Source organism: Rhizobium sp. BK008, assembly GCF_014197345.1.
Classification (GTDB): domain Bacteria; phylum Pseudomonadota; class Alphaproteobacteria; order Rhizobiales; family Rhizobiaceae; genus Rhizobium; species Rhizobium anhuiense.
In genome coordinates this window covers 1-57,671 of record NZ_JACIFK010000008.1, presented here as the reverse complement: position 1 = coordinate 57,671, position 57,671 = coordinate 1, and the positions used below count along the sequence as shown (strand labels likewise).

Annotated in this window: 45 protein-coding genes, 1 tRNA gene, 3 pseudogenes and 1 riboswitch (1 of these 50 running past the window's edge); of the genes and pseudogenes, 23 read left to right on the top strand and 26 right to left on the bottom strand. The window is 61.8% G+C overall.

Annotated elements, in window-relative coordinates; translation table 11 throughout:
- The 9 genes from tolB to serA form a co-directional block, all read left to right on the top strand.
- Positions 1-1,226 carry the 3' portion of a Tol-Pal system beta propeller repeat protein TolB gene (gene tolB / locus FHT69_RS26305; protein WP_063475381.1) on the top strand. It extends 85 nt beyond the left edge of the window, so 1,226 of the gene's 1,311 nt are visible here — the last part of the coding sequence; its start codon lies beyond the left edge, outside the window; its stop codon occupies positions 1,224-1,226.
- Positions 1,227-1,379: 153 nt separating this feature from the next.
- Positions 1,380-1,913: a peptidoglycan-associated lipoprotein Pal gene (gene pal / locus FHT69_RS26300; protein WP_018243435.1), complete on the top strand. Its 534-nt coding sequence runs from the start codon at positions 1,380-1,382 to the stop codon at positions 1,911-1,913.
- 161 nt (positions 1,914-2,074) lie between these two features.
- Complete coding sequence (gene ybgF / locus FHT69_RS26295; protein ID WP_183906180.1) at positions 2,075-3,061, top strand: tol-pal system protein YbgF; 987 nt, start codon at positions 2,075-2,077, stop codon at positions 3,059-3,061.
- 11 nt (positions 3,062-3,072) lie between these two features.
- A complete protein-coding gene (gene tilS / locus FHT69_RS26290) occupies positions 3,073-4,494 on the top strand; it encodes a tRNA lysidine(34) synthetase TilS (RefSeq protein WP_183906179.1) in 1,422 nt (473 codons plus the stop codon).
- A 97-nt stretch (positions 4,495-4,591) separates the two neighbouring features.
- Positions 4,592-6,523, top strand: a complete 1,932-nt coding sequence (gene ftsH / locus FHT69_RS26285) for an ATP-dependent zinc metalloprotease FtsH (protein ID WP_047616537.1) — start codon at positions 4,592-4,594, stop codon at positions 6,521-6,523.
- A 241-nt stretch (positions 6,524-6,764) separates the two neighbouring features.
- Positions 6,765-8,117 carry a phosphoglucosamine mutase gene (gene glmM / locus FHT69_RS26280; RefSeq protein ID WP_047616623.1) on the top strand — a complete coding sequence of 451 codons (1,353 nt, stop codon included), beginning with the start codon at positions 6,765-6,767 and terminating at the stop codon, positions 8,115-8,117.
- A gap of 263 nt (positions 8,118-8,380) precedes the next feature.
- Entirely contained in the window at positions 8,381-9,217 is an 837-nt protein-coding gene (locus FHT69_RS26275) for an outer membrane protein (protein ID WP_047616539.1), read from the top strand.
- 190 nt (positions 9,218-9,407) lie between these two features.
- The gene (locus FHT69_RS26270) at positions 9,408-10,586 is read left to right on the top strand and encodes a phosphoserine transaminase (RefSeq protein WP_047616763.1); all 1,179 of its coding nucleotides are present in this window, start codon (positions 9,408-9,410) and stop codon (positions 10,584-10,586) included.
- A gap of 87 nt (positions 10,587-10,673) precedes the next feature.
- Complete coding sequence (gene serA / locus FHT69_RS26265; protein WP_047616543.1) at positions 10,674-12,269, top strand: phosphoglycerate dehydrogenase; 1,596 nt, start codon at positions 10,674-10,676, stop codon at positions 12,267-12,269.
- A 96-nt stretch (positions 12,270-12,365) separates the two neighbouring features.
- Here serA and FHT69_RS26260 read toward each other — a convergent pair whose 3' ends face one another.
- Positions 12,366-12,632, bottom strand: coding sequence for a hypothetical protein (locus FHT69_RS26260; RefSeq protein WP_132575576.1), 267 nt, complete (start codon positions 12,630-12,632; stop codon positions 12,366-12,368).
- A 213-nt stretch (positions 12,633-12,845) separates the two neighbouring features.
- Here FHT69_RS26260 and FHT69_RS26255 point away from each other — a divergent pair, with 213 nt between their 5' ends.
- The 3 genes from FHT69_RS26255 (at position 12,846) to FHT69_RS26245 (ending at position 16,803) form a co-directional block, all read left to right on the top strand.
- Positions 12,846-14,930: a bifunctional diguanylate cyclase/phosphodiesterase gene (locus FHT69_RS26255; protein WP_183906178.1), complete on the top strand. Its 2,085-nt coding sequence runs from the start codon at positions 12,846-12,848 to the stop codon at positions 14,928-14,930.
- A 461-nt stretch (positions 14,931-15,391) separates the two neighbouring features.
- Entirely contained in the window at positions 15,392-16,591 is a 1,200-nt protein-coding gene (gene mnmA / locus FHT69_RS26250; protein WP_183906177.1) for a tRNA 2-thiouridine(34) synthase MnmA, read from the top strand.
- 135 nt (positions 16,592-16,726) lie between these two features.
- Positions 16,727-16,803 (top strand) — tRNA-Met (locus tag FHT69_RS26245).
- Between the two features lie 441 nt (positions 16,804-17,244).
- Here the strand turns inward: FHT69_RS26245 and FHT69_RS26240 are convergent.
- From FHT69_RS26240 to pobA, 7 genes are all read right to left on the bottom strand, one after another.
- Positions 17,245-18,078 carry a VCBS domain-containing protein gene (locus FHT69_RS26240; protein WP_047616551.1) on the bottom strand — a complete coding sequence of 278 codons (834 nt, stop codon included), beginning with the start codon at positions 18,076-18,078 and terminating at the stop codon, positions 17,245-17,247.
- 374 nt (positions 18,079-18,452) lie between these two features.
- Positions 18,453-19,169, bottom strand: coding sequence for an ABC transporter ATP-binding protein (locus FHT69_RS26235; RefSeq protein ID WP_097595158.1), 717 nt, complete (start codon positions 19,167-19,169; stop codon positions 18,453-18,455).
- Positions 19,150-19,914 (bottom strand): ABC transporter ATP-binding protein, encoded by a 765-nt coding sequence (locus FHT69_RS26230; protein ID WP_047616555.1) that lies wholly within the window; start codon positions 19,912-19,914, stop codon positions 19,150-19,152. Before FHT69_RS26230 ends, FHT69_RS26235 begins: the two co-directional genes overlap by 20 nt.
- Positions 19,911-20,915: a branched-chain amino acid ABC transporter permease gene (locus tag FHT69_RS26225; protein WP_127430763.1), complete on the bottom strand. Its 1,005-nt coding sequence runs from the start codon at positions 20,913-20,915 to the stop codon at positions 19,911-19,913. Before FHT69_RS26225 ends, FHT69_RS26230 begins: the two co-directional genes overlap by 4 nt.
- 1 nt (position 20,916) lies before the next feature.
- Positions 20,917-21,780: a branched-chain amino acid ABC transporter permease gene (locus tag FHT69_RS26220; RefSeq protein WP_063475368.1), complete on the bottom strand. Its 864-nt coding sequence runs from the start codon at positions 21,778-21,780 to the stop codon at positions 20,917-20,919.
- 107 nt (positions 21,781-21,887) lie between these two features.
- Complete coding sequence (locus tag FHT69_RS26215) at positions 21,888-23,060, bottom strand: ABC transporter substrate-binding protein (RefSeq protein ID WP_063475369.1); 1,173 nt, start codon at positions 23,058-23,060, stop codon at positions 21,888-21,890.
- 199 nt (positions 23,061-23,259) lie between these two features.
- Positions 23,260-24,432, bottom strand: coding sequence for a 4-hydroxybenzoate 3-monooxygenase (gene pobA / locus FHT69_RS26210; protein WP_183906176.1), 1,173 nt, complete (start codon positions 24,430-24,432; stop codon positions 23,260-23,262).
- A gap of 117 nt (positions 24,433-24,549) precedes the next feature.
- On the opposite strand from pobA, the gene FHT69_RS26205 reads away from it, so the two are divergent.
- Positions 24,550-25,440, top strand: coding sequence for a helix-turn-helix domain-containing protein (locus FHT69_RS26205; RefSeq protein ID WP_183906175.1), 891 nt, complete (start codon positions 24,550-24,552; stop codon positions 25,438-25,440).
- A gap of 63 nt (positions 25,441-25,503) precedes the next feature.
- Here the strand turns inward: FHT69_RS26205 and FHT69_RS26200 are convergent.
- Both FHT69_RS26200 and FHT69_RS26195 read right to left on the bottom strand, forming a co-directional pair.
- A pseudogene (locus FHT69_RS26200) lies at positions 25,504-27,884 on the bottom strand (phosphoketolase).
- A gap of 71 nt (positions 27,885-27,955) precedes the next feature.
- Entirely contained in the window at positions 27,956-29,134 is a 1,179-nt protein-coding gene (locus FHT69_RS26195; RefSeq protein ID WP_183906174.1) for an acetate/propionate family kinase, read from the bottom strand.
- Positions 29,135-29,251: 117 nt separating this feature from the next.
- On the opposite strand from FHT69_RS26195, the pseudogene FHT69_RS26190 reads away from it, so the two are divergent.
- Positions 29,252-29,473 (top strand): annotated as a pseudogene (locus FHT69_RS26190) (inorganic phosphate transporter); the annotation flags it as partial.
- 9 nt (positions 29,474-29,482) lie between these two features.
- On the opposite strand, the gene FHT69_RS26185 reads toward FHT69_RS26190, so the two are convergent.
- Both FHT69_RS26185 and FHT69_RS26180 read right to left on the bottom strand, forming a co-directional pair.
- A complete protein-coding gene (locus FHT69_RS26185) occupies positions 29,483-31,054 on the bottom strand; it encodes a putative bifunctional diguanylate cyclase/phosphodiesterase (RefSeq protein ID WP_183906173.1) in 1,572 nt (523 codons plus the stop codon).
- Positions 31,055-31,598: 544 nt separating this feature from the next.
- Positions 31,599-32,153 carry a histidine phosphatase family protein gene (locus FHT69_RS26180; RefSeq protein ID WP_047616570.1) on the bottom strand — a complete coding sequence of 185 codons (555 nt, stop codon included), beginning with the start codon at positions 32,151-32,153 and terminating at the stop codon, positions 31,599-31,601.
- Positions 32,154-32,241: 88 nt separating this feature from the next.
- A riboswitch (adenosylcobalamin (AdoCbl) riboswitch) is annotated at positions 32,242-32,384 on the top strand.
- A 13-nt stretch (positions 32,385-32,397) separates the two neighbouring features.
- Between FHT69_RS26180 and FHT69_RS26175 the strand changes: the two genes are divergently transcribed.
- The 3 genes from FHT69_RS26175 (at position 32,398) to FHT69_RS26165 (ending at position 34,149) form a co-directional block, all read left to right on the top strand.
- Positions 32,398-32,607, top strand: coding sequence for a CbtB domain-containing protein (locus FHT69_RS26175; RefSeq protein WP_047616573.1), 210 nt, complete (start codon positions 32,398-32,400; stop codon positions 32,605-32,607).
- Positions 32,608-32,720: 113 nt separating this feature from the next.
- Positions 32,721-33,467 carry a CbtA family protein gene (locus FHT69_RS26170; protein WP_047616574.1) on the top strand — a complete coding sequence of 249 codons (747 nt, stop codon included), beginning with the start codon at positions 32,721-32,723 and terminating at the stop codon, positions 33,465-33,467.
- Between the two features lie 49 nt (positions 33,468-33,516).
- Entirely contained in the window at positions 33,517-34,149 is a 633-nt protein-coding gene (locus tag FHT69_RS26165) for a hypothetical protein (RefSeq protein ID WP_183906172.1), read from the top strand.
- On the opposite strand, the gene FHT69_RS26160 is transcribed toward FHT69_RS26165, so the two are convergent.
- Complete coding sequence (locus FHT69_RS26160; RefSeq protein WP_183906171.1) at positions 34,134-34,796, bottom strand: sulfite oxidase-like oxidoreductase; 663 nt, start codon at positions 34,794-34,796, stop codon at positions 34,134-34,136. The genes FHT69_RS26165 and FHT69_RS26160 overlap by 16 nt on opposite strands.
- Positions 34,797-35,092: 296 nt before the next feature.
- Here FHT69_RS26160 and FHT69_RS26155 point away from each other — a divergent pair, with 296 nt between their 5' ends.
- From FHT69_RS26155 to FHT69_RS26130, 6 genes are all read left to right on the top strand, one after another.
- Positions 35,093-36,889, top strand: coding sequence for a sensor histidine kinase (locus FHT69_RS26155; RefSeq protein WP_348649678.1), 1,797 nt, complete (start codon positions 35,093-35,095; stop codon positions 36,887-36,889).
- Positions 36,886-38,220, top strand: a complete 1,335-nt coding sequence (locus tag FHT69_RS26150; protein ID WP_029868281.1) for a sigma-54-dependent transcriptional regulator — start codon at positions 36,886-36,888, stop codon at positions 38,218-38,220. The genes FHT69_RS26155 and FHT69_RS26150 overlap by 4 nt, the downstream gene beginning before the upstream one ends.
- Positions 38,221-38,499: 279 nt before the next feature.
- Positions 38,500-39,483 carry a tripartite tricarboxylate transporter substrate-binding protein gene (locus tag FHT69_RS26145; RefSeq protein ID WP_029868282.1) on the top strand — a complete coding sequence of 328 codons (984 nt, stop codon included), beginning with the start codon at positions 38,500-38,502 and terminating at the stop codon, positions 39,481-39,483.
- A gap of 180 nt (positions 39,484-39,663) precedes the next feature.
- Positions 39,664-40,125 (top strand): tripartite tricarboxylate transporter TctB family protein, encoded by a 462-nt coding sequence (locus FHT69_RS26140; RefSeq protein ID WP_029868283.1) that lies wholly within the window; start codon positions 39,664-39,666, stop codon positions 40,123-40,125.
- A 9-nt stretch (positions 40,126-40,134) separates the two neighbouring features.
- On the top strand, positions 40,135-41,640 hold the full coding sequence (locus tag FHT69_RS26135; protein WP_183906170.1) for a tripartite tricarboxylate transporter permease: 1,506 nt from the start codon (positions 40,135-40,137) through the stop codon (positions 41,638-41,640).
- Between the two features lie 107 nt (positions 41,641-41,747).
- Positions 41,748-42,956, top strand: a complete 1,209-nt coding sequence (locus tag FHT69_RS26130) for a M20 aminoacylase family protein (protein WP_183906169.1) — start codon at positions 41,748-41,750, stop codon at positions 42,954-42,956.
- 15 nt (positions 42,957-42,971) lie between these two features.
- Here the strand turns inward: FHT69_RS26130 and FHT69_RS26125 are convergent, their stop codons facing one another.
- From FHT69_RS26125 to FHT69_RS26065, 13 genes and pseudogenes are all read right to left on the bottom strand, one after another.
- The gene (locus FHT69_RS26125) at positions 42,972-44,759 is read right to left on the bottom strand and encodes an adenine deaminase (RefSeq protein ID WP_183906168.1); all 1,788 of its coding nucleotides are present in this window, start codon (positions 44,757-44,759) and stop codon (positions 42,972-42,974) included.
- Positions 44,756-45,676 (bottom strand): nucleoside hydrolase, encoded by a 921-nt coding sequence (locus tag FHT69_RS26120; RefSeq protein WP_025570667.1) that lies wholly within the window; start codon positions 45,674-45,676, stop codon positions 44,756-44,758. The genes FHT69_RS26125 and FHT69_RS26120 overlap by 4 nt, the downstream gene beginning before the upstream one ends.
- Positions 45,677-45,680: 4 nt before the next feature.
- Positions 45,681-45,833 (bottom strand): hypothetical protein, encoded by a 153-nt coding sequence (locus FHT69_RS26115; RefSeq protein WP_165932280.1) that lies wholly within the window; start codon positions 45,831-45,833, stop codon positions 45,681-45,683.
- A gap of 19 nt (positions 45,834-45,852) precedes the next feature.
- Positions 45,853-46,880, bottom strand: a pseudogene (locus FHT69_RS26110) (LacI family DNA-binding transcriptional regulator).
- Between the two features lie 171 nt (positions 46,881-47,051).
- Positions 47,052-48,491 (bottom strand): efflux transporter outer membrane subunit, encoded by a 1,440-nt coding sequence (locus tag FHT69_RS26105; protein ID WP_029733030.1) that lies wholly within the window; start codon positions 48,489-48,491, stop codon positions 47,052-47,054.
- Between the two features lie 147 nt (positions 48,492-48,638).
- Positions 48,639-51,749 carry an efflux RND transporter permease subunit gene (locus FHT69_RS26100; RefSeq protein ID WP_183906167.1) on the bottom strand — a complete coding sequence of 1,037 codons (3,111 nt, stop codon included), beginning with the start codon at positions 51,747-51,749 and terminating at the stop codon, positions 48,639-48,641.
- Positions 51,750-51,797: 48 nt separating this feature from the next.
- A complete protein-coding gene (locus FHT69_RS26095; RefSeq protein WP_025570605.1) occupies positions 51,798-53,009 on the bottom strand; it encodes an efflux RND transporter periplasmic adaptor subunit in 1,212 nt (403 codons plus the stop codon).
- Positions 53,010-53,165: 156 nt separating this feature from the next.
- Positions 53,166-53,768 (bottom strand): TetR family transcriptional regulator, encoded by a 603-nt coding sequence (locus tag FHT69_RS26090; protein WP_183906166.1) that lies wholly within the window; start codon positions 53,766-53,768, stop codon positions 53,166-53,168.
- A gap of 108 nt (positions 53,769-53,876) precedes the next feature.
- Positions 53,877-54,821 carry a phosphoribosylaminoimidazolesuccinocarboxamide synthase gene (locus FHT69_RS26085; protein WP_028756369.1) on the bottom strand — a complete coding sequence of 315 codons (945 nt, stop codon included), beginning with the start codon at positions 54,819-54,821 and terminating at the stop codon, positions 53,877-53,879.
- A gap of 111 nt (positions 54,822-54,932) precedes the next feature.
- Entirely contained in the window at positions 54,933-55,640 is a 708-nt protein-coding gene (locus FHT69_RS26080) for a phosphoribosyltransferase (RefSeq protein WP_281414283.1), read from the bottom strand.
- Positions 55,641-55,645: 5 nt separating this feature from the next.
- On the bottom strand, positions 55,646-56,452 hold the full coding sequence (locus FHT69_RS26075) for a pseudouridine synthase (RefSeq protein WP_029733032.1): 807 nt from the start codon (positions 56,450-56,452) through the stop codon (positions 55,646-55,648).
- 159 nt (positions 56,453-56,611) lie between these two features.
- On the bottom strand, positions 56,612-56,818 hold the full coding sequence (locus FHT69_RS26070) for a hypothetical protein (protein ID WP_025570485.1): 207 nt from the start codon (positions 56,816-56,818) through the stop codon (positions 56,612-56,614).
- 139 nt (positions 56,819-56,957) lie between these two features.
- The gene (locus FHT69_RS26065) at positions 56,958-57,296 is read right to left on the bottom strand and encodes a hypothetical protein (RefSeq protein WP_025570484.1); all 339 of its coding nucleotides are present in this window, start codon (positions 57,294-57,296) and stop codon (positions 56,958-56,960) included.
- Between the last annotated feature and the right edge of the window lie 375 nt (positions 57,297-57,671).

Sequence of the window (57,671 nt, the reverse complement as noted above, 5' to 3'; positions counted from 1 at the left end):
TCGTCGAAATCAACATCAACAAGGGCAATGTGCAGCCGCTGCCGATTGCGGTGACTGACTTCCTTCAGGGCGACATGGGTGCGCAGGTCTCGCAGGTCATCGCCGCAGATCTTCAGCGTTCCGGGTTGTTTGCACCGATCAGCAAGACGGCCTTTATCGAGAAGATCTCCAATCCGGATGCGTCGCCGCGCTTCGAAGACTGGAAGGTCATCAATGCCCAGGCGCTGGTGACTGGCCGCGTTACCCAGGAAGCCGATGGTCGCCTTCGTGCCGAATTCCGTCTCTGGGACACGTTTGCCGGGCAGCAGATGACCGGGCAGCAGTTTTACACCCAGCCGGAGAACTGGCGCCGCGTGGCCCATATCATTGCCGATGCGATCTACAAGCAGATCACCGGCGAGGAAGGTTATTTCGACACCCGCGTCGTCTTCGTTTCCGAATCCGGCACCAAGCAGCAGCGCAAGCGCCAGCTGGCGATCATGGATCAGGACGGGTTCAACGTGCGCATGTTGACCGATGGCAGTGATCTCGTGCTGACGCCGCGCTTCTCGCCGAACCGGCAGGAAGTCACCTACATGTCCTTTGCCAACCAGCAGCCGCGGGTCTATCTGCTGCAGCTCGAGACCGGGCAGCGCGAGGTCGTCGGCAATTTCCCCGGCATGACCTTCTCGCCGCGTTTTTCGCCGGATGGCCAGAAGGTGATCATGAGCCTGCAGCAGGAAGGCAATTCCAACATCTACACGATGGACCTGCGCTCGCGCACGACGACGCGGTTGACCTCGACGGCTGCGATCGACACCTCGCCCTCCTATTCGCCCGACGGTGCCCGTGTCAGCTTCGAAAGCGACCGCGGCGGGAAGCCGCAGATCTACGTGATGAATGCCGACGGCTCCGGCCAGACGCGCATTTCCTTCGGCGATGGTTCCTATTCGACGCCGGTCTGGTCGCCGCGCGGCGATCTGATCGCCTTCACCAAGCAGGCCGGCGGCAAGTTCTCGATCGGCGTGATGAAGCCGGACGGCTCGGGCGAGCGCATCCTGACGACGGGCTTCCACAATGAGGGCCCGACCTGGGCGCCAAACGGCCGCGTTTTGATGTTCTTCCGCCAGGCGGCGGGGTCCGGCGGCCCGCAGCTCTATTCGATCGATCTGACCGGTTACAACGAGCAGTTGGTCAAGACGCCGACTTACGGTTCAGACCCGGCCTGGTCGCCGCTTCTGGAGTAGGCGATGTGGTGCTGCCTTCATGTCGCCTCAAAGTCGTGGAAACCGGGCGACTACGGGACAAATCAGTAAATCGTTAACCATAATCTTTGAGGGGCGGTTAACCGAGTGCGGTTACTGTCCGGAAACCCTGATGAAATCGCAAGGAGACCGGCCATGAGCCGAATTCATACCCCGGCAATGAGCCGCATGCAGAATTTCGCCCGCAACCCCGTCATGATCGCGCTTATCGCCGGCCTCGCGCTCGCAAGCTGCGCCAAGAAGCCGCCGAACAGCGCCGGCGACCTCGGCCTCGGCACCGGTGCTGGTGGGGCTGCAACGCCGGGCTCTGCCCAGGACTTCACGGTCAATGTCGGCGACCGCATCTTCTTCGACACCGACTCCTCGTCGATCCGCGCCGATGCTTCGCAGACGCTCGACCGTCAGGCCCAGTGGCTTGCCCGCTACCCGAACTACCAGATCACCGTTGAAGGCCATGCTGACGAACGCGGCACGCGCGAATACAACCTCGCGCTCGGCGCCCGCCGTGCGGCTGCCGCCAAGGATTACCTCGCTTCGCGCGGCGTCCCGGCGCAGCGCCTGAAGACGATCTCTTACGGCAAGGAACGTCCGGTCGCCGTCTGCGACGACATTTCCTGCTGGTCGCAGAACCGCCGCGCGGTTACCGTGCTTGGCGGCGCCGGTATGTAACTTCCGGCAACATTCGCTTTTTCGACAGGCGGTCCCATCAGGGGCCGCCTTTTCTTTTTGACCACACTTTGGCCAGACTCCGTTGCTTTTTGAAAGCAATTGGAAAAATCTCCTGTTCGTGCCATCGAGGTGCGAAGAATCACTGGGACAGGACGATACATATGAAGAAACTTGTCGTGGCAGGCATGCTGTGCCTGGCGGCTGTGACCGGGAGCGAACGAGCGGCCTATTCCGCTTCGTTTTTCGGGCTGCATCTTGGCGGCCGATCCGCGGAAAACCAGGCGGCGCCACCTGTTGTCAAGGTGCAGAGCGGCGACGCGGAGGTCCGTGTGCAGCAGCTCGAAGAGCAACTGCGGCAGCTGAACGGCCGGATCGAAGAGATGAGCTTTCAGCTTCTGCAGATGCAGGAGACGATCCGCAAGCAGCAGGAAGACAATGAATTCCGCTTCCAGCAGCTGGAAAAGACGGGCGGCGGCGGTGCCGCCAAGGCTCCGGTCAAGAAGAGTGAGACCGATGTCGCGCCGGCTGCTTCCGGCGGCGACGACATCGCCAGGGTGATTCAAGCACCGCAGGGAGCCGAAACGGCTCCCTCCACCAACGTACCCGCCAATACCGGCCTCGGCCAGCCACCGAAGGAGCTCGGCTCGATCGAGTTCGATCAGAACGGCAATCCGATCGGCGGAAGCGTGGATGAAAATGCCACCATCGGCTCCAGCCCGATTCCCGATGCCAATCCCGGGACGCCGCAGCAGACCGCCTCGCTCGGCAGCGAGGCCGATCAGTACAAGGCGGCCTATGGCCACGTGTTATCGGGCGATTACAGCACGGCCGAGCAGGAATTCACGCAGTACATCACCCGCTACCCAAGCAGCGCGCGGGCGGCGGACGCCAATTTCTGGCTCGGCGAAGCGCTCTATTCGCAGGGCAAGTACAATGAGGCGGCCAAGACTTTCCTCAATGCGCACCAGAAATACGGCACATCCGAAAAGGCGCCGGAAATGCTGTTGAAGCTCGGCATGTCGCTCGCCGCCCTCGACAATACCGAGACGGCATGCGCCACACTGCGCGAAGTCTCGAAGCGTTATCCCAAGGCCTCGCGTGCGGTCATAAGCAAGGTTGCGAGCGAACAGAAGCGCCTCGCCTGCTAAGGTCTTCCGGCATGTCTCCGGAAGCCTCATCGCCGCAACAGGCGATACTCCAGTTTCTCACCTCGCTTCAAAGCCCCGCGCGCATCCTTGTCGCGATCTCGGGCGGCAGCGATTCCACCGGCCTGCTTTTTCTTCTCGATGAAGCCGTAAAGGCCGCGCCCGATCTCAAGATTTCCCTTTGCGCCGCGACCGTCGATCATGCGTTGCGCGCCGGCTCCGCAGACGAGGCGCGCGAGGTCGCTGACCTCTGCGCATCGCTCGGCATTCCTCACACCATCCTGATCTGGCAGGGCGACAAGCCCAAAACCGGCATCATGGCTGCGGCCCGCGAGGCTCGTTATGACCTGCTGGCAGCCGCCGCCCAAAATTTCAAAGCCGATCTCATCGTCACCGGCCATACCTTCGACGACCAGCGCGAAACGTTTGCCATGCGGGGTCTGCGCTCCGAACAAGTTTCAACCGGCATCGCGGATGCGGTGCTGTTCGACCGTCATATCTGGATCATGCGGCCGCTGCTCGGCAGTCGGCGGGCAGATATCCGCGCTTATCTGAAGACACGTGGCATTTCCTGGCTCGACGATCCGAGCAACGAGGATGTGACCTATGAGCGGGTGCGCATGCGCCAGTGGCTCGCGGAGGAGGTGGCTTCCAAGGCAGGGGCGGAGACCGAAGGGCAACGTCTTTTGCTCGCGGCAGATGCAGCCGCTTGGCTCGATCTGCATTTCCGGCTGCATGGCGGTATGCTTGGTCATATCTCTCCCGACGGCCTGAGGGCCGAAGCAGCTGTATTGAATTACGCGCTTGGCCGTCTTGCCGCCGTTTTCGGCGGCCGGGATTTTCCACCGGGCGGCAAGCAGATGGACGGCATTCTCGCCTTTATCGCAGCGGCCAAGGCAGGGCGGATGACGGCGGGCAGGGTGGTGTTCGATCTCAGACGTAGCGGGCTCTATCTCGCCCGCGAAAGCCGCGGCATCCTCCCGCTGTCATTGCAGCCGGGTGAGCGCAGCGTCTGGGATGGACGTTTCGAGGTTGTGAACAATTCCCCGTTCGGCGTCAGGATCGAGGCGGCAGGGATGAATGCAGGACCGGGTGCGGCTGGGTCACCAAAGCGTGAAGAAGAGTGTTCCGCGTCCATAGAGTCCCGCCGATCGGGTTCCTACGACGAGCACAGCATTGCGGTGAGATGGGATGATACCCTGCCTAAAGCGGCATTGAAGCGCGCAACTGCTGCGTTGCCGGTCGTTTTGCCAATGGCTGACATTATTTTTTCCGACGATTTGGCCGGCCGGGTGCGCCTCACGCCTTATTCCGCGCCGTTCGACCGCTTTTTGACACGATTTGATTTCATCTTTGCCAACAGGCTTTCGGCGGTTTTCGCGACGGCGCCCTATGCGAGGCTGCCTTTAAGAAGTATTGACGGAAAAACCATCTGACATGGGGCGTCGCCTTGGCAACGGCACGGCGCAACCCTATGTTAGAAACGAATAAGACGGTCGCCATGAGGCGGCTGTTCCAGTGCTGGGGAGTTCAATGAACCCTAACTTACGTAATTTCGCCTTGTGGGCGATCATCGCGCTTCTGCTGATCGCCCTTTTCAGTATGTTTCAGACGGCGCCGGCGCAGACGGGCTCCCGCGAAATCCCTTATTCGCAGTTTCTGCGTGAGGTCGATGCGGGCCGCGTGAAGGAAGTCGTGGTCACGGGCAACCGTGTCTCCGGAAGCTATGTTGAAAATGGCACCACCTTCCAGACCTATTCGCCTGTGATCGACGACAGTCTGCTCGATCGCCTGCAGTCGAAGAATGTCCTGGTTTCCGCCCGTCCTGAAACGGACGGCTCTTCGGGTTTCCTCAGCTATCTCGGTACGCTTTTGCCGATGCTTCTGATTCTCGGCGTCTGGCTGTTTTTCATGCGGCAGATGCAGGGCGGCTCGCGCGGCGCGATGGGCTTTGGCAAGTCGAAGGCGAAGCTTTTGACCGAAGCGCATGGCCGCGTGACTTTCGAAGACGTCGCCGGTGTCGACGAGGCCAAGCAGGATCTCGAGGAAATCGTCGAATTCCTGCGTGATCCGCAGAAGTTCCAGCGTCTCGGCGGCAAGATTCCGCGGGGCGTGCTGCTCGTCGGCCCTCCGGGTACCGGCAAGACACTGCTCGCCCGCTCGGTCGCCGGCGAAGCCAACGTGCCCTTCTTCACCATTTCGGGCTCCGACTTCGTCGAAATGTTCGTCGGCGTCGGCGCAAGCCGCGTGCGCGATATGTTCGAGCAGGCCAAGAAGAATGCGCCCTGCATCATCTTCATCGACGAAATCGATGCCGTCGGCCGCCATCGCGGCGCCGGTCTCGGCGGCGGCAACGATGAACGCGAGCAGACGCTGAACCAGTTGCTGGTTGAGATGGATGGCTTCGAGGCGAATGAGGGCGTGATCCTGATCGCCGCCACAAACCGTCCCGACGTGCTCGATCCGGCGCTGCTGCGTCCCGGCCGTTTCGACCGTCAGGTCGTGGTGCCGAACCCCGACATCGTCGGCCGCGAGCGTATCCTCAAGGTGCATGCTCGCAACGTTCCGCTGGCGCCGAATGTCGATCTCAAGGTTCTCGCCCGCGGCACGCCCGGTTTCTCCGGCGCCGACCTGATGAACCTCGTCAACGAAGCCGCCCTCATGGCCGCCCGCCGCAACAAGCGCGTCGTCACCATGCAGGAATTCGAAGACGCCAAGGACAAGATCATGATGGGCGCCGAGCGCCGTTCTTCGGCGATGACCGAGGCGGAAAAGAAGCTCACCGCTTACCATGAGGCTGGACACGCCATTACCGCGCTCAATGTCGCCGTCGCCGATCCGCTGCACAAGGCGACGATCATTCCGCGCGGCCGTGCGCTCGGCATGGTCATGCAGCTTCCCGAGGGCGATCGCTACTCGATGAGCTACAAGTGGATGGTTTCGCGCCTCTGCATCATGATGGGCGGCCGCGTCGCCGAGGAGCTCACCTTCGGCAAGGAGAACATCACTTCGGGTGCCTCCTCCGACATCGAGCAGGCGACCAAGCTTGCCCGCGCCATGGTCACGCAGTGGGGCTTCTCCGATCAGCTCGGTCAGGTCGCCTATGGCGAGAACCAGCAGGAAGTCTTCCTCGGCCACTCGGTTTCGCAGTCGAAGAATGTTTCGGAAGCAACCGCGCAGAAGATCGACAATGAAGTGCGCCGCCTGATCGACGAAGCCTATACGCAGGCCCGCACGATCCTGACGGAAAAGCACGACGAATTCGTCGCCCTTGCTGAAGGTCTGCTCGAATACGAGACCCTGACCGGCGAAGAGATAAAGGCGTTGATCCGCGGCGAGAAGCCTTCCCGCGATCTCGGCGATGATTCGCCGCCAAGCCGCGGCTCGGCCGTTCCGAAGGCCGGCGCCCGGCCCGCCACCAAGGGTGACGAGCCGGAAGGCGGTCTCGAACCGCAGCCGCATTAACTGCGTCGACCAACTCGAACAAGGCCGGATTTCCGAAGTGGGAGATCCGGCCTTTTCTATTGGTAACGGGATATAATCATTTTTCTTGCTAATTTACGTGCCGATCGCCGCATTTTGTGGCATTCCGCTGAATTGAGGCAAGCATGAATCACGCTCCTGAATTGACGAGATCTCACTGAAGCCGGATTCGCTTGGAAGAATGCGCTGCCTTGAATGGCGCGCCGAGAGCACAGGAGTGCAGATGAAAAGACGCTATTTCGGTACGGATGGCATTCGCGGCCAATCCAACGTCTTCCCGATGACGCCGGATCTCGCCATGCGGGTCGGCATCGCCGCCGGCACGATCTTCCGCCGCGGCAACCACCGCCACCGCGTCGTCATCGGCAAGGATACGCGCCTTTCCGGCTATATGCTTGAGAATGCCATGGTCGCAGGCTTTACCGCCGCAGGCCTCGATGCCTTTATTCTCGGCCCGATCCCGACGCCTGCCGTCGCCATGCTGACGCGCTCGCTGCGCTGCGATATCGGTGTGATGATTTCGGCCTCGCACAATCCGTACGAGGATAACGGCATCAAGCTCTTTGGCCCCGATGGTTATAAGCTTTCCGACGATATCGAGGCCGAGATCGAGGATCTGCTCGAAAAGGATCTCAACGCGCAGCTTGCCAAATCCGACGATATCGGCCGCGCCAAGCGCGTCGACGGCGTGCATGACCGCTATATCGAACATGCCAAACGCACCTTGCCGCGTGATGTGACGCTGCAGGGTTTGAGGATTGCGATCGACTGCGCCAATGGCGCCGCCTATAAGGTGGCGCCCGCCGTGCTCTGGGAGCTCGGTGCTGACGTCGTCACCATCGGCAACGAGCCGAACGGCACCAATATCAATCTCAATTGCGGCTCCACCAGCCCCGTCGCGCTGCAGAAGAAGGTGGACGAGGTTCGTGCCGATATCGGTATCGCCCTCGACGGCGATGCGGATCGCGTCATCATCATCGACGAAAACGGTTCGATCGTCGACGGCGATCAGCTCATGGCGGTCATCGCCGAGAGCTGGGCCGAGAGCCAGCAGTTGCGCGGCAATGGCATCGTCGCCACCGTGATGTCCAACCTCGGCCTCGAGCGCTTCCTCGACGACCGCGGCATGGCGCTTGCCCGCACGAAAGTCGGCGACCGCTATGTCGTCGAGCATATGCGCCAGAATAATTACAATGTCGGCGGCGAGCAGTCCGGTCATATCGTGCTGTCGGATTATGGCACGACCGGCGATGGTCTCGTCGCTGCTCTGCAGATCCTGGCTGCGGTCAAGCGCACCGGCCGGACCGTCAGCGAAGTCTGCCGCCGTTTCGAGCCGGTGCCGCAGCTCCTGCGCAATGTCCGCATCAGCGGTGGCAAGCCGCTGGAAGATATCCAGGTGCAAAAGGCGATCGCCGATGCCGAAGCCGAACTCGCCAGGAACGGCCGGCTCGTCATTCGCCCCTCGGGCACTGAGCCACTGATCCGTGTCATGGCCGAAGGCGACGACCGTGCCCAGATCGAACGCATCGTCAACGAGCTGATCGGCACGATCTCGAACGTCCGGACCGCCGCCTGATCCAATGAGGAAAGAATAACGAAAAAGCCGGTGCATCAGCGCCGGCTTTTTCGTTATGCATGCCCGCTATCGTGAGCCGATTACTGCCAAGCCGCTCCCCACGATCCAAACTGATCTATGCTCGGGCCGCGTAATGCCTCGGCATCTAGGTAAATGATCGTGGTTAAGCAGCTTTTAACGTTTCCCATTCATTATCCATCCGAAGCGTATCAGATTGGCAGCGACTGCGCCTGCCGACGCAACGGGATTTTGGAGTGGGATCCATGAAAAGAAGCTTGTCCGGCATCTTCGCCGCATTGTTGATCGCGACAAACGCCTATTCCGCGGACCTCGCCCCTGCCGAGCCGATCCCGGAGCAGCCGCCCGAGGTGGCGGTCAGCGAAGCGACGGGCTGGTACTTGCGCGGCGATGTCGGTTATGCCTTCACCGATCTGCGTGGCGCCCGCTATTTTCAGGGCAGCAATGCGACGGAGGTCGATTTCGACCGTGCCGACCTCGACGACGCATGGACGGTCGGCGGTGGTGTCGGTTATCAGATCAACAGCTATCTGCGCACCGACCTGACCTTCGACTATCTCACGCAGGCGGATTTCCACGGTTCGACGGTCGGACAGTGCGGCTTCCCGCTGGTGGATTGCACCTCGAGCGACCGCTCCTCGCTAACCGCCTACACATTGCTCGCCAACGCTTACGTTGATCTCGGCACCTACGGCTATGTCACGCCTTATGTCGGCGCCGGTATCGGCGGTTCCTACGTCAAGTGGAAGAACCTGCGCAACGTTGCCTGCGCCGATGACGGCAGCTTCTGCGACGACGAGGTCACCCATGGCGGCAAGGGCAACTGGCGCTTCACCTACGCGCTCATGGCCGGCGCCTCGATCGACGTCACCTGCAACATCAAGGCCGATGTCGGTTACCGTTACCTGCATATCGACGGCGGCAACATGTTCGGCTATTCGGACAATGGCGGCCCGGGCCGTGACAAGGGCCTCAGCGCCCATGAAGCCCGCGTCGGCGCCCGTTATCTCTTCGGCGGATGCGCCCAGGCGAGCTATGAGCCGCCGCCGGAAATTCCGCTGCAGCAGCCGGTCTACAAATAAGTTCGATCCAGCCACCAGATCAGAAAGCCGCCCTCGCTCCGGGCGGCTTTTTCATTTTCGCCACCTCTCCTGCGTCAAAATATCCTCTCTCTGCGACACTTCCATCTTGACTATGACGCGTCCGATCCATACACACGGCGGCGGGACACCCTTCCCCAACGAAGGGCTTTCTATCTGAGAGGATAGCATCATGGCGAAGACCGCAAAGCCGGACATCCGTCCGCACAATACTCATTTTTCTTCTGGCCCTTGCTCGAAGCGTCCCGGTTGGTCGCTCGAAGCCCTTTCCGACGCGGCCCTTGGCCGTTCGCACCGCGCGAAGGTCGGCAAGACCAAGCTGAAGCAGGCCATTGACCTTACCCGTGAAATTCTCGAAGTGCCGGCAGATTACCGCATCGGCATCGTCCCGGCTTCCGATACCGGCGCCGTCGAAATGGCGCTCTGGTCGCTGCTCGGCGAACGCGGCGTCGATATGCTCGCCTGGGAAAGCTTCGGCGCCGGCTGGGTCACCGATGTCGTCAAGCAGTTGAAGCTCAAGGACGTGCGCAAGCTCGAAGCCGGTTACGGCGAGCTTCCCGATCTCGCGACCGTCGATTTCGACCGCGACGTGGTCTTCACCTGGAACGGCACCACCTCGGGCGTGCGCGTGCCGAACGCCGATTTCATTCCTGCCGACCGCAAGGGCCTGACGATCTGCGACGCCACCTCGGCGGCTTTCGCCCAGGAACTCGATTTCGCCAAGCTCGACGTCGTCACCTTCTCCTGGCAGAAGGTTCTGGGCGGCGAGGGCGCACACGGCGTCATCATTCTTTCGCCGCGCGCAGTCGAGCGCCTCGTCACCTACACGCCGGCCTGGCCGCTGCCGAAGATCTTCCGCATGACCTCGGGCGGCAAGCTGACGGAAGGCATCTTCCAGGGCGAGACGATCAACACGCCGTCGATGCTCTGCGTCGAGGACTATATCGATGCGCTCGTCTGGGCCAAGGGTCTCGGCGGCCTCAAGGCGCTGATTGCGCGCGCCGATGCCAATGCCAAGGTCATCCACGATTTCGTCGCGGCAAACGACTGGATCGCCAATCTCGCCGTCAAGGCGGAAACCGCCTCCAACACCTCCGTCTGCCTGAAGATCGTCGACAAGGACATCGCAGCCCTCGATGACGACGGCCAGGCGAATTTCGCCAAGGGTCTGGTCGGCCTCCTGGAAAAGGAAGGCGTCGCTTACGATGTCGGCCATTACCGCGACGCGCCGTCCGGCCTGCGCATCTGGGCCGGCGCCACGATCGAGGCATCCGACATGCAGAAGCTCATGCCATGGCTTTCCTGGGCCTTCGAAACCCAGAAGGCGCAGCTCGCTCAGGCCGCCGCCTGAGGTGATCGCATCCGGCTCCGCCACAAGGCGGCGGAGCCCAGCATTTCTGATTTCATTCATCGCTGAACACTTTTGAAGGAGGCCCTCATGGCACCTCGCGTTCTCGTATCCGACGAATTGTCGGAAACCGCCGTCCAGATCTTTCGCGACCGTGGCGTCGAAGTCGATTTCGAACCGCAGCTCGGCAAGGACAAGGACCGCCTGCTCGAAGTCATCGGCAATTATGATGGCCTGGCTATCCGCTCCGCCACCAAGGTGACGGAAAAGATCATCGAAGGGGCGAAAAACCTCAAGGTGGTCGGCCGCGCCGGTATCGGCGTCGACAATGTCGATATCCCGGCCGCCTCGCGGCGCGGCATCATCGTCATGAACACGCCCTTCGGCAACTCGATCACGACAGCCGAACACGCGATTGCGCTGATGTTCGCCGTCGCCCGCCAGCTTCCGGCCGCCGATACCTCGACGCAGGCCGGCAAGTGGGAGAAGTCGAAGTTCATGGGTGTCGAGATCACCGGCAAGACGCTCGGCGTCATCGGCGCCGGCAATATCGGCTCGATCGTCTGCGCGCGCGCCATCGGCCTGAAGATGCACGTCGTCGCCTACGACCCGTTCCTTTCCAAGGAGCGCGCCGAGGAGATGGGCGTCACCAAGGTCGAGCTGGAAGAGCTTTTCGCCCGCGCCGATTTCATCACGCTGCATGTGCCGATGACCGACAAGACGCGCGGCATCCTCAACAAGGAAGCACTGGCAAAGACCAAGCCCGGCGTGCGCATCATCAACTGCGCCCGCGGCGGCCTGGTCGATGAGGCAGCGCTTGCCGAAGCGATCAAGTCGGGCCATGTCGCGGGTGCCGCCTTCGACGTGTTCGAGGTCGAGCCCGCCAAGGAAAGTCCGCTCTTCGGCCTGCCGAACGTCGTCTGCACGCCGCATCTCGGCGCCTCAACGACCGAAGCGCAGGAGAACGTCGCTCTGCAGGTGGCCGAACAGATGGCCGATTACCTCGTCAATGGTGCGGTCTCCAACGCCATCAACATGCCGTCGATCACGGCTGAGGAAGCGCCGATCCTGAAGCCCTTCATCCGCCTTGCCGACGTTCTCGGCGCCTTTGTCGGCCAGGTCACCGAAGAGCCGATCAAGGAAATCGAAATCCTTTATGACGGCATCACCGCCAACATGAACACGCGGGCGCTGACGAGTGCCGTGCTCGCCGGCCTCATCCGGCCGCAGGTCGCCGACGTCAACATGGTTTCGGCGCCGATCATGGTCAAGGAAAAGGGTGTCGTGCTGTCCGAGGTCAAGCGCGACAAGACGGGTGTATTCGACGGTTACATCAAGCTGACGGTGACGACCGAAAGCATGACGCGCTCGGTCGCCGGCACGGTGTTTTCGGATGGCAAGCCGCGCTTCATCCAGATCAAGGGCATCAACCTCGATGCCGATGTCGGCTCGCACATGATCTATATCACCAATACCGACGTCCCAGGCATGATCGGCTTCATTGGCACGACGCTCGGAGCGGCCGGCGTCAACATCGCCAACTTCCAGCTCGGTCGTGACAAGCAGGGCGGCGACGCCATTGCGCTGCTCTATGTCGACGGCGAGGTTGACGACGCCGTGCTTGCGCAGCTGACGGCCCATCAGGCGATCCGCCAGGCAAAGCTGCTCACTTTCAACATCGACTGAGTTTCCTCCTCGGGATCTCGATCCGGCAAGAATGACAACAAAAACCCGGCGCGGGAAACGGCGCCGGGTTTTTGTTGTGTCGGAATCGAATGGATCTCAGTGCGGCCGGCGTTTTCGGCGGACGATCTTGCCGAAACGGGCGATATCGTCTTCAGCCTTCGTGCGGTGAAGGAAGGCAAGCCGGCTGCCGTCCAGACCCTCGTAGAATTCGTCCCAGGAAATCTCTTCCTGCGTTTCAGAGGAAAAATCGACGCGAACGGTTTCGCTATCCGGTGCGTTCTTGATACGGGCGGGACGGCCGCCACGCGCCTCGATCCAATGCCTGATCCTGCTGTAATCCGTCGTCGTGCCGAACCTGCCCATGAAACCCTCCTCAGCAATGCGACATCGATGACCCGGAACGCATGATCGACGCAATTGTTCCGGGGCATCCAAATTATTTTATTGAAGATGAGGCAGAGCGCCGTTTGCTCGTTTCACAGGCGGAAGCCTAAAGTTTAGGCCGAGTATGATTCTGATTTTATTTAACTTTTCTCAGTATACCCTGGCATCGGCATCAACCGCGCGTGAATTTCCATGGCCCCTTTGCAGAAGACCGAGCAGATCGAGGCACTGAACGATGACTTCCGGTCATTGTTTGCAACGCATCCATCCCCGATGTGGGTCTATGATCCGGTATCGCTGCGGTTTCTCAGCGTCAACGAAGCGGCGGTAGCCCTTTACGGCTACGGCGCGGACGAATACCGGCGCATGACGGTTCTGGATATCCGCCCCCAGCATGAGCGGGAACGGATGATCGAGGCCGTCAACGGCCGTACCGACATGGAAAAGGCGGAGCGCTGGCTTCATCTCAAGGCGAACGGCGAGACCTTCGAGGTGCTGACCTATGGCCGTGAAGTGCGTTTCGAGGGACGGGCGGCGATCCTGGCAATCGTGCAGGACCGCAGCGAGGTCAACGCCGCCAGGCGCCAAATGAGCGATACACGCTCGCTTCTCGACAGCATCGTCGACAATCTGCCGGTCGGGGTCTTCGTCAAGGACATGGAAGCGGACGGGCTTTACATTCTCTTCAACGAGGCCTGCGGCGACATCGTCGGCATGAAGGCGCGGGATGTGGCCGGCCGAACCGACCGGGCGCTGTTTGCCGCCGGCCAGACAGACGCTTTCCGTGAGCAGGATCGCCGGGCCTTCGAAGCCAAGAGGACGATCAGCTTCGAAGAGACGATGCTGCGTCCCGACGGAGCGCAACGCATCCTGCGCACCGTCAAGCGCGTCCTGCCGGCGCCGGAGGGCCATGCGCCGCGCTATCTGCTTGGCATTTCGCAGGATGTGACGGAGGAGCGTGCCATCGAGGCAAAGCTTGCCCATCTTGCTATGCATGATGCCCTGACCGGCTTGCCGAACCGGGCAGCATTTTCTGAACATATCGATAAGCGCGTGGCCGAAGCGACCACAGAGAGCCCGATCGCGCTGCTCTATATCGACATCGATCATTTCAAGCACATCAACGACAGCAAGGGGCATGCCGCCGGCGACGCTCTGCTTTGCCAAGTGTCGGAGCGTCTGCTGCAATTGGCGGAGGCGGGCGATCTCGTCGCCCGTCTCGGCGGCGATGAGTTCGCCATCGTGCTCGAACTCGGCGAGCCTGAGCGGGTCGGGCGTTTTGCACAGCGACTGCTGCAGACGCTTAGCCATGCCTTCGATCTCGACGGCGCCCGGGAGCATGCCACCTGCAGCATCGGCATCGCCTTGGCGCCGGATCATGCCGGCGACGCGGATGTGCTGATGCGCCATGCGGATCTGGCGCTCTATGCCGCCAAGGAGAGTGGGCGCTCGACCTATCGCTTTTACGAGACGGAGATGCGGCTTGCCGCCGAGCGGCGGCATGTGATGACCGCAGAGCTGTGGGAGGCGCTGGAGAAGCGCCAGTTCGAGCTGCATTACCAGCCGATCGTGCAGCTCGACAATGACGGCATCGCCGGCTTCGAGGCGCTGATCCGCTGGCGCCATCCCAAGCGCGGCCTGGTGGCGCCGATGGATTTCATTCCGCTCGCCGAGGAGACCGGCCTCATCGTACCGATCGGCGACTGGGTGATCCGGGAAGCCTGTCGTGCCGCCGCCGGCTGGCCCGCCCATCTCAGGATCGCTGTCAATCTCTCCGTCAGCCAGTTCCGGCATGCGAGCCTGCTTTCGACCGTAGTCGCGGCGCTCAACGAAACGGGGCTGAATGCCGACCGGCTTGAAATCGAAATCACCGAATCCGTCTTCCTGACCGATGCCGACCAAAGCCTACCGCTGCTGCGGGCACTGAAGGAGCTTGGGATCCGCATCGCCATCGACGATTTCGGTACGGGTTATTCGTCGCTGAGCTATCTCAGGGCTTTCCCCTTCGACAAGATCAAGCTCGATCGCAGCTTCGTTTCAGGCATCGAGACGGATGCCGGCAATCTTGCCATCGTGCGCGCCGTCGTCGGTATCGGTTCCGGTTTCAACGCAACGACGCTGGCCGAGGGGATCGAGACCGAAGAGCAGTTGCAGAAGCTGCGCGCCGAAGGTTTCCGCGAGGTGCAGGGCTATCTGCTTGGCCGGCCGATGCCGCAGCACGAGGCAGAGGTGCTGATCCACGGCCACGCGCTGAAGGCCGCTTCCTCACGCGGGTGACAAACGGCGGTGCTTGCGCGGGAGCTGGGTTCAGCCGTCCGAGGAGCAGGCATGCCGCTTGAGACCATCAAGCATTCGTTATTTTGAGAACGGCGGCCGAACCGGCATAATTCTCGTGGGCTGGAAGGAGGATGTATATGAAACGCTATTCATTCTCGATGATCGGACTGGCGCTCGTGACTGCCATCATCGTCAATCCGGGTATCGCATTCGCCTGCAACAAGCTGATCGGCACCTGAGCCGCACCCCCCGCTTCCGAGGCGCGGTTTCGGCTGCGCCTTCTTTTCCACGCGAATTCGAAACTATCGGGCGTCCGAAGGCCCGCCCCTTGCGTCCAGGGACAATCCTTTCTATATCGGTCCCTCATCGAGAGACGGCGGCCGATCCCGCCGGAGATCAGCAAATCCGCCGCAATTGCAGCGCAAGGGCGGATCGTGACCCAAGCAGAATTGGCATCATCGTTGAACACACTGGATTTTGATAAGAAGCCGGAAGAGACCCGCGTCGTCGTCGCCATGTCGGGCGGCGTCGATTCATCCGTCGTCGCCGGCCTTCTCAAACAGCAGGGTTACGATGTGCTCGGCATCACGCTGCAGCTTTACGATCATGGCGCCGCCGTTCATCGCGCCGGCTCCTGCTGCGCCGGCCAGGATATCGACGATGCGCGCCGCGTCTGCGAAACGCTCGGCATCCCGCATTATGTGCTCGATTACGAAAAGCGTTTTCGCGAGACGGTAATCAATCCCTTCGCCGAAAGCTATGTGGCGGGCGAAACGCCGATCCCCTGCGTGTCCTGCAACCAGACCGTCAAATTCGCCGATCTGCTGGCGACGGCCAAGGAACTCGGCGCCGATGCGCTGGCGACCGGCCACTATATCCGCTCGGGCCCGAACCCTTCGCCCGAGAATCCCGGCCGCCGCGCGCTGTTCCGCCCGGCCGATGCCGACCGCGATCAGAGCTATTTCCTCTTCGCCACGACGCAGGAACAGATCGACTATCTGCGCTTTCCCTTGGGCGGCCTGCCGAAGGCCGAGACCCGCAGGCTTGCCGAAGAAATGGGCCTCGTCGTCGCCAAGAAGGCCGACAGCCAGGACATCTGCTTCGTGCCGCAGGGCAAATATTCCGACATCATCACCAAGCTGAAGCCGAATGCGGCGCTGGCCGGTGAGATCGTCCATCTCGATGGCCGCGTGCTCGGGACCCATGAGGGTATCCTGCATTTCACCATTGGTCAGCGCCGCGGCATCGGCATCGCCACCGGCGAGCCGCTCTATGTCGTCTTTCTCGACGCCCGTTCGCGCCGCGTCATCGTCGGGCCGAAAGAGGCTCTGGAAACGCACCGCGTCTACCTGCGCGATGTCAACTGGCTAGGCGACCAGACGCTTGCGGAAGCCGCTTCCGGCGCAGGCTTTGCCTGCTACGCCAAAGTCCGCTCGACGAGGGCGCCGGCGCCTGCCGTGCTGCATGTCGATGCGACTGGCACCTATGTCGACCTGACGGTCGGCGAGGCAGGCATCGCGCCCGGCCAGGCCTGCGCGCTTTATTCCGCCCCCGGCGACAACGCCCGCGTCTTCGGCGGCGGCTTCATCGAGCGCTCCGAGCGCGAACCGTCGGCGGAAGCTTCGCTGAAGGCCCTTTTGGCCGGCCCCGTCGCCGCCTGAAAGCCATAGGAAACGGCGCCCTATAAAGCCCACCGTTTTTCTCGATCATGCGCTTGACACAAAGCCGAAGCGCACCTTATAAGCCGCTCATCCCACGAACCGGCATCGCTTCGCGAGCGGGTATCGTTGACCAGTGGCGGAGTAGCTCAGTAGGTCAGAGCAGAGGAATCATAATCCTTGTGTCGGGGGTTCAAATCCCTCCTCCGCTACCATCTCCTTATTGCAGAAATAGCGATTTATGCGGCTCGATTTTGAGCCGGTTCCGACGGTCGTGGTAGCACGTTGGTAGCAGCGCCAGACGTTCGCGGCGAGGGGAAAACCAGTTGCCCTTCATCTGCAGCCGCCAACGCCGAGGACAGACCTATCTGTAAAGCGTCAAAAGCAATACAGGCATCTTCGTCGCCCAAAAATGGGATGCGACAGCGATAATAATAGCCCATACGGCAAGCGAGAACATGACCGCCGCTAACCTGATTCCGACTGGCTGCATCAATTCCTCCATCCCAGCATAATCGTGCCTCCTCGCACGATCCTATGCTAGCAAGACGCAACTCGGTCAGCTATCGCAAGATATTGGTATCAAATAGCGACAGCAGAGAGCGCTTGGCGAAGATGCAAAGATGTCGGCGATACAATGTCCTTTTCCCCATCCGTCAAACGATGAAATGGAAGTTGTCGTATTGCGCACCATAATAATCCGGGCCGCTCGTTTCGGTGATCACGGGTTCGGTGTCGAGTATGAGGTAGTCGATCGGGCCGTAGGCGCTGAGATCGATCATTTGCGGGTCATGAATGCTGTCGGCGGTGACGTTGACCGTGACCAAGAATACGGTATCGCCGTTCAACTTGCCTTCGATCGTTAGAACGTTGTCATAGTCCGATGTGCCGTTTGCGACACTGAATTGCTCGATCTGAAAGTCACCGCCATCGGCGGCTTGGATGGGTGTCCAGAACACGCCTCCTCCCAGATAGTGGTTGCCATCCGCTTCCTCCCGCACAGTCGCGTCGTCACCATCGTACCAGGCGCCCCAATCGAAACCTTTATAGCCTGTAGGGAAGTCGTGTTTGCCGACATCCTCGAAGTTAACGAAGACGTCGCCGCGTTCCGGCAGGTCGACCGCGATATTGAGCAGGCCGAAGTCGGTGGCGCCTTTGCCATCCGAGATCTTGAAATTGAACTGGTCGGCGAGTTGATCTCCTGGGCCGAGCGCGGCCACGATCGGGTTGGAGTGATCGAGTTCGTACGTGTAGTTGCCGTTGGAATAGACGGTCAGCGTGCCGTATTTTCCCTCGATGGTCGTCGTCGTGGCGGGTCCATCCGGATCGGCCGGTTGCGGAATTCGCTGTCCATTCACGAAGTTGAGGCGCACCCGATCTCCATCGGCATCGGTGGAACTGGTGTTGTCCAGGATGTTGCCGTCGATCGGGTTGTCGATGTTGAAAATAGGCTGGTACACGTCACCTGCGACCGGCTTGTGGTTTGCCATTTCTATCCCCCCGTTTGATCTGCTGTTCCAGTGTGCAACTTTATCGAGTGTGTTGACAACAGAAATCGATGAAGCATCGGATAAATCAACCGGCTATTGCTCCAGCTTCCGAGTAAAAAAAGCGCAATCGACGCAGATTCTGCCTATGATCCAAGCTTTTACGCCTGTCTCGCGCTGCTGCTGCCTCGTCGATCAGAGCATTTCCCGCCTCTTCAGACGATTACCATTTTCGCCGGCACAAGACGTTCCAGGCAGCATAATAATGGCAGAGCAACGATGCCGTCATAATGACGATATACTGGATGAATTGCTCTGTCTGTCCGGCACAACGGTGAAGACAGGACGGGGGATTGATCGGCCGCTCCGGCCGTGCGTCAATGCAGGCCGCCGACCCCGAGCAGGCTCTCGACAGCCTCGTGATCGCTGGTGAGGCGCTCCGGCGTTCCCGCCCAGGCCAGTCGCCCTCGTTCGAGAATGACGACCTGATCGGCGAAATCGAGCGCGCTCTGGATACGCTGTTCGACCAGGAGGATCGTCATGTCTCCCGTCTTGGCGAGTTCGGCAAAGGCAGCCATCAATTCCTCGCAGATAACCGGGGCGAGGCCCTCCAGCGGTTCGTCGAGCAACAGGACGGAGGGGCGGCCGAGAATGGTGCGGGCCGTCGAGAGCATCTGCTGCTCGCCGCCCGAGAGTTGGCTGCCGAGGTTGCGGCGGCGCTCCTTCAGACGCGGGAACATGGCATAGGCTTCCTCTAGCGCCGTCCTCGGCCGCGTCTTCAAGCCGACGAAAAGGTTCTCTTCGACCGTCAGCGTCGGGAAGACGCAGCGCGTCTGCGGCACATATCCCAGGCCCTTATGCGCCCGTGTCGCGCTGGCTGCCGTGGTGACATCCGAACCGCCGAGGCGGATGCTGCCCTCGTAGCGCTTGGTCTGGCCGGCAAGCGTTGCCAAGAACGTGGTCTTGCCCATGCCGTTGCGGCCGAGCACGGCCAGCCGTGCGCCCGCCGGCACGGAGAGAGAAATGCCTTCGAGCACTCTCGTCGGCCCATATCCCGCCGACAGATTTTCGACCTCAAGCGATATGGCTGGCATTGGCATAGCTCCCGAGATAGGCCTCGCGCACGCGCGCATCCTTGGTGACGTCTTCAGGCAGGCCGTCGAAGATGATTGCGCCTGATGCAAGCACGATGACGCGTTTTGCAAAACGGAAGACGAGGTCCATGTCGTGTTCAATCATCAGCACGGCGAGATCGGCGGGCAGATCGGCAAGCGCCTGCTCGATGCGGCCGGTATCGCTCTGCGGCACGCCGGCTGCCGGCTCGTCGAGCAGCAGCACCTTCGGTCTCAGCGCCAGTGCCACGGCGATCTCGAGAAGCCGCTGCTGGCCATAGGCGATCTCGCTGACCTTGCGATGCATCAGCAAAGCCAATCCGAGCTTTCCCAAGAGATCGTCGACTTCCGCCATGACGTCAGGCATTCGCAGGAAATTTCCGAACATATGGCCGGTCTTTCCGTCGCGTTGGAGGACGGCAAGCCCCACATGCTCGGCTGGCGTCATCTCCTGGAAAAGCCGTGTCACCTGAAAGGAGCGGACAAGGCCGCGCTTGACCCTGCCGATCGCATCGACTTTCGTCACCCTTTCGCCGCCGAGGCGAACCTCGCCGGAATCGGGCGACAGATTGCCGGTCACGAGGTTGACGAAGGTGGTCTTGCCGGCGCCGTTCGGGCCGATCAATGCGATGCGATCGCCTGGCGACATTGCGAGCGATACATCGTTGGTGACGGCAAGGCCGCCGAAGGCTTTCCTGAGATTGGCGACTTCGAAGACGGGGCTCATGAGCGTTGCTCCGTGCGACGTCCAATGAAGGCCGCGGCTGTGCCATAGAGGCCTTTCGGCGCAAAGAGCACGACGGCGATCAGCAGCGCGCCGACCATCGTCAGCCAATGAAAGGGATTGGCGGCCGAGACATAATCTTCAAAGAGCATGAAGATGACAGTGCCGGAGAGCGCGCCGAAGAGAGAACCGGTGCCGCCGAGCACCAGCATGACAAGCGCTTCGGCAGATTGGGTGAAAGACAGGCTGTCCAGGCCGACGACCTGTGTCGAGATCGCATTCAAGGCGCCGCCGACACCGGCAACCGCGCCCGAGATTCCATACATCCTGATGAGAGCGGCCTTAGGCGAAGCGCCCATGGCGCGAACGCGCAGCGGGTCCTGCTTGATGGCGCGGCAGAGCATGCCGAAGGGTGAGCGGACCAGGAACCGCAGCAGCACGAAGACGATCAGCAGCAGCGCCATTCCGAAGAAGAAGGCGGTATGTCCGTAGAGGTCGAATTCGAAGAGGCCGAAGACCGGATCCGGCGCGATGCCGGAAAGCCCATCGCTGCCGCCTGTCCATGACGACGCCTTGTTGGCGAATTCATGGAAGAGGTTGATGAGCGCAATTGACAGCACGAGCTGCGGCAAGCCATGCGCACGCAGGATGATTGCGCCGCAGAAGAGCCCGGCAACCGCGCCGCCTGTTATGCCGGCCAACATCATCAGCAGCGGATCATTGATGCCGTAATGTGCCGACAGGATCCCGGCGGCATAGGCGCCGGAGCCGAAAAGTGCTGCATGGCCGAGCGTTGCGACGCCGCAATAACCGGTCACGAGATCGAGCGACAGGACGAGCAGCGCGATCGTGATCATCCGGGTCAGAAGGGCGAGATTATCGGGGAAGGCGAAATAGCCGATCGCGGCAAAGACTGCCATGACCGCTATTCCGGCGAGATCCCGGCCCATGGTGCCGCGCCGATGCTGGAGACGTCCGTTTTCGTTGTTGATCACAAGTGCCATCTCATTTCGCCCTTCCGGCAAGGCCGCGCGGGAAGACGCAGATGATCGCGATCACGGCGAGATAGAAGAAGAATTCGCCGAATTCAGGCATCAGATACCGCCCGGTCGTATCGATCGCGCCGAGCAACAGGCAGGCGATCAGCGCGCCCGGAATGGAACCCGCGCCGCCGACGGAGACGACGACCAGGAAGGTGACCATGTAGCGCAGCGCGTAATAGGGTTCGACCGGCAGGAGTTCGGCGCCGACCACGCCGCCGAACGCGGCAAGCCCGACGGCAACGGCAAAGCTCACCGCATAGATGATCTCGGTGCGCACGCCGAGTGCTGCAGCCATCGCCGCATCATCGACGGAGGCGCGCAGCTTGACGCCGAAGCTCGTCCTGTCGATCGCAAACCAGAGGGCGAGTGCAACGGCCAGGCCACAGAGGATGACAAAGAGCCGGTGAACGGGAATGGTGCGGAAGCCGAGATCGGCCGATCCTTGCAACGCAGCGGGCAGCGGTATGGTCTTCAGCGTCGGCCCCATCAGGTAGTTTGCGATGCCGATGATGCAGAAAGTGAGGCCGATCGTCATCAGCACCTGGGTCAGCTCGGGCGCGCCATAGATCCGGCGGTAGAGGAAACGCTCGACCGGGATTGCGACGATGATGGTGATCACAACGGCGGCGAGGACCGCCACGGCATAACCAAGGCCGAGGTCGCGGGCGACATAGGAGGCGATATAGCCCCCGATCATCGCGAAGGCGCCGTGAGCGAGGTTGACGACACGCATCAGCCCCATGGTGACGGAAAGGCCAATCGATATCACGAAGAGCACCATGCCGTAGGCAAAGGCATCGACGGCTATGCTGAAGACTGTCTGCATGGAACTACCTTGCTTCGATGCGACGGGCTTGGCGCGCCTTGACCGTTCCGGAGATCGGAAGCCTGCCCGGCAATCGCCAAACCCGTCGCAAATCAGGATGGCGTCGGTTATTTGGCCGCCGCCAGGCCTGGATCGCCCTGTTTCTCGAAGGTCTGGACTTCCTTGTTGATATAGGTCCCGTCATCGGCTTTGACGACTTCGCGCAGATAGATGTTCTGCGTGATGTGACGGCTTTCCGGATCGATCGAAACCGGGCCGCGTGGGCTTACCCAGGCAAGACCCTTGACCGCATCGACGGCCTTCTCGGCATCCTGCTTGCCGCCCGTCGCCTCGATCATCTTGTAGATGACATACATGCCGTCATAGGCGCTGACCGCGGGGAAGGAGAGTTCGGCCTTGTTGCCGATCGCTTTGGCAGCCGCCTCGACGAAAGCCTTGTTCTCAGGAGAGTCGTGCGACACCGCGTAGTGGAAGGTCGTCTGAATGCCGAGCGCGGCATCGCCCAGCGCCGGCAAGTCGGATTCCTGCGTCAGATCGCCCGGCGCGAAGAACTTGATGCCGGCGGCCTTCAGGCCATTGTCGTTGTACGCCTTGACGAAGCCGAGTGTCGTCGGCCCCGATGGCAGGAAGGCGAAGACGCCCTGCGCGCCGGAATCCTTGATGCGCTGCATGATCGGGCTGAAGTCGTTGGTCGCAAGCGGCATGCGGATTGCCTCGACCACCTGACCGCCGGCCTTTTCGAACCCCGCCTTGAAGGCATTCTCGGCGTCGATACCGGGGCCGTAATCGCTGACGACCGAAATCACCTTTTTGACGCCGGCGTCGAAGGCGACCTTGGCGATCGGCGTCGAGGTCTGCCAGGTGGTGAAGGAGGTGCGGACGACGAGCGGGCTCTTGGTGACGATCGCCGAGGTGGCGGCGTTCATGATGACCATCGGCACGTTGCCCTGCTTCAGGATCGGCGTCACTGCCATGGCATCGGGCGTGAAATAGAAGCCTGTGAGATATTGGACCTTCTCCTTGACGATCAGTTCCTGCGCCAGCGCCTTGGATTGGGCGGGATCGGCCTGTGGTACGTCGCGATAGACGATTTCGACCGTGTCGCTGCCGACCTTGTTGCCGTTGACCGCCATATAGGCGTCGATGCCGGCCTTGAAGTTCTTGCCCTGCAGCGCGAACGGACCGGAGAACGGGCCGATGACGCCGACCTTGATGGTCTCGGCATAGGCGCTCGTGCCTATGGCGATGGCCGCAACGGCGGCCAGAAACAGCTTCTTCATTCTCTCTCTCCCTTTTGGGCGCACTCCCGCGCCGTATCCGCCAACCTCTCAAAATTGAGCGTTAGCTTGTCATGCGAAATGGTGATGTAAAATGAAATAAATCCCGGAATTCATGTTCACACGGTTATGAACGGGAGCGGAAACAATGGACGGCCAGCTCCGTGTTCAACGTGGCTTGCATCCCTCGCCAATCTCCCCGTCAGAATGGCAATCCCACATAGTTTTCCGCGAGCACCGTCGAGGCGGCGCGGGAATGGGTGAGATAGTCGAGCTCCGCCTCCTGGATCTTCTGTTCGAAATCACCGGTATCGGGAAAACGGTGCATCATCGTCGTCATCCACCAGGAAAACCGCACGGCCTTCCACACCCGGGCGAGCGCCTTCTGCGAATACGCGTCGATGCCGCTATTCGAGCGTTCGCGGTAATGCTCGATCAGCCCGGAGAAAAGGTAGTGGACGTCGCTGGCGGCAAGGTTCAACCCCTTGGCGCCGGTCGGCGGTACGATATGGGCGGCGTCGCCGACGAGGAAAAGCCGGCCGAAGCGCATCGGTTCGGCGACGAAGGAGCGCAATGGGGCGATGGATTTCTCGAAGGACGGCGCGGTCACCAGTGCCTCGGCGTGATGGGTCGGCAGTCGTCTTCGCAACTCGTCCCAGAAGCGATCGTCGCTCCAGTCCTCGATCTTCTCGTCGAGCGCGCATTGGATATAGTAGCGGCTGCGCGTGGCCGAGCGCATCGAACAGAGCGCAAAGCCCGTGGGATGGTTGGCGTAGATCAGTTCATGGCTCACCGGCGCCACATCGGCCAGGACGCCCAGCCAGCCGAAAGGGTAGACCTTCTCGAAACTCCTGATCGCCTTGTCTGGGATGGCCTTGCGGCTGACGCCGTGAAAGCCGTCGCAGCCGGCGATGAAATCGCAATCGATGCGTTGTGTTGCGCCGTCCTTGGTGTAGGTGACGAAAGGAGAATGGCCGTCGAAGTCATGCGGCGTGACATTGACGGCATCGTAGATCGATAGGGAGCCGCTCGCTTCGCGCCGCTCCATGAGATCGCGCGTCACTTCGGTCTGTCCGTAAACGGTGACACGCCTGCCGCCGGTCAATTCGTGCAGGTCGATACGATGGTCACGGCCGTCGAAGGCCAGTGAGAAACCGTCATGCGGCAGGCCCTCGGCATGCAGCCGCGCACCCGCTTTGGCCTGGTCCAGCAGCCCGACGGTGCCTTCCTCCAGAACACCGGCGCGAACCCGCCCAAGGATATATTCCTTGTTCACACGATCGAGAACGACATTGTCGATACCGGCTTCCGCGAGAAGCTGACCGAGCAGCAGGCCGGACGGTCCCGAACCGATGATGGTGACCTGGGTTCGCAAATGCTTCCTCCCTGCACTTTTGCGTTTTGCCAGATTCTGCCGTGCCGCTCTCGCCGCAGCAATGGACATCTCCGCCTAAAAATTGCACTAATCGAACATTGGTGCGGGAGGAGCCCCATGAGCAAACATGTTCCGACCTACGAACTTTACGGCGAAAATACCGGGCGAGGGCCGGATTTTTGGTTGCATTGCGAAACAATTCGCTCCCGCAGCAGCCTGCATCAATGGGAAATTCGGCCGCACCGCCACGAAAGCTTCTTTCAGATATTGTACATCGAAGGCGGTTCCGGCGATGCGATCTTCGGCGAAAAGAGCCATGCCATCCGGCCGTCGGCAGTCATCACGGTCCCGCCTGGGCTCAATCACGGCTTTCGTTTTTCACGCGACATCGACGGCTTGGTGATCACCCTATTGAGATCCCATCTCAGCCATCCGCTTGGCGAGCGAAGCCAGCTCGGCGAATGGCTGGCGACACCGCATCTGACGCCACTCGATCCTGAGGATGCCGAGGCAGCCTATGTGATGCAGACGTTGAGGCGGCTGGGCGACGAATTCGAAAACCGGCGCAGCGGCCGCAACGAGGTATTGGCGGCCTATGTCGGCTTGGTGCTCAGGCTGACTGCGAGGATTTCCCATCAAGGAAACATGCACGAGCTCCCGCCCGACGAGAACGAGCGGCGGCTGGAAATGCTGAACGAGCTCATTCAACGCCATTTCCGATCGCACAAGCCCGCGTCCTTCTACGCCAGGGAGCTTGGAGTTTCGCCGACGCATCTTACCCGTATCGTCCGGTCGATGACCGGCAACACCCCCCATGAATTGCTCGCCGGCAAACTCATCGAAGAGGCGAAACGCCAGCTCGTTTTCACACTTGGCAGCGTCCAGGAGATCGGGTTTCGGCTCGGCTTTGCCGATCCCGCCTATTTCTCGCGTTTTTTTCTCAAATATACCGGCGAAACGCCGCGGGTCTGGCGCATCAAGGAAAGGGTTCGGCTTGAAGGCGCGTGACTCGTTGCGCCCGACGGATGATCTCTGCGGACCGGTTCGCTGCGGTCCTGTTTGGTTTTCGCTTCACGCCGCTGGCCACGTCCAGCTCCGCACCTCCGGCATGTCCTCGCCATATTCGCGGACATAGGCGTGATGCTCCGCAAGTTTGCCGCGGAAGGCGGCGAGCGCTTCGCCTGCCTTTTCTTTCAGGCCGGGTACACGCTCGATCGCTTCGATGGCGAGATGGAAGCGGTCGAGTTCGTTGAGGACGGTCATATCGAAGGGCGTCGTCGTCGTGCCCTCCTCGATGAAGCCGCGGACATGGATGTTGCGGTGGTTGGTGCGTTTATAGGTCAGGCGGTGAATGAGATAGGGATAGCCGTGATAGGCAAAAATGACAGGCTTGTCTGATGTGAAGATCGCGTCGAAGGCCTCGTCGGTCAGGCCGTGCGGATGTTGATCGCTGGATTGCAGCGCCAGGAGGTCGACGACGTTGACGGTGCGGATCTTCAGCTCGGGAATGGCCTTGCGCAGAAGATCGACGGCGGCCAGCGTCTCCATGGTCGGCACGTCGCCGGCGCAGGCCATGACGAGATCGGGCAGGATCGTGTCGTCCTCGTTGCTTGCCCAGTGCCAGATGCCGATGCCGGCCTCGCAATGTTTCACCGCCTCGTCCATCGACAGCCATTGCGGCTCCGGCTGCTTGCCGGCGACGATGACGTTGATGCGGTCATAGGTGCGCAGGCAATGGTCGCCGACCCAGAGCAGGGTATTGGCATCCGGCGGCAGATAGATGCGGACGATATCGGCCTTTTTGTTGGCGACGAGGTCGACGAAGCCGGGATCCTGGTGGCTGAAGCCGTTGTGGTCCTGGCGCCAGACATGGGAGGTCAGCAGGTAGTTCAGCGACGAGATCGGCTTTCTCCATTCGAGTTCGCGCGTCACCTTCAGCCATTTGGCTGGTTGAACATGGAATCGATAATGTGGATGAAGGCTTCGTAGCACGAGAACAGGCCGTGCCGGCCGGTCAGCAGATAGCCTTCCAGCCAGCCCTGGCAGAGATGTTCGCTCAGCACCTCCATGACACGGCCGTCGCGGGAGAGGTGGATGTCGTAGGGTTCGATATCCTCCATCCAGACACGGTCGGTGACTTCGAAGACGCTGCCGAGACGGTTTGATTCCGTTTCGTCAGGACCGAAGATACGGAAGTTGGCGGCCTCCGCATTGCGCTTCATCGTGTCGCGCAGATAATGGCCGAGGATTTCCGTCGACTGCACCATGGCGCTGCCGCGCTTGCCGATCTCGACCGCATAGGCGCTGATATCGGGAACATCGAGCTCCTTGCGCAGCAATCCGCCATTGGCGTGCGGATTGGCGCCCATGCGGCGTTCGCCGGCCGGTGCCAGCGCCCGCAGTTCCGGTTTCAGCCGGCCGTCGGCGCCGAACAGGTCTTCCGGATCATAGCCGCGCATCCAGTCCTCGAGGATCTTGCGATGGCCGTCATTCTCGCGGCAGTTGGAGACCGGCACCTGGTGGGAGCGCCAGAAGCCTTCGACCTTCTTGCCGTCAACCTCCTTCGGTCCTGTCCAGCCCTTCGGGCTGCGCAGCACGATCATCGGCCAGCGCGGGCAGATATCGGGCGCCTTGCCATTGCGTGCTTCCTCCTGGATTTCGCGAATGCGATCGAAGACCCTGTCGAAGGTTGCGGCCATCTGCTGGTGCATGTCGCGCGGTTCGTGACCCTCGACGAAGAAGGGCTCGTAGCCATAGCCTTCAAAGAGGCTCTGCAAATCCTCGTGACTGGCGCGGCCAAGAATGGTCGGATTGGCGATCTTGTAGCCGTTCAGATGCAGGATCGGCAGCACGGCGCCATCGCGGGCTGGGTTCAGAAACTTGTTGGAATGCCAGCTCGCCGCCAGCGGCCCGGTTTCGGCCTCGCCGTCGCCGACGACGCAGGCGACGATCAGATCGGGATTGTCGAAGGCGGCGCCATAGGCATGGACGAGGGCGTAGCCGAGCTCGCCGCCCTCGTGGATCGAGCCCGGTGTTTCGGGTGCGGCGTGGCTCGGAATGCCGCCAGGAAAGGAGAATTGCCGGAAGAGCTTGCGCATGCCCTCCGTATCCTCGGAAATATCGGGATAGATTTCACTGTAGATGCCTTCGAGATAGGTGTTGGCGACCATGCCCGGCCCGCCATGGCCGGGGCCACACATGTAGATGATATCGAGGTCGCGAGCGCGGATGAGACGGTTCAGATGCGCATAGATGAAGTTGAGGCCGGGTGTCGTGCCCCAATGGCCGAGCAAGCGGGGTTTGATGTGCTCCGGTTTCAGCGGCTCGCGCAGCAGCGGATTGGCGAGCAGATAGATCTGACCGACCGAGAGATAGTTGGCGGCGCGCCAATAGCGGTCGATCAGCGCGAGTTCGGCATCGGTCAGGGCGGCGGTCGAGACATGCTTTTCCATGGATTTCTCCCGTTCGAAAACGTGTTCAACGTCAATTCTATCGGCCGGCGTCAGCCTGTTATTGATCTGGATCATCCACCACGAAGAAGGGTCAGCGCCTCGTCGGCGATGACCTGCTCCTCATCGGTGGCGATGACATGAGCGGCGATGCGGCTTTCCCCAGTGCTGATCGTGAAATCATTGGCGGCATTGGCCTTTTCGTCGATCGCAAGGCCAAGCCAGGACAGCCGCTTGGCAACGCCGGCGCGGATCGCCGGTTGATGTTCGCCGATACCGGCGGTGAAGACGATGGCGTCAAGGCCGCCGAGTGTCGCCGCCATGCGGCCGATCTCGCCGGCGATGCGCAACGTAAAGAGGTCGATCGCCTGACGCGCCTCCGGCCGTCCATCCTTCAGCAGATCGCGCGTATCGGCGCTGATGCCGGAGACGCCGAGCAGGCCGGAGCGGTGATAGAGCAGGTCTTCGATCGCCTCGAAGGACTGTTTTCTCTCTCCGGCCAGATGCAGGATGACGCCGGGATCGAGCGGGCCTGGGCGTGTCGCCATCGGGATGCCGTCGAGCGTCGAAAAGCCCATGCTGCAATCGCGGCTGACGCCGCCGTCCAGCGCGCAGAGGCTGGCGCCGCTGCCGAGATGGGCGACGACGGTCTTTGCCGCGCGTGGCGCCTTGCGGGCAAGCTCGCCGGCGATGAATTTATAGGAGAGGCCGTGGAAGCCGTAGCGTTTGACGCCCTCGTCATGCAGCGCACGGGGAATGGCGAAGCGGCGAACGAGATCGTCCTGCGTGGCATGGAAGGCGGTGTCGAAGGAGGCCGTCTGGGTGAGATGCGGCTTCAGATGCCGGAGCGCGCGGATGAACCGCAGCGCCTGCGGCTGGTGCAGGGGCGCAAGCGGGGTCAGCGCATCGATCGCATCGATTGCTGCGTCGTCGAGGGCGATCACCTTCGTGAAGCGATCGCCGCCATGGACGACGCGGTGGCCGGCGGCGCGTGTGGCGGTCGTGTCGAAATGGTCGGCGAGATGCGCCAAGGTCTCGTCGATAACGCCGTGCAGGTCTTCCGTCATTTCGGCCTTCAATGGCATCTCGAATGTCTGCGATCCCCTGGTCAGGCCGAGCGAGAGCGGTTCGGCGCGGAAATCGATCACGCCCTTGCCGAGGCGTCGCGCCGCATCACCCTCCATCGTAAAAATGCCGATCTTGACGGTCGAGGAACCGGCATTGAAGGTCAGGAGGAGGTCGGTCGATGGCATGTCTTTTCAGACTCCGCGCGGGCTTGACGATAGCTGAACTTAGCGTCGGGCCTCCTGACGGAAAGGGAATATTCGGGCCTCCACGTGTTTTTGCCGCCGCGCGGCAGCCGAAGTCGTGCGATGGTCACCATCGCTTCGGCCGATCATCTCGGCCTGCCGGTCTCGACCACGCGTGTGCTGTCGTCAGGCGTCGCCGGTACCATGGCGGCGAACGGTTCCGGCCTGCAATGGTCGACCGTGCGCGACATGCTGATGGCCTGGGTGCTGACGCTGCCGGCCTCGATTGCGATCGCCTTCGTGCCCTTCGTGCCCTTCGTGATCCTGCGCCAGGTGTTTTAAGACGTCCCGTCAGGCCGTCGAGGCCAGACTGGCATTGCGATCGCTGATGAAGATGCCCGCCTCGGCGGCGGGCATCGCCTTGCCGAAGAGATAGCCCTGGCCGATGTCGCAGCCGAGCTGCAGCAGGAAGGCGAGCTGCCCATGCTCCTCGACGCCTTCCGCGGTCGTCTTGATGTTGAGGCTCCGGCCGAGGCCGAGCATGGCGCGGACGATCTTTTCCTGGCGTTCGTCGTCGCGATAGGTGGCGATGAAGCTTTTGTCGATCTTGATCTTGTCGAAACGATAGCGGGCGAGCTGGGCGAGGCTCGAATAGCCGGTGCCGAAATCGTCGAGCGCGATCTGGATGCCGGCCGCATGCAGTTCGTCGAGAATGACGGCGGCGATGGCGGGATCCTGGATCAGCGCGTTTTCGGTGATCTCCACTTCCAGGCGCTGCGGCGGCAACCGGCTTGCCGAAAGCACCTTGAGGATGCGGGAGGTCAGCAGCCTGTCTTCCATCTGCACCGGCGAGACGTTGAAAGACAACATCACATGCTCCGGCCAGGTGAGTGCGTCGCTGCAGGCCTGGGCGAGAAGATCCTCGAACAATGCAGTGATCATGCCGGTTTCCTCGGCGATGCCGATGAAAACAGGCGGCGGGATGTTGACGCCATCGTCGCCGATCCAGCGCGCCAGCGCCTCGAAGCCGCAGAGCTGGCCGGTCTTCAGATCGATCAGCGGCTGGTAGAAGGGTTTGATCGCCTTGTTGGAGATCGCGGCGCGCAGCCTGGTTTCCAGTGCGGCGCGTTCGGTCACCTTGTCCTGCATCGAAGGTTCGAAGACGAAATAGTGGTTCGGTCCGCGTGATTTCGCCTCATACATGGCGAGGTCGGCACGGTGGGCGGCGTCTTCCAGTGGTTCGGCTCCCTCGGCCCAGCGGTCGTAGCCGACGCTGGCGCCGACCTCGACGGCAAAGCTATCGATATGGATCGGCCGGGTGACCGCCTGGATCAGCAGCTTGGCAAAACGCTCCTCGCGCTGCGCCGTCAGGGCGAAGGCGACGACGATGAATTCGTCGCCGCCGAAGCGATAGACGCAATCGGCATTGCCGAGTGCACAGATGCGTCTGGCAACCTCGATCAACAGGACGTCGCCGCCCTTGTGGCCCACGAGATCGTTGACTTTCTTGAAGCCGTCGAGGTCGACGGAGAAGAGAGTGACGTTGCGATCCCACTCCTCGATCTCGGCCTCATCGTCCTTGATCGGCCGCGAGAGGATCTTGCGCTCGAAGGCGTAGCGGTTCGGCAGTTTGGTGAGATGGTCGTGGGTTGCGGTCCAATCGGCCTTTGCCTGGGCGGTGGCGCGCAGTTCCGTTTCCTTGCGCAGGTCGGCTATGCGCAGCACCGAATAGATGAAGCTCATGGCGCCGGCGATGCCGAGCGCCAGAACGAGCTTGTCGGCGCCGTACTCGCCGAAACCGGTCATGAAGTAGACAAGGCTGTCGTCAAGCTGCAACAGGGTGCAGAGGAGCCAGAGAGTAATCCCGAACCCGACGATCGAAACACATTGCCTTCCGGCCCTGCTCTGGAAAAATACCGGCACTGCGCCTTCTCCATCTCCACCCTTCGCGGAAGTAGCACGAAAGTCTGAAATGTTCGTTGAAACCAGAAGGCGAATTATCGGAGGCGGCAGCCTCCTGATGTGCCGTCGAGGGACCGTTGGCGCCAGAGGAAAACGCCGAGCGAGCCCTCTTCGTGGTTGGCAGAATGGCAGGTGCGGAAAAAACGAAGGCGAGCGTGCCATGGCATCGCTCGCCCTTTTTCGTGCTTCAGGCGGTGACGATCAGCAGCGGGACGCTGACGATGAGACCGACCAGAACTGTGACTGTGGCGACACGCATCAAACGCAGGCGCCGCGTGCGCTCCCCACTCCAATCATATGTCATTCTTCCATCTCCTTGGGATAAGGAAGTAGTCCCCGCGAAACCGGGTTCAACAGAGATGACGCGATTTGCTTGTGTAAGGCTGGATATGATCAGGACTCGCTAAAGCATCGGTCCGAAAATCGGAATCGATTTTCGGACAGCGCGATGCGAGGATTGAAAGTGTCCGAGCGTCCTTGTGCGTCCGAAAGGACGCACGGCGCTCTAATGCTGGAAGCGCAGAGACCAGCGTCGTCCATTGCTGGTCATGCGAATGACGGCGAGCGGCTCGATGTCGCTCAGCCAGAAAGAGGAGAGCGGCGCCTGAAGCACATGGGCGACCGCCGCCCGGATGACGGCTGCGTGACTGACGGCGATCACATGGCCGCCGAGGGCGGATTCGCTCTCCATCCAGTCGGCGACGCGTGTTCTCAAATCAAGAAGGCTCTCGCCGCCATGCGGGGCCGCTTCAGGATCGCTCATCCAGGCCATGAGGTTCTCAGGCTCTTCCGCCTCTATCGCGGCGATCGATCTGCCGGCCCAGCGGCCATGGTCGCAGTCGCGAAGCGCCGGATCGATCCGGGCTTGGAGGCGGAGCGCGTCAACAGTCTGGCGGGCGCGCAAAGCGGGGCTCGTGGCAACGCGATCGGCGCGGGGCAGGGCGGCCATCCTGTCGGCTTCTTCCGCCGCCTTGCCTTCCAGCGGTTCGTCGAGCGGGAACAGGGCCTTGCGGCTCGCCATCGTCGCGCCGTGGCAGATCCAGGTGAGGCGCGTATTCACGGTCGTTCTGATCTCCCGGAGTGCGGCTGTAGCGGCGCAGGACGGCCCTTGGCCGGCTTGTGAAGTTTCGTTGACAGTCTCTTCGGCGTGCAGATATAACCGTGCTGTTGCGGGTTTGGAAGCCGGTGGAAATCCGGCGCGGTCGCGCCACTGTGACCAGCGTGTCGAAAGCTCTTCGCGCTGGAAGTCAGACCCTACTGCACAAGCACTCTTTCGACTGAACGCGTCATTCCCGGAGGAATACATGTCTGACACCACTTTTGCGCCCGTCGCGGCACCGGCGCCGATCCCCCTGGGAGAGATCCTGCCATGGGCGATCTTCGGTGGCCTGCTGATGCTCATCGTTCTCTATTTTGTCGGCACCGAGGAAGGCGCGATGGCGCTGTTCAACGGGATGTATGTGCACGAATTCGTGCATGACGGCCGTCATCTCCTCGGCTTTCCCTGCCACTAAAGCGCGTCGCGATCTTTCAGATTCGCGCCTCACTTTAGGTCTTTGTTTTCGCATGTCGTTATCGCAAAATCGCTGCACACTTTTGCGCGACATGCTTTAGGGGAGTTCCTGACATGGTTGGAAATCTTCTGCTTCGCGGCATGCTCGCGGGCCTGATTGCTGGCATCCTCGTTTTCGCTTTTGCGCATATCTTCGGCGAGCCGCTGGTCGATGCGGCGATCGCCTTCGAGGAGGCGAGTGCCCAGGCGGCCGGTGAAGCTGCCGAACCTGAAATCGTCAGCCGCGCCACGCAGGCCGGTCTCGGCCTTTTCACCGGCGTCATGGCCTACAGCGTTGCCGTTGGCGGGCTCTTCGCTCTCGCCTTCGCTTTCGTGCACGGCCGTTTCAGCAGCCTTTCGGCGCGCGGCACCTCGGCCGTCATCGCCATTGCCGCATTCGTGGCGATCGTCCTCGTTCCCGGTATCAAGTATCCGGCCAACCCGCCGGCGGTCGGCAATCCCGATACGATCGGCGTCAGGACCGAACTGTTCTTCCTGATGATCGTCGTCTCGCTCGCCGCGCTGATTGCCGCGGTGGCGCTGTCGCGCCGCCTCGCGGGGCGTTTCGGTCTCTGGAATGGCGCGATCATCGCCGGAATCGCTTATCTCGTCTTCATCGGCGTCGTGCTCTATCTGCTGCCGCCGATCAACGAGGTGCCGGAGAACTTCTCGGCGATGGTCCTCTGGCGGTTCCGCACGACTTCGCTCGGCATGCATGTGATCCTCTGGACAACCTTGGGCCTTGCCTTCGGAGTGCTGGCGGAAAAGCGGCTTGCCGTTAAGGACGGGCAACGCGGCCGGCCGGCAACGGCATTTCACTGAACGCATCGAAGGGCGCCGCTTGCCGGCGCCCTGAACTTTTCGGGCGGCCATGACAAGCAGCAGAACCATACCACTCGTGTCGACGGCGTTTGCCACCGCCGTCTTTTTTTGTGTGGTTGCTGGAAGCGCTCTTGCCCATAGCCCTAGCGGCGGCGGCAGCCATACCGGACTGGATATTCCGGAAATTTCCCATGGCGAGATGGCGGTGATTGCAGACTATCGCAGTGGGATCATCGACCTTGCTTCCCGTGCCGTCGATACCAACGAGCCGTTCCGCCGCGTCCTGAACTATGCCGAGATCCAGTATTCCTATTGTCTCTGGGGCCGGGTGCCGGGCAGCGTGACGGACGAGGAAAGCCCGTTCAACGAATGCGCCCATGCCTATCTCGCGGCGGCCAAGGCGGTCTTGCTGTCGATGCGCGAGATGCCGCAAGAGAGGGCTGCCGCGAATGAAATCATTTCCGCCGTCGACGCCGACATGACGCGGCGCGGCCTTGCGCTCGTCACCTGCCGGTTCAGCGGCGAGGCCTTCAACACCGCCGATGTCATCAAGCCACACTGGGGCAAGGTGCCACTTCATCCAGCCAGCATGGCGTCGCTGACCGGGCTCGCTGCATTGTTCGGCCTTGTTTTTTTTGGGCTTCGCCACTTCCTGCGGCCGAAGGCTCAATCGTCGGAATAGCGCTGCTCGCGCCATGGATCGCCGTAGATATGGTAGCCGTTCTTTTCCCAGAAGCCAGCCTCGTCGTCGGGCATCAGCTCGATGCGGCGCAGCCATTTGGCGCTTTTCCAGAAATAAAGATGCGGCACGACCAGACGCATCGGGCCGCCGTGATCCGGCGTCAGCGGCAGGCCTTCCCAGGCGGTAGCAAGGATCGCGTCCTCGGCGGCGAAATCAGCGAGCGGCAGGTTGGTGGTATAGCCGTCATAACTGGTCAGCATGACGTAACCGGCTTCGGGTTTCGGCATGGCGAGGTCGAGCAGATCACGCGTCGAGACGCCCTTCCATTTGTTGTCGTAGCGCGACCATGTGGTGACGCAGTGAATATCGCTCATCCTGGTGCTCTGCTCGATCGCCTGGAAGGCGGCCCAGGTGAGGGTGAGCGGTGTTTCGACGAGGCCGCGCACGTCGAGCCGCCAAGTCTCTGTGGAGACAACAGGCTGCTGGCCGAGATCGAGCACCGGCCAGTTTTTGACGAGGTGCTGGCCGGGCGGCAAACGCTCGGTTTCAGGTCGGCTGATGCGGCCGGTCAGGAACTTGCCCTCGGCCGCCCAGCGACGCTTGGATGTGGTGAGCTTGCTGTCGGCGGGGGTCTGATCGTCGCTCATGATGGGCTTCCTTGCGATGCAGCAATAGGATATCCGCGCTCGTTCAGTGTCAAGTTTCGGCAGGCCCTTGGAAAACCTTGCCGGGGTTATTAGAGCGTCCTTTGTACGTCCTTTCGGACGCACAAAGGACGCTCTAGCATTTTGAATCTACGCGTCGTGCTTTCTGAAAATCGATTCCGATTTTCGGGCCGATGCGCTAGACTTGGCGTTGTTGGGTATGCCTTGCTGGGGAGTGGAGGCAGAAAGGGGAGGAGCCGGATCTGTCTTCGAGATATCGTGCGATAGCGGCGTTGCTCGTGGTGCCGCTGATCATCTTCGCCTTCTTCACCTATGGAAGCGCGATTGCGACACGCGCTTATATGGGGGAAGCCTCGGCGCAGGCAGGAACGGCGCTGCGCCTTGCCGTGTCGGCGCTCAGCGGCCACCTCAACCGCTACGAGGCGCTGCCGGCGCTGATTGCCGATCACGACGACATCAAGGAACTGGTGAGCGCGCCTGAGGATGCGGCGCTACGCGATGCCGCCAATCTCTATCTCAAGGAGATCAACGGGCTGCTGAAATCCTCCGACATCTATGTGGTCAAACCGGATGGCGAGACGATCGCGGCGAGCAATTACGACGGACCGGGAAGCTTCGTCGGACAGAATTTCAGCTACCGGCCCTATTTTCAGGATGCGATCGCAGGCCGGCAGGCAAGGTTCTACGCGCTCGGCACCACCTCGCTGAAGCGCGGCTATTATTTTGCCGCGCCGATCCGGACCGGCGCGGATATTCGGGGCGTCATCGTTTTCAAAGTCGATATCGACATGATCGAATCCTCCTGGGGCGGCGGCGAATACAAGATCTTCGTCTCCGATCCGGAGGGCATCATCTTCATGTCCGGCAGCCCCGAATGGCTCTATGGCGCTATCCTGCCGCTGACGGCCGATCGCATCGCACGCACCGAAGCGTCGCGGCGGTATGCCAATGCCAGGCTGACGGCGTTGCCGGTGACGCGTCAGCGCTTCGAGCCGCATGAGTTGATGACGCTCGCCGGCGAGCGCGGCTCGAGCGAATATCTGGTGCTCTCGCACTACATGCCGGCCGAGGACTGGACCGTGAACGTGCTGATGGAGACGAGTTCCATCCGCGCCCAGGCGCGCACCGCGCTTGCGGCGGTCTTTCTCATCCTCTGCATTGCCGGGCTCGCGGTCGCGGTCATTCGCCAGCGGCGGGCGCGGCTTGCCGAGCGCATGCAGATGCAGGCCGACGCCCGCAACGAGCTGGAGCGGCGCGTCGAGGAACGCACAGCCGATCTTGCCCGCGTGAACAGCCGCATTGAAGAAGAGATCGCCGAGCGGCGCCTGACCGAGCAACAACTCCGCCAGACACAGGCCGATCTGATCCAGGCCGGAAAGCTCGCCGGCCTCGGACAGATGTCGGCCGCTCTTTCGCACGAGTTCAACCAGCCGCTCGCCGCGGCGAAGACCTATACGGACAGCGCCTCCGTGCTCATCGATCGGGGCCGGACGGAGGAGGCGCGGGACAATATCCGGCGTATCGGCGGGCTCATTGACCGCATGGCCGCGATCAGCCGGCACCTGCGCAACTTCGCCCGCAAACCGAACGAGAAGCTCGGCTCGGTTTCTCTCGACGAGGCGATGCATGACACGCTCGAGATCATCGCCTGGCGGCTGAAGGCGGCGGATGCCGAACTCCTGCTCGATCTAGGCCCACGTCCACCCGTCGTGCGCGCCGGTTCGGTGCGTCTGCAACAGGTGCTGGTGAACGTGATCTCGAATGCGGCCGATGCGGTGGAAGGGCTGGACGACAGGCGCATCGAGGTTTCGGCCTTCGAGGAGGCCGGCAAAGTGGTGCTGACGGTGCGGGATCACGGGCCGGGCGTGCCGGCGGCGATTGCCCAGCGTATCTTCGATCCCTTCTTCACGACGAAGGGCGTCGGCAAGGGGCTCGGCCTCGGGCTTTCGATCTCCTACAACATCATCAAGGATTTTGGCGGCAGCCTTGAGGCGGCCAATCATCCCGAAGGGGGCGCGGTGTTCCGCATCGAGCTGCAGTCGGCGGCAGGGCTGATGCCGGAGGCGGCGGAATGAACGATGCGAAGATCCTGCTGGTTGACGACGAGGAGGAATTGCGCCGCTCGACGGCGCAGGCGTTGGAGCTCTCCGGCTTCAGCGTCGAGACCTTTTCGAACGGCGACCACGTGCTGGAGCTGATCGGCTACAGCTTTCCCGGTGTCGTCGTCAGCGACATCCGCATGCCCGGCATGGACGGCATGACGCTGATGCAGAAGATCCGCGAGCTCGATCCAGAGGTGCCGGTCATTCTTGTCACCGGCCACGGCGACGTGCAGCTCGCGGTGAAGGCGATGCGCGAAGGCGCCTATGATTTCATCGAGAAGCCGTTCACGCCCGAAATGCTTGCCGGCGTCATCCGCCGGGCGATGGAGCGGCGCGGCCTCGTGCTCGAAAACCGGCTGCTGAAAGCGGTCGCCGGCAAACGCGACGATATCGAGGCGCGGCTGCCGGGGCGCACGCAGGTGATGGTGGATTTGCGCTACCGTATCCGGGCGATCGGGGCGAGCGATGCCGATACGCTTATCGTCGGCGAAACGGGAGCCGGCAAGGAAGTGGTGGCCCGGGCGCTCCACGATATCAGCGCCCGGGCAAGCCGGCCGTTCATCGCGATCAATTGCGCCGCACTGCCGGCAAACCTGATCGAGAGCGAACTCTTCGGCCATGAGGTGGGGGCCTTTCCGGGCGCGGTGAGGCCGCGCTACGGAAAATTCGAACACGGGCGCGGCGGCACGATCCTGCTCGACGAGATCGGCTCCATGCCCTTCGACCTGCAGGCCAAGTTCCTGCGGGTACTGCAGGAGCGGGTGATCTCGCGGCTCGGATCGAACGAAGTGGTGGCGCTCGACGTGCGGTTCATCGCCACAAGCAAGGTCGATCTGGAGGCGGAGGTGGCAGCCGGGCGCTTCCGCGCCGACCTCTTCTATCGGCTGAACGTTGCGACGCTGCACGTGCCGTCGCTGTCGCAGCGGCGGGCGGACGTTCCGCTGCTTTTCCTGCAACTGGTGCGGGAGGCGGCGGCCCGCTACGGCCGCGACGAGATGCCCGTGCCGCCGGAGGTGATCTCCGACATTGCCCAACGCGACTGGCCCGGCAATGTGCGTGAATTGAGGAACGCCGCCGACCGGCTGGTCCTCGGTCTCGACAATGGCGGGCGGCAGGCCGAGGAGGCGACGGGGCTTGCGGAACGCGTCGCTGAATTCGAGCGAGGGGTGATTGCAACCGCGCTGGTGGCGCATGGCGGCAGCCTCAAGGCGGTCTATGAGTCACTCGGCATTTCCCGCAAGACCCTCTATGAAAAGATGCAGAAATACGGTCTCGACAAGCGGATGATGATTATCGAAAGCTGACTGCTTTCGGAAAATGCCTGTTTTCCGAGTGACGATTCCGGCTGTGGCCGCGCACTCTTTCCAATCTGAAGTTATCCTCCGGTGCGATGGGTGGATTTCCACCCATCGCACCGGCCGTTTGTTTCCGAATCGACCCATGCTGCATTGCACTTTTGCAAAATCGCCTTTCGAAAGCGGCTGCAATGATTGCAGGTCGATTTTTCCCGGCGGCAAATAGGCCATCCCAACCGGCGCGGAGGATGTGTCGGCGGGCTTGCTTGTTTCATCAGGGAGGAAACGATGAAAATTCTGAAGGCCATGCTCGGCCTGACCGCGGCTGCCGCGGTCTCTCTTCTCGCCGGCGTCGCTTCGGCGCAGACCTATCCCGAGCGCACCATTACCATGGTCGTGCCCTTTGCGGCTGGCGGCCCGACCGATACCGTGGCGCGCCTGGTCGCAGAATCCATGTCGAAGGATCTCGGCCAGCAGATCGTCGTCGAAAATGTCGGCGGCGCCGGCGGCACGCTCGGCGCCGGCCGCGTGGCAAATGCCGATCCCGACGGTTACACCATTCTGCTGCACCATATCGGCATGGCGACCAGCGCCACGCTCTACCGCAAGCTCGCCTACGACACGCTCGGCGCTTTCGATTATGTCGGCCTCGTCACCGAAGTGCCGATGACGATCGTTGCACGCAAGGACATGGAGCCGACCGACCTCAAGGGGCTGATCGACTATATCAAGGCCAACAAGGACAAGGTGACGGTCGCCAATGCCGGCATCGGTGCGGCTTCGCATCTCTGCGGCATGATGTTCATGAGCGCCATCCAGACACCGCTGACGACCGTGCCCTACAAGGGTACCGGCCCTGCCATGACCGACCTGCTCGGCGGCCAGGTCGACGTCATGTGCGACCAGACGACCAACACGACCAAGCAGATCCAGGGCGGCACGATCAAGGCTTATGCCGTAACCTCGCCCAAGCGCCTCGACGTGATGAAGGACATTCCGACGGCCGTCGAAGCCGGCCTGCCGGGTTTTGAAGTCGGCATCTGGCATGGCATCTATACGCCGAAGGGCACGCCGGCCGAGATCAACGAGCGTCTGTCGAAATCGCTGCAGGTGGCGCTGAAGGATCCGAATGTCGGCGCCCGCTTTGCCGAGCTCGGCACCGCACCATCCTCAGACGCCGATGCGACGCCGGCCGCACTGAAAGCCAAGCTCGAAAGCGAGATCGCCCGTTGGAAAACGGTGATCGAGGCCGCTGGCGAATATGCCGACTAAGGCTTGTCCTCGTCCGGGCATGCCGGACGAGCCCCTCACCCTAACCTACTGGGGTCGAGCCACTTGTCTCGACCCGTCCTCCGGACCCCCGTTTACGGGGAGAGGGTGGCGGCAGGCGGATGAGGGGCTAGCTCCTTTGCCGCGGCGTGACGTGAACCATCTCCAACCCCAGGAGACACCATGAAATCCATCAGTTTCGATACCACCAATGCGATCTGCGGCGCGCTTTTCGTCGCCTCCGGGGCTTTCTTCGCCATCCAGTCGCTGGGGCTCGACCTCGGCACGACGGTGCGTATGGGGCCAGGCTATTTTCCGTTGCTGCTTGCCGGCGTGCTCGTGCTTCTCGGTGCGATCATCTTCATTCAGGCCCTTCGGGTCGAGGGCGAGCCGATCGACCCGTTTGCCTGGCGCGGCATGCTCTTCATCCTGCCGGCGCCAGTCTTTTTCGGGCTGACCGTGCGCGGGCTCGGCTTCGCACCGTCCTTGTTCCTCACCGCCTTCATCGCCTGTTTCGCATCGCAAAAGATGAACCTGTTCTTTGCGATCGTGCTGTCGTTGCTGCTGACGATCTTTTCGGTCGCGGTGTTCAGCTACGGGCTCGGCTTGCCGTTCGAGCGGTTCGGCCCCTGGGTCCGGTTCTAGGAGGCGATGATGGATCTTTTCAGCAATCTCGCGCTCGGCTTTGCGACAGCCGGCACTCCGGAAAACCTGTTCTTCTGCCTGATCGGCGTGCTGCTCGGCACGCTGATCGGCGTGCTGCCCGGCATCGGCGCCACGGCGACGATCGCCATGCTCTTGCCGATCACCTTCCAGCTCGAGCCGGTTTCGTCGCTCATCATGCTCGCCGGCATCTATTACGGCGCGCAGTATGGTGGCTCGACGACGGCGATCCTCATCAACATGCCGGGCGAATCTTCCTCGGCCGTCACCGCGATCGACGGTTACCAGATGGCGCGCAAAGGCCGGGCCGGCGCAGCGCTTGCGATCGCCGCGCTCGGCTCGTTCTTCGCTGGCACCGTGTCGACCTTTCTCGTCGCGATCTTCGCGCCGCCGCTCACCGCAATCGCGCTGCAATTCGGCTCGGCGGAATATTTCTCGCTGATGATCGTCGGCCTCGTCTCCTCGATCGCACTGGCGCATGGTTCCGTTGTCAAGGCCTTAGCGATGGTGGCGCTCGGACTGCTGCTCGGCCTCGTCGGCACCGACATCTATACCGGCGCGCCGCGCTTCACACTCGGCATCCGCGAATATGCCGACGGGCTGAACTTCGTCGCGCTCGCCGTCGGCGTTTTCGGGGTGGCGGAAATCCTGCGCAACCTCGAGGGCGAATCGACACGCACGGTGCTGATGGCCAAGGTGTCCGGCCTGCTGCCGTCGCGCCAGGAATTCAAGGAGATGATCGCCCCGGTCATTCGCGGCACGGCGATCGGTTCGGCGCTCGGCATCCTGCCGGGCGGTGGCGCCATCCTTGCCTCCTTCGCCTCCTATACGGTGGAAAAGCGGATGTCGAAGACGCCGGAGGAATTCGGCAAGGGTGCGGTTGCCGGCGTCGCAGGGCCGGAATCGGCAAACAATGCCGGTGCGCAGACCTCGTTCATTCCGCTGCTCACGCTCGGCATTCCTGCCAATCCCGTCATGGCGCTGATGATCGGCGCGATGATCATTCAGGGCATCGTGCCGGGTCCGAATGTCGCCACCGAGCAGCCGGCGCTGTTCTGGGGCATCATCGCCTCGATGTGGATCGGCAACCTGATGCTGGTCATCCTCAACCTGCCGCTGATCGGGCTCTGGGTGAAATTGTTGACCGTGCCTTACTACGTGCTCTTCCCCGTCATCATGGCTTTCTGCTCGATCGGGGTCTACAGCGTTAATGCCAACGTCTACGACCTCTATGCCGTCGCCTTCTTCGGGCTCATCGGCTATGTGCTGGCCAAGCTTCGCTGCGAGCCGGCGCCGCTTCTGCTCGGCTTCGTGCTCGGGCCGCTGCTCGAGGAGAACCTGCGGCGGGCCATGATCCTCTCGCGCGGCGATCCGACGACTTTCGTCACGCGGCCGATCAGCGCCATTCTTCTGGCCATTGCGGTTGCCGTCCTCATCGTCGTCTTCCTGCCGAGCGTCAAGAAGAAGCGCGAGGAGGTGTTCGTCGAAGAGGCGTGAGGGTTGAACTCGCGCCTTGTTTGATGAACAACGGATGATCTGAGGCGGGCGCCGGTTGGGCGCCCGTTTCGCATGACAGGATATCCAGGCCCCAGGAGCATCGCCCGATGAGCATTCCCGCCCGGATCGAGGACGATCTGCCGTTTCTCATGGCCTTGCGCCGCGACCTGCACGCCCACCCCGAACTTGGTTTCGAGGAAGAGCGCACCGCCGGCATCGTCGCGAGGCTTCTCGATGATGCCGGTATCACCGTGCATCGCGGCCTCGGCGACACCGGCGTGGTCGGTACGTTGGAGGTCGGGAGGGGCGCGCGCAGGATCGGGCTACGCGCCGATATGGATGCGCTCGCCATGCCCGAGCTGGTGGAGCGGCCTTATAAATCGACCGTACCCGGCAAGATGCACGCCTGTGGGCACGATGGACATACGGCGATGCTTCTTGGCGCCGCGCGGCATCTGGCGGTGACGCGGAATTTTTCCGGCACGGTGCATTTCATCTTCCAACCCGCCGAAGAGGGGCGGGGCGGAGCCAGGCGCATGGTCGAGGAGGGGCTGTTTCGGCTTTTTCCTTGCGATGCCGTTTATGGATTGCACAATATGCCAGGACTTGCGGTCGATGAGATCGCCGTGGTCGAGGGGCCGCAGCTTGCCTCCTCCGATAGCTGGCGCACGACCTTTCGTGGGACCGGCACACACGGCGCCAAGCCACATCTCGGCCGCGATTCGATCACGGCCGCCGGCACTTTCCTGTCGTCGCTGCAGACGATCGTCGGACGGGTGGTCGATCCGCTGCAGCCGGCCGTCGTCAGCGCCTGCTCCCTGCAGGCAGGCGACCCGAAGGCGCTGAACGTCATTCCGGATACGGTCGAGATCGGCGGAACCGCGCGAGCTTATTCGCCCGAGGTGCGCGATCAATTGGAGACCGAGATCGGCCGATTGGCGCATGGCACTGCTTCTATGTACGGCATATCAGTCGACTATGCATTCGAGCGGCGGATTCCGCCTGTCATCAATGATCCGGATGCGACCGCGCGGGCGCTCGCAGCGGCCCGATCGGCGTTCGGCGGAAAGGTGCTGACAAGCTTTCCGCCGTCGACGGCGGGCGACGATTTCGCTTTCTTCGCGCAGAATGCGCCGGGTTGTTACGTCTGGCTCGGCAATGGGCCGGCGGTGGACGGGGCGTTGCATCACAATACGGCTTATGATTTCAACGATGGGGCGCTTGGATACGGGGCGGCTTATTGGGTGGCGCTGGTGGAGCGGGAGTTGAAGGCAGAACTGGTGTTTGGGCTACAGCAGCACTCCTTCACATTATGATCTGTGCGTCTTGACTTACCAATCTTCCAACACCGGACTCTCCATCACTTTCCCCGTCACCACATCGGCAATCCCGCGGTCCGTCTGGTGCGGGCCGGCATTGCAGGCGAGAGTGGCGCCGAAGCAGGCCTTGAAGACCCGATAGGGCGGTTTCCAGTCGACGATCTTGTCCATGGCCTTGCGGATATCGGTAAAGGCCAGGGCTGTGTCCTCAAGCGCTGCATCCGTCACCAGGCCGGAGAGTGGCAGCGGCAGGAGCGCTTCGATCCGGCCGTCTTTGGCGACCGCCATGCCGCCGCCGGCTGATATGACGGCGTTGGCGGCGAGCATCATGTCGCGCGCATTGCCGCCGAAGACGGTGAGGTTGTGGCTGTCATGCGAGACGGTGGTGCAGAAGGCGCCGCGCCATTCGCCCCAGCCGGTGAGGAAACCGACGCGTGGGGTGCCGTCGGCCTTGCCGTGACGATGGGCGACGGCGATCATGGCGCTGCCGGCCGGCGGCACGACGAAACCATCCCGCACCTCGGTTTCGACCTCGCCCCATTGCGTGAAGCGTGGCCGGTCGATGGTGGCGACACGGACACGCTCGCCCGTCGCCGGAATGCGGAAATCATCCTCGGTCAGCGGCGGCAGCTTCACCGAATTGACGAGCGGCGCCGTATCAATCTGCTGGACGGCACGCTGCATGCGGCCGTTGTGAGCGACGACGCGGCCGCCTGATACGACCACCCGCGCCCGGAAATCCGCAAGGTCCTCGAAGAGCACGATGTCGGCCCGGCGGCCCGCGGCGACAAGGCCGAGATCGGGACGCTTCAGACGCTGTGCGGCGTTGAAGGTCGCGGCCCGGATCGCCCAGTCCGGCTTCATGCCGTAGCGCACCAGGCGCCTGACGACGTCGTCGAGGCCGCCGCCTTCCTGAAGCTCATCGGGAAAAACGTCGTCGGTGCAGAGCGTCACGGTCGGGGGCAGGTGGCCGAGACCGTTCAGAACCTCGACGAATTCCCGCAACAGATGATCGTGAGAGCCGCGCAGCTCGATTGTCAGGCCGGCGGAAAGCTTGGCGAGGAGATCGGCGCCGGAGGTGAGTTCATGGTCGGAGGTGATGCCCGATGCCATGAAAGCGTTGAGATCGGCGCCTTCGAGGCCGCGTGCGTGGCCGCAGACAAGCTTGCCGGCGGCAAGGCCGGCATTGACGATATCAGTCATGCGTGGATCGCCGTCGATGACGCCGCGCATATTCATGACCTCGGCGACGCCGCCGACTGTCGAGGAGCGCAGCATTTCGGCGACGACGGTGGCATCGAAATCGGCGCCGGCAAGTTCCAGGCCCGGCGCAGACGGCACGCAGGAGGGGGCGAGCAGGATCATGCGCAGCGGCAGGGAACGCGCGGCCTCGATCGCCCAGCGCACGCCGTCGAGACCATGGACGTTGCCGAATTCATGCGGATCCCAGACGATTGATGTGACGCCGCGCGCCAAAACGGCGCTAGCATATTCGGCCGGTGTCACCATCGAACTTTCGATATGCATGTGCGTGTCGATCAGGCCGGGCGTCAGGATGCTGCCCGTCGCATCGATGATCTCGGCGGCATCCGTTCGGCTTGCCGGCGCATGGACACTGGCGATCAGCGCACCGACTAGGCCGATATCGGCCTCGCGGATCAGGCCCGTCACCGCATCGAGCAACCGGCCGCCGGTGATCAGCACGTCGAAGGGGGCATCGCCGCGCGCAGCAGTAACGGCGCGGGCGCGCAAAGCGGGATCATTGAGGTCGGCGGGTTCCTGGCGAGGGCTGGCGTTCATTTGCGGGCCTCGTTGACCAGGGCAGCGAGAATGATGACACGGGCCATGTCAGCATCGATGTCGGCGGCGAATTGGGCATTGAAACTCGCATGTGTGGCGCGGGTCTCGACAACGGTGCGGCCACGGGTGAGGGCGCCCTGCAGCTCGACGTCGATGCGCGCGGGACGGAAGCTGACGATATCGGGGGCGACAAAGGCGACGGCGGCGGAGGGATCGTAGATCGCCATGGCGGGACGGCCGCGGCTGGTGGCGATGCGGATATAGCCTGAGAACATATCCGCGATCAGCTCGGCATTGGCGCCGCCGGCATTGCGCACCGGCTCGGCATCCTCGGGCCTTGCCAGCACCTTGCGGCAGAGATCGAGATCGACCATGCGCAGCGGCAGGCCGTGGGCAATGACGATCGAAAGCGCTTCCGGGTCGGCAAGTGCGTTGAACTCGGCGGAGGCCGTATGGTTGCCTGATGTGACGCCGCCGCCCATCCAGACGAGTTCGGTGATGCGGGCGGCGAGATCAGGCCGGGCGAGCGCCACGGCAGCGATGTTGGTGAGCGGGCCGAGCGCCAGGATGCGGTGCTGGCCCTGGCGTTCCAGCCAGCGGCAGAGCCCTGTGAAGGCATCGCTTTCGGCAAGGGCGGGTGCCTGCGGCAGGCTCTTGCCTGATGTCGGGATGCCGGTTTCCCCAAGGATCGCCTGAGCGGTCTCAAGCTTGCCGAGAACGGGCATGGCGCGACCGGTGTGGATGGGGAAGTTCCAGCCGAAGGCGCTGGCGGCGCCGGCGGCATTCATTCTTACCTGCGGCAGCGGCGTATTGCCGAAGACCAGCGATAGGCCGTCGATCTCGAATTCCGACTGTCCCACCACCAGAATGGCGGCGATGTCGTCGAAGCCCATGTCCGTGTCGATCCAGACGCCCATGATTTCATCCGAACCGTTTGAGACTTGCCGTGTCGGCAACTGGTAGATCGCAGGCGAGCGCGCCGTGTGGCGGCAGGCCTACATCGATCTCGGTCTCGATTGGGCCGGGCATGGTATCGAGCAGGAGTACTGCCGAGGCAATGGGAGCTTTTTTCATCTTACACGTTCCCCATCTCTCAGGTTTTCGGCTCTGAGGTTTCTGGTGCCGGCTTCGCAGACCCGGATGATTGGCGGACGATCAACTGCATGGCAACGCGTTCGATCTCCGCGGTAACGAACATGCCCTCCCGGATGCGGCTTGTTCTTATCGTATCGACCAGTGCCGACACAGCAATCCCGGCAATCCTATCCATGTCCATCCGCACCGTCGTCAGCGACGGCGTGACAACAGGCGACCAGATGAGGTCGTCGAAGCCGGTGACGCTGACATCGGTGGGAACGTTGACGCCGGCCTGCTGTAACTCCGTCAGCGCGCGTAGCGCCTGCAAATCGGAAAGGGCTGCGAAAGCGGTGAATCCCTGCCTGGCCTTTTCGGCAAGGCCGAGTGGGCAGCCCCTGCCGCCATCCTGCTCGAGCCTATCGATCCATAGTGTTTCGGAATGCATGCCCGCGCGCATGCCGGCGCGGATGCCGCCGACGCGGTCGTTCTGAACGCTGGATTCCTGATGAGGATGTGGCGATGGCCGAGATCCGCGAGGTGGTCGGCGATTTCGCGGCCGCCCTGCCAATGATCGGCGGAAACGGTGTTGCCCGGCGTCGAGGGAGTGTCGATGATGGCGACCGGACAGGTGGTGGACGAGATGCGGGTGGCGCGGCGGGGAATGACGATCATGCCATCGACGCCACGCTCGACCAGACGGTCGATCGCTTCGGTCTGGGTGGCGATATCGCCGCGGGAATCCGCGATCAGCACGCCGTAACCCGCAGCCGAGGCGGCGAATTCGATCGCCTGAGCGATCTTCGGGAACAGCGGATTGGCGATATCGGGTAGCACCAGGCCGAGAACGCCGCTGCGGCCGGTCCTGAGCGCCCGGCCGGCCTGGCTTGGGACATAGCCGAGCTCGGCTGCATGTTCACGGATTCTTTGGATCAATTGGCCGGAGACCCGGCCCTTACCGGAGAGCGCATTGGAGACCGTGGCGACGGAGACGCCGAGCGACGTCGCTATCCTGCTGAGATTTGGTCCCGAACGCGATGGAGCCATAATCGACGGCGCTCTGATTAATCGTTTAATCAAAGGCTTACCTCAGCTATCTCAGCTTGTCGAATCCAAATTCGTCCTGTGTGTAATTAGCTGGAGGAGAGTTCGGCGGCAACGAAAAAGCCCCGCGAGACGATCGCGGGGCTCTGCCTTTTCAGAAGGGCCAAACGCCGATCAGCTCTTGGCGGGCTTCACCGCTGCTGTGGTATTGGGTGCGGTGGTCTTGCCGCCGGGCGCATAGCCGCCGCCGACTGCGATGTTCAGCGAGACGTAGTCCTTGGCCATCTGTTGGACGGACTGGGCAAGGCTTGCCTGAGCCAGCGAAACCTGGCGCTGCGCGTCGAGAACGTCGAGCAGTGAAGAGGCGCCGTCCTTGTAGGATGCGGTGGAAAGCTCGAGCGTTTCCTGGGTGGTCTTGACCTGGGCCTGAAGTGCGGCGACCGTACGGGCGTCGCGCCGGACAGCCGCAAGCGCGTTCTCGACCTGTTCGACGGCGGTCAGCACCGTCGACTTCCAGTTGAGGTAGGCCGTAGCGGCATCGGACTGGGCCGACTTGACGTTGGCGCGCAGGCGGCCGCCATCGAAGATCGGCAGGTTGAGGGTCGGACCGAAGGACCAGGGGGTCAGGCCACCGTGGACGCCGCGCTGGTTGATGTAGGATGGCGAGATCGAGCCGCTGAGCGAGATGCTCGGATAGAGCTGGGCCTGGGCAACACCGATATTGGCCGTTGCGGCGGCGAGATCACGCTCGGCGACGCGAATGTCGGGACGGTTGCGGATCAGATCGGCCGGGATGCCGGAGTTGATGCCGCCGCGGAATACCGGCTGACCGGCGCCCCTCAGCAGTTCGTCGACGAGGGCCGAGGCCGGCAGGCCGAGCAGCGTCGCGATGTGATGGGCTGATATGCGGATGTTGGTTTCAAGGCCCGGAATTTCGGCGAGCGTGGACTGTACGAGGCCTTCGGCCTGAACGACGTCGAGACGCGAGGCGGCGCCGGCTTCAAGCTGGAACTTGGTCAGTTCGTAGGTTTCCTGACGAGACTTCAGGTTGGCCTTCGAAAGCGCCAGGCGCTGCTGATAGTAGCGAACGTCGATATAGCTCGAGACCAGGTCCTGGACGAGGGTCAGCTTGGCGACATCAGCCGATGCGTAAGCGGAATCGAGCGAAGCGAGCGCGCTTTCGGTGCTGCGCTTGTAGAGGCCAAAGAGATCGAGCAGCCAGCTCAGCTGGACGTCGCCGGCGCTGGTGTTGCGCGTGTCGAGTTGCGTGCGCAGTTCGCCCTTCTGACCGCTGATCGTGTGCGACGCGCCAACCGTCAGGTTCGGCAGGCCGCCGGCTCCGGCGGTGGTGACGGCGGCGGAGGCCGCATTGATGCGTTCGATCGCCTGCTGGACTGTCAGGTTCTGCTCAAGGCCCGCGTTGACGTAGCCGTTCAGCCTCGAATCGTTGAAGGCGGTCCACCAGGCTGCGGTAGCAACATCACCATCACTCTTCGTTCCGCCTTCTCCGAATTTGGCGGGCAGCGGCATTTCAGGAGGAACATGATCCGGGCCAACAACGCAGCCCGACAACAATAACAATAATGCCGGGGTGGCAAAACGAAGAGATACCATTCATTTCATCCTGTACTCGAGCAAGTCAATTCTTGTCCGAAGCTTCATGCTTCACTAACGCGCGCCGCGCCTCGTTACCAAAAACACACACCGAAGCAGTCGGGCGCAATGTAGCAATCGGAACAGCATTATCACAGTGCATTTATATCACACTCCTGCCGCATTTTTGCCGCGTGTGGCAAAGATGCGTCGGATGACGACGAAAAAGGACGGTACGAAGAAAATTCCGAGCATCGTCGCCGCCAGCATGCCGCCGAGAACGCCGATGCCGATGGCGTTCTGTGCCGCCGAGCCAGCGCCAGTCGCGATCGCCAGCGGCACGACGCCGAGAATGAAGGCAAGTGAGGTCATGATGATCGGCCGCAGGCGCAATCTTGCCGCCTCCAGCGTGGCTTCGTAGAGCCCCATGCCGCTTTCCATACGGTCCTTGGCGAATTCGACGATCAGAATCGCGTTCTTCGCCGCCAGCCCTATGGTGGTGAGCAGGCCGACCTTGAAATAGACGTCGTTTGCCTGGCCGAAAAGCGTTGCCGCCGCCAGTGCCCCGAGAATGCCGACGGGTACCGCCATGATCACCGAGAAGGGGATCGACCAGCTTTCGTAAAGTGCCGCCAGGCAGAGGAAGACGACGAGAACCGAGATCGCGTAGAGCATCGGCGCCTGCGAACCGGAAAGGCGCTCCTGATAGGAGATGCCCTGCCAGGCGACCGTATAACCGCCGCCGAGCTGTTCGGTCAGCGCTTCCATTTCGTTCATCGCATCGCCGGAGGAGACACCGGGTGCGGAAGCGCCGTCGAGCGGAATGGCGCTAACGGCGTTGAAGCGGGCAAGCGATGGCGCGCCTTTCACCCACTCCGTCTTGGTAAAGGCGGAGAAGGGTACCATTTCACCGGCAGTGTTGCGCGCGTACCAATGGTCGAGATCATCCGGCTGCATGCGGAAGGGCGCATCGCCCTGAACATAGACCGGCTTGATCTCGCCGTTCAGCGTGAAGTCGTTGACGTCGCGGCCGGTGAAGATGATCGACAGCATCGAGTTGACCGAGGCGATGTCGACGCCCATAGCGCCGATCTTCTCCTGATCGAGCACGATGCGCATCTGCGGCTCGACTTCCTTGTTGCTGCTGCGCAGCGCCACGATCTTGCCCGAGGTGTTGCCCATCTGGATCAGCCGCTTGGAGGCGGCCGTCAGGGCGTCGTTGCCGTGGCCGCCGGTGTCGACGAGATACATGGAGAAGCCGCTCGATACGCCGAGACCCTGAATCGCCGGGGGCAGGAGCGCGAAGACCTGCGCCTCGCGGATGGCAAAGAAGCTGCGCAACGCGCGGTTGACGACCGACTGGGCGCTCAGCGTCGGATCGGTGCGCTGTGCGAAATCCTTGAGCTTGGTGAAGACGATGGCGCTGTTCTGGCCGGAACCGTTGAAGCCGAAGCCGAGCGCGCCGAACACGGATTCGACGGCGTCCTTCTCGTTTTCACGATAGTATTTCTCAACCTTCTCGACGACTGCCTGGGTTTGCTGCGTGGTCGAGCCCGGCGGCGTGGTGACGATGGTCAACAGCACGCCCTGATCTTCCTGAGGCAGGAAGGAGCTCGGCAGACGGGTGAAGAGATAGGCGCAGCCGGCGCCGACGAGGAGGAAGACCAGCATGACGCGGATCGGCCGCTGCAGCAGATAGCCGATGGCGCTGATATAGCCGTTGGTCGAGCGCGTGAAGTTGCGGTTGAACCAGTCGCCGACGCGGTGTTTCCTGTGTTCGCCGACCGGCTTCAGCATTGTGGCGCAAAGTGCAGGCGTCAGCACCAGGGCGACGAGCGCCGACAGCAGCATGGCCGAGACGATGGTGATCGAGAACTGGCGATAGATGATGCCGGTCGAACCGCCGAAGAAGGCCATCGGAATGAAGACGGCAGTCAGCACGAGCGCGATGCCGACAATGGCGCCGGTGATCTCTCCCATCGATTTTTCCGTCGCCTCAAGTGGCGAGAGCTTCTCTTCGGTCATGATGCGTTCGACGTTTTCGACGACGACGATGGCGTCGTCGACAAGAAGGCCGATCGCCAGCACCATGGCGAACATCGTCAACGTATTGATCGAGTAGCCGGTGACCGCCAGCACTCCGAAGGTGCCGAGCAACACCACGGGCACCGCAATCGTCGGGATCAGCGTCGCCCGCAGGTTCTGCAGGAAGATGAGGAGGACGACGAAAACCAGCACGATCGCCTCGATCAGGGTATGGACGACCTTCTCGATCGACAGCTCGACGAAGGGCGTGGTGTCGTAGGGATAGGTGATCGCGACACCTGCCGGCAGGCCGCGACCGATGACCTCGAGCGCGGAGCGCACACGGGCGGCGGTATCGATGGCGTTGGCGCCGATCGCCAGGTTGACGGCAAAACCGGTCGACGGCTGGCCGTTATACCGTGAACCGCCGCCGTAGCTTTCCTGACCGATCTCGATGCGCGAGACATCGCTCAGGCGCACGGTCGCGCCGTCCTTTTCGACCTTCAGGATGATGTGCTCGAAGTCGGCGACGGTGGTCAGCTGGCTTTGGGCGGTAATGGTGACGTTGATCTGCTGGCCGGGGGTCGCCGGCTGCGCGCCGAGCGAACCAACGGAGACCTGGGTGTTCTGCGCCTGGATGGCTGATGTGACGTCGCTCGGCGTCAACTGGTATTTCAAGAGCTTGAAGGGATCGAGCCAGACGCGCATGGCGTATCCCGAACCGAAGACGTTGATGCTGCCAACGCCTTCCAGGCGCTGGATCTGATCCTCGATGGAGGTCGACATGATGTTGCCGAGATCGACCGAGTTGCGCTTGCCGTCGGTCGAAACCAGCGAGCCGACGAGCAGGATGCTCGAGGTCGAGCGGGTGACGCTGATGCCGGCATCGATGACGTCGCTTGGAAGCTGCGACTGAACCAGCTGCAGCTTGTTCTGCACCTGCACCTGGGCGATATCGGGATCGGCGCTCGTCCCGAAGGTGAGCTGGATACTGGCCGAGCCCGTCGATGAGGTTGAGGTCATGTATGTGAGATCGTCGAGGCCGGTCATGCCATCCTCGATGATCGTCGTCACCGATTTTTCGACGGTCTCGGCGCTGGCGCCGCGATAGGTGGCGTTGATGCGAACCGTCGTCGGGGCGATGTCGGGATATTGCGAGATCGACAGCGTGAAGATCGCCAGCAGGCCGGCGAGCATGATGGTGATCGCAATGACCCAGGCGAAAATCGGACGTCGGATGAAAAACTTGGCCATCGGTTGTTCCTGTGCGGCTGAGACGGTGACGATGCGGGGCTTCAGCGATTATTTCGCTGCAGGCTTCTCAGCATCACCGGCCGCTGGCTGCTCGGCAGCCACGACCACGCCATTGTCGTTGATCTTCATCGGGACCGGTTTCACCGGCATGCCTGATGTGATCGATTGCAGGCCGCTGACGATCAGCTGATCGCCGTCCTTGATGCCTTCGGTCACGAGCCAGGAATTGTTGGAGGGCGAACTGTTCTCGAAGGCACGGGTTTCGACCTTGCCTTCGGCGGAAATGAACTGTGCCGTCAGCCGGCCGTTGGCATCACGGCTCGTCGCCAGCTGCGGCAATGCATAACCGGCCTCGGCGCCAAGCTCGACGGTTGCCCGGACATACATGCCGGGCAGGACGATGCGATCGGGATTGGGAAAGAGCACGCGGATGATGAAGGTGCCTGTGGTCTCGCTGACCACCTGCTTCGACATGTCGAGCTTGCCCTGCTGGTTATATTCCTTGCCGTCTTCGAGGATCAGGTGGAAGGCGACGTTGTCTGCACCCTTGATGTCGCCGGCGGTCATCGCGTCGCGCAGCTTCAAGAGGTTGGTGCTCGATTCCGTCAGCGAGATGTAGATCGGATCGAGCTGGCGGATCGTCGTCAGCGCCGTCGTCTGGTTGGCCGAGACGACGTTGCCGACATTATAGGCCGTCTGGTCGATGACGCCGTCGAAGGGGGCGATGATCTTGGTATGGTCGAGGTCGATCTGCGCGGCGGAAAGTGCGGCCTTCGCCGACTCGACTTCGGCCTTGGCCTGGAGCAGCGTCGTCTTGGCCGTTTCGAATTCGATCTGGGTGGCGCCGCTGCCGACGAGGCGCTGATAGCGGTCGAGATTGCTTTCAGCGCTCGGCACGCTGGCTTGCGCCTTGGAGATTGCCGCCTTGGCCTGCTCGACGGCGGCGATATAGGGCGCATCCTCGATCTGGTAGAGAAGGTCGCCCTTCTTGATCTCGCCGCCTTCTTTAAAGGCGATCTCGCGGATGAGGCCGCTTACCTGCGGCCGGATATCGGCTGTCTGAAATGTCTCGGCGCGGCCAGGAAGGATCGTCGTGATCGGGAAACTGGCTTTTTTCAGGGTGATCACGCCGACGGGCGAGGCCTGCTGTGCTGCGCCCGCACCGGCATTGCCGGCGGGCTTGCCGGCATTGTCGCTGCAGGCGGCGAGCAATGCGCCGAACGCCAGGGCCGTGGAGAGGAGGAGGGCACGCCGTATCATTCTGAATTCCCTGTTCGGTGGCAATCGGCGTTCAATCCGCAGGCTCGGCCCGGCCGAGCGCAGGCTTATATAAGCGTCAGGATTGATCTGGCTTCAAATGCCATTATCCGAATTTAACAAAAGCTTTATGAAGTGACGTAAGTCAGCAATCGTCACTTAGCAAGCGTTATTTTGCAGTGCGGCATCGACAAAGCCGACGATATCCTCGGCGCGGTGCACGAGGGTTTCCTTGTCGTCGCGGGCGATGAGGATGGGGTGCAATACGCAGGCCAGGAGGTCTGCGACGGTGTGTGCGGCGCGCTCGGGATCGCAGCAATGATAACGCCCCTCCGCGATACCCTCGCGGATGATCTCGCCGAGCTTCAACTCGATTCGGGCGCGATAACGGTTGCCGGCCTCGAGTTTGGCCTCGATCGTCGAAAGCACCATTTCGAAGATGTAAGGATTTTTCTGAATGTCCTGCAGATGACCTTCCAGCAGGCGCAGGACGAAGCGGAGCAATTGCTCCTTCGGTGGCAGATTCTGGTCGAAGGCTGCGAAACGCTCGGTGGCATTGTCGAGATGGCGTCCGGCGATCGCATCGACCAGCGCGACCTTGGAACGGAAATGCTTGAAGACATTGGCGGGTGACATGTGCAATGCACTGGCGATATCGGCGATTGACACCGCGAGGTAACCGCGCTCACGAAACAGCACCTCTGCCATGGAGAGGATGTCCTCCCGCGTTTCCTCGGCTTTGCGTCTCGGCCTTCTCGTCATCTGTCCCCCGCCCGGCGGAGCCCGATGCCCCTTTTTTCTGATGCTAGCGCGATTGGAGGGAGGCTGCCAAGCCAATGCTCGGCCTGGCAGCTTTCATGTATCGCCATGTCAAGGGAAATAGGGAGCGAGGCTGCCTCGCACGCGGGCAAGCGGCGTCTCGCCGCTATTGTCGGGAACAAAGCGCTCGCCGGTAATCGCCTCGTAAGCCTTGATATAGACGGCCGAGGTCTGCTCGATCAGTTCGACAGGAATTTCAGGGATCTCGTCCTTATAGGGATCACAGCGCTCGGCAACCCAGGCGCGGACGAAATCCTTGTCGAAACTTTCCGGACGTTTTCCGGCGGCAAAACTTGCCGGGTAGCTTTCGGCAAGCCAGTAACGGCTACTATCGGGGGTGTGGATCTCGTCAGCGAGAATGATGTTGCCGTCGCCATCGGTGCCGAATTCATATTTGGTGTCGACGAGGATCAGACCGCGCTTGGCCGCCATTTCCTGGCCGCGCGCAAAAAGGGCGAGCGCATATCCCGACAGAGTGTCCCACTGCTCCTTGGTCAAAAGGCCGCGGCTGACGATTTCGGCAGGCGTCAGCGGCTCGTCATGGCCGCCGTCGAATTCCTTGCTGGTCGGCGTGATGACGGGCTCGGGCAGGATCTGGTTGTCGCGCATGCCGTCGGGCAGACGCATGCCGTACATCTCGCGCTCACCCTTTTTATAAAGCGTCAGGATCGAGGTACCGGTGGTGCCGGCGAGATAACCGCGCACGACGATCTCGACCGGCAGGATGTCGAGCCGCTTGCCGATGACGACATTCGCATCCGGATAGTCGAGAACGTGGTTGGGGCAGATGTCCTTCGTCGCCTCGAACCAAAAGCGCGCTGTCTGCGTCAGGACCTGGCCCTTATAGGGGATGCAGGTAAGGATGCGGTCGAAAGCGCTCAGCCGGTCGGTGCTGATTATGATACGGCGTCCGTCCGGAAGATCGTAATTCTCGCGCACCTTGCCGCGATAATAGTTCGGCAATTCGGGGAAATGGGCTTCGGAGAGAATTCGCACGGCGCTCGACTATCCTTGATTATTGGGTGAAGACTTCCTGCTCTAGTTTTATTGCTGGGGAAGTCAAGCCGAGGCTGGACAGAGGCGCCCTCAAGCAAAGAAGAACAATCCTCATGTCCCGCGTCTGGCCGATGGTGCCTGCCAGCGGCCTGCTTTGTTCCGCTCCAGAATAGGCGTTGCGAAGACGCCGACGGTGCGCGTGGTCCATTGCGGCCCAGCGGCCGCGAGGCTTTCGCGCCAGCGCTCCGATTGCAGCATGGCGGCGGCGATGACGGCGGGTTCGATGCCGCAGCCTGTCAGCAGGTTGATGCCCGCGACGATCGAGGTGCCGCTGGAAATCACATCGTCGATCAGCGCGACGCGCCGTCCCTTGAGCAGCGGCAGCATGCGCGGATCGATATAGAGGCGTTTCTGCTGCATCGGCGTGGTGATCGACGACAGGGCAACGGAGAGCTCGTCGCGATACCAGAATTTGCGTGAGGTTCCGAGCGGGACGTAGCGGCTGTGGCCGAGCTTTTGCGCCACGGCGGCGGCCAGCGTCAGGCCGAGGGTCGGCAGACCGGCGACGATATCGATGCGCATCGGCCTGATCTTTTCGGCGAGGCTTTCGGCGAGCGCATCGAGAACGGCGAAGCTCGCCTGGTTGACGATCAGCGAAGCGAGAGCGTGATCGCCATCCGCCAGCGCGCGGATCGGCAGGCGAAGCTGGCGGCCGTCTTCGAGAACGGCGACATAGAAGGAGGTGAACTCGCCATCATCGGCAAAGGTGCCCGACGGGTGAATCTCCTGCCAGAAATCGTGCGGCGCCATCTCCGTCATTTCAGTCAATTGCGTCTCGCCTTTTCCATCCCGGCCTTCCGGCGCAATGCCTGCAATTCCGTCTCTGTCAGGGCACGCACCGCGCCTTTCGGCAGTTCGCCGAGTGCGAGCCCGCCGATTGCAACGCGCACGAGGCGCAGGCATTCGCTTCCGAGCGCTTCCAGCATGCGGCGGATCTGGCGGTTGCGGCCCTCGTCCAGCTCAACCTCGATCCATGAGTTCCTGTCGCCCTGGCGCAGGCGCCGTGCGGCGGTTGCCGTCAGCAGCTCGCCGTCGTGGCGGATGCCCGATGTCATCGCGGCAATGCCCTCGTCGTCCATGATGCCGTCGATCTGGACATGATAGGTCTTCGTCACATGCGTGACCGGATCGAGCAGGATCTGAGCGAATTCGGTGTCGTTGGTGAAAAGCAGCAGGCCCTCGCTCGCCTTGTCGAGCCGGCCGACCGGAGAGAGATGCGGGATGTCGAAATCCCTGAGGCAATCATATACCGTTGGCCTGCCTTCGGGATCGTGGCGGGTGGTGACGAGACCGCGGGGCTTGTTGAGCATCAGATAGATTTTCGCTTCGGCAGCGATGACCAGGCCGTCGATGCTGATCCTGGCAGTGCTAAGATCGACCCATGCCGAGGTCTCGCTGACCGTGCGGCCGTCGACGGCAACGCGGTTTTCGGCAATCAGCCGTTCGGCCTGGGTGCGGGAGCAATAACCGAGCTTGGAAAGGGCACGGGGAAGGGTAACCCGCTTAGCCGCGGCGTTATCGGCGGGCTTTGTCCGCTCGCGCGTCTTATGCGGTGGGCGCCGCTCCCTCATCTGCCGTCCTTGTCCTGCTTTTGATGCCGTTTCTTGGCATGAACGGCACAAGGATGCCAGCAATCGGAACAAAAAAACGAGGGGAATAAAAGTCGCCGCAAAACAATTTCGGCGCTTTGGGATAAAGCGCCGTCAGGGCTTTGACAGGGTAACGCTGCCTCAGTGGCAGGCCATGAAGCCCGCCAGTTCTTGGCGGCTGACGACAATACCGGCGGCGGCCTTGACCGGGTCCGGATGTGTATAAGAAAGGCTTGGCATTTCCGGCAGGTCGAGTGCCTGGCGCATATTCATGATGCCGACCGCGTGACGGCCATTGGCGCCGTCGACGCTGACTTCGATGATGCAGTTGGCCCTCTTGTTTTCCATGATGATCCTCCCTTCGTTTTTTATGTTCCCATAGCTCACATTAAAAATTGGTTTTTGTAAGACATAAGCATTTACGCACCCTGCCGAAAAACGGATCGGCGGGTGCGTAAAAACCGGTTTATGGGTGGCTGTGGTCTGTTTAGCGCCACCAGTGGCGAGGCTGCGGCTGCGAACTGCCGGAAAGCAGATATCCGGCGAGGAAGCCAATGGCGCCGGCAAGCGCCAGCGCAGTGGTCGTTGCGGTCGGATGCTCGCGGGCGGCGCCGGCGGCGGCCGCACCTTCGGCCCTGATTTGGGCGACGGCGTTCTTTGCCCGGGGCAGGGCTTCGTCGTATGCCTTGCCGGCGCGGCCGCGTACTTCGTAATAGGCTTCGGCGCCTTGAGCGGAAATCATCTTCTGCAGGCGCGAGACTTCCTGTTGGAGTGCGGCGATGTCCTTGCTGACAGTTGCTCTGATATCATCGGTATTGGCAGCCATGTCGGTCTCCTTCCTTCAATGGGAAAGAAAACACTCAAGTCGGTGATAGGTTCCGAAATGTCAGCCGCTGATTTGTGACGGAAATTTAAAGCTCGCCGGTCGGAGGCAGTTTAATCCTCTGTTAACCATAAATCGGCTCAAGGCGCTGTTTTTTCGTGATCTTTCGGGGTTGAGAACGACTTTCCGATCGATTTTTGACCGGCCGGTAAAGGATTTTCCAGGAATCTGTCCCGGGAATACGCCCTGTGGATAATATCCACCGACAAAAATCCGAGCCGAATCAACCTGTTACAAAAATGTCAAAAAACTTTGGCTAGGTGTGTTGACTTGGAAAAGGGGTTAGTTCTATAAGCCCCCTCACTGAACGAGGGCGGC

What these genes read in the sequence shown, in the direction of transcription:
- pal (WP_018243435.1), top strand. Translation starts at nt 1,380, where the DNA reads ATGAGCCGAATTCATACCCCGGCAATGAGCCGCATGCAGAATTTCGCC.
- ybgF (WP_183906180.1), top strand. Translation starts at nt 2,075, where the DNA reads ATGAAGAAACTTGTCGTGGCAGGCATGCTGTGCCTGGCGGCTGTGACC.
- tilS (WP_183906179.1), top strand. Translation starts at nt 3,073, where the DNA reads ATGTCTCCGGAAGCCTCATCGCCGCAACAGGCGATACTCCAGTTTCTC.
- ftsH (WP_047616537.1), top strand. Translation starts at nt 4,592, where the DNA reads ATGAACCCTAACTTACGTAATTTCGCCTTGTGGGCGATCATCGCGCTT.
- glmM (WP_047616623.1), top strand. Translation starts at nt 6,765, where the DNA reads ATGAAAAGACGCTATTTCGGTACGGATGGCATTCGCGGCCAATCCAAC.
- FHT69_RS26275 (WP_047616539.1), top strand. Translation starts at nt 8,381, where the DNA reads ATGAAAAGAAGCTTGTCCGGCATCTTCGCCGCATTGTTGATCGCGACA.
- FHT69_RS26270 (WP_047616763.1), top strand. Translation starts at nt 9,408, where the DNA reads ATGGCGAAGACCGCAAAGCCGGACATCCGTCCGCACAATACTCATTTT.
- serA (WP_047616543.1), top strand. Translation starts at nt 10,674, where the DNA reads ATGGCACCTCGCGTTCTCGTATCCGACGAATTGTCGGAAACCGCCGTC.
- FHT69_RS26260 (WP_132575576.1), bottom strand. Translation starts at nt 12,632, where the DNA reads ATGGGCAGGTTCGGCACGACGACGGATTACAGCAGGATCAGGCATTGG.
- FHT69_RS26255 (WP_183906178.1), top strand. Translation starts at nt 12,846, where the DNA reads ATGGCCCCTTTGCAGAAGACCGAGCAGATCGAGGCACTGAACGATGAC.
- FHT69_RS26240 (WP_047616551.1), bottom strand. Translation starts at nt 18,078, where the DNA reads ATGGCAAACCACAAGCCGGTCGCAGGTGACGTGTACCAGCCTATTTTC.
- FHT69_RS26235 (WP_097595158.1), bottom strand. Translation starts at nt 19,169, where the DNA reads ATGCCAGCCATATCGCTTGAGGTCGAAAATCTGTCGGCGGGATATGGG.
- FHT69_RS26230 (WP_047616555.1), bottom strand. Translation starts at nt 19,914, where the DNA reads ATGAGCCCCGTCTTCGAAGTCGCCAATCTCAGGAAAGCCTTCGGCGGC.
- FHT69_RS26225 (WP_127430763.1), bottom strand. Translation starts at nt 20,915, where the DNA reads ATGGCACTTGTGATCAACAACGAAAACGGACGTCTCCAGCATCGGCGC.
- FHT69_RS26220 (WP_063475368.1), bottom strand. Translation starts at nt 21,780, where the DNA reads ATGCAGACAGTCTTCAGCATAGCCGTCGATGCCTTTGCCTACGGCATG.
- FHT69_RS26215 (WP_063475369.1), bottom strand. Translation starts at nt 23,060, where the DNA reads ATGAAGAAGCTGTTTCTGGCCGCCGTTGCGGCCATCGCCATAGGCACG.
- FHT69_RS26205 (WP_183906175.1), top strand. Translation starts at nt 24,550, where the DNA reads ATGAGCAAACATGTTCCGACCTACGAACTTTACGGCGAAAATACCGGG.
- FHT69_RS26195 (WP_183906174.1), bottom strand. Translation starts at nt 29,134, where the DNA reads ATGCCATCGACCGACCTCCTCCTGACCTTCAATGCCGGTTCCTCGACC.
- FHT69_RS26175 (WP_047616573.1), top strand. Translation starts at nt 32,398, where the DNA reads ATGTCTGACACCACTTTTGCGCCCGTCGCGGCACCGGCGCCGATCCCC.
- FHT69_RS26170 (WP_047616574.1), top strand. Translation starts at nt 32,721, where the DNA reads ATGGTTGGAAATCTTCTGCTTCGCGGCATGCTCGCGGGCCTGATTGCT.
- FHT69_RS26165 (WP_183906172.1), top strand. Translation starts at nt 33,517, where the DNA reads ATGACAAGCAGCAGAACCATACCACTCGTGTCGACGGCGTTTGCCACC.
- FHT69_RS26160 (WP_183906171.1), bottom strand. Translation starts at nt 34,796, where the DNA reads ATGAGCGACGATCAGACCCCCGCCGACAGCAAGCTCACCACATCCAAG.
- FHT69_RS26150 (WP_029868281.1), top strand. Translation starts at nt 36,886, where the DNA reads ATGAACGATGCGAAGATCCTGCTGGTTGACGACGAGGAGGAATTGCGC.
- FHT69_RS26145 (WP_029868282.1), top strand. Translation starts at nt 38,500, where the DNA reads ATGAAAATTCTGAAGGCCATGCTCGGCCTGACCGCGGCTGCCGCGGTC.
- FHT69_RS26140 (WP_029868283.1), top strand. Translation starts at nt 39,664, where the DNA reads ATGAAATCCATCAGTTTCGATACCACCAATGCGATCTGCGGCGCGCTT.
- FHT69_RS26135 (WP_183906170.1), top strand. Translation starts at nt 40,135, where the DNA reads ATGGATCTTTTCAGCAATCTCGCGCTCGGCTTTGCGACAGCCGGCACT.
- FHT69_RS26130 (WP_183906169.1), top strand. Translation starts at nt 41,748, where the DNA reads ATGAGCATTCCCGCCCGGATCGAGGACGATCTGCCGTTTCTCATGGCC.
- FHT69_RS26125 (WP_183906168.1), bottom strand. Translation starts at nt 44,759, where the DNA reads ATGAACGCCAGCCCTCGCCAGGAACCCGCCGACCTCAATGATCCCGCT.
- FHT69_RS26120 (WP_025570667.1), bottom strand. Translation starts at nt 45,676, where the DNA reads ATGGGCGTCTGGATCGACACGGACATGGGCTTCGACGACATCGCCGCC.
- FHT69_RS26115 (WP_165932280.1), bottom strand. Translation starts at nt 45,833, where the DNA reads ATGAAAAAAGCTCCCATTGCCTCGGCAGTACTCCTGCTCGATACCATG.
- FHT69_RS26105 (WP_029733030.1), bottom strand. Translation starts at nt 48,491, where the DNA reads ATGGTATCTCTTCGTTTTGCCACCCCGGCATTATTGTTATTGTTGTCG.
- FHT69_RS26100 (WP_183906167.1), bottom strand. Translation starts at nt 51,749, where the DNA reads ATGGCCAAGTTTTTCATCCGACGTCCGATTTTCGCCTGGGTCATTGCG.
- FHT69_RS26095 (WP_025570605.1), bottom strand. Translation starts at nt 53,009, where the DNA reads ATGATACGGCGTGCCCTCCTCCTCTCCACGGCCCTGGCGTTCGGCGCA.
- FHT69_RS26090 (WP_183906166.1), bottom strand. Translation starts at nt 53,768, where the DNA reads ATGACGAGAAGGCCGAGACGCAAAGCCGAGGAAACGCGGGAGGACATC.
- FHT69_RS26080 (WP_281414283.1), bottom strand. Translation starts at nt 55,640, where the DNA reads ATGACGGAGATGGCGCCGCACGATTTCTGGCAGGAGATTCACCCGTCG.
- FHT69_RS26075 (WP_029733032.1), bottom strand. Translation starts at nt 56,452, where the DNA reads ATGAGGGAGCGGCGCCCACCGCATAAGACGCGCGAGCGGACAAAGCCC.
- FHT69_RS26070 (WP_025570485.1), bottom strand. Translation starts at nt 56,818, where the DNA reads ATGGAAAACAAGAGGGCCAACTGCATCATCGAAGTCAGCGTCGACGGC.
- FHT69_RS26065 (WP_025570484.1), bottom strand. Translation starts at nt 57,296, where the DNA reads ATGGCTGCCAATACCGATGATATCAGAGCAACTGTCAGCAAGGACATC.